Source organism: Klebsiella sp. 141198 (assembly GCF_050600785.1).
GTDB lineage: Bacteria > Pseudomonadota > Gammaproteobacteria > Enterobacterales > Enterobacteriaceae > Klebsiella > Klebsiella aerogenes.
Window position 1 is genome coordinate 745243 of sequence record NZ_JAQIRM010000004.1, and the last position, 57307, is coordinate 802549.

The 57307-nt window shown below is 56.1% G+C and carries 54 protein-coding genes and 1 tRNA gene (2 of these 55 running past the window's edge); 20 read left to right on the forward strand and 35 right to left on the reverse strand.

From position 1 onward, the window contains the following. The 3 genes from phoA to PGR10_RS17465 form a co-directional block, all read right to left on the reverse strand. Positions 1–835 carry the 5' portion of an alkaline phosphatase gene (gene phoA, locus PGR10_RS17455; protein ID WP_087860418.1) on the reverse strand. The gene continues 581 nt to the left of window position 1, outside the view, so 835 of the gene's 1416 nt are visible here — the first part of the coding sequence; the start codon lies at positions 833–835; its stop codon lies off the left edge, out of view. A 100-nt stretch (positions 836–935) separates the two neighbouring features. Beyond that, entirely contained in the window at positions 936–1196 is a 261-nt protein-coding gene (gene iraP / locus PGR10_RS17460) for an anti-adapter protein IraP (RefSeq protein ID WP_015368026.1), read from the reverse strand. Positions 1197–1506: 310 nt separating this feature from the next. Beyond that, positions 1507–2706: a multidrug efflux MFS transporter gene (locus PGR10_RS17465; protein WP_087860419.1), complete on the reverse strand. Its 1200-nt coding sequence runs from the start codon at positions 2704–2706 to the stop codon at positions 1507–1509. A 302-nt stretch (positions 2707–3008) separates the two neighbouring features. On the opposite strand from PGR10_RS17465, the gene ddlA reads away from it, so the two are divergent. Then, a complete protein-coding gene (ddlA, locus tag PGR10_RS17470) occupies positions 3009–4106 on the forward strand; it encodes a D-alanine--D-alanine ligase (RefSeq protein WP_113373721.1) in 1098 nt (365 codons plus the stop codon). Positions 4107–4158: 52 nt separating this feature from the next. Here ddlA and PGR10_RS17475 read toward each other — a convergent pair whose 3' ends face one another. Next, a complete protein-coding gene (locus PGR10_RS17475) occupies positions 4159–4362 on the reverse strand; it encodes a DUF2754 family protein (RefSeq protein WP_015368030.1) in 204 nt (67 codons plus the stop codon). Positions 4363–4606: 244 nt separating this feature from the next. Here PGR10_RS17475 and PGR10_RS17480 point away from each other — a divergent pair, with 244 nt between their 5' ends. Continuing rightward, positions 4607–4912: a DUF2755 family protein gene (locus PGR10_RS17480; RefSeq protein ID WP_015704540.1), complete on the forward strand. Its 306-nt coding sequence runs from the start codon at positions 4607–4609 to the stop codon at positions 4910–4912. Here the strand turns inward: PGR10_RS17480 and PGR10_RS17485 are convergent. The 3 genes from PGR10_RS17485 to PGR10_RS17495 form a co-directional block, all read right to left on the reverse strand. After that, positions 4909–6012 carry a DUF1615 domain-containing protein gene (locus tag PGR10_RS17485; RefSeq protein WP_271031988.1) on the reverse strand — a complete coding sequence of 368 codons (1104 nt, stop codon included), beginning with the start codon at positions 6010–6012 and terminating at the stop codon, positions 4909–4911. The two genes, PGR10_RS17480 and PGR10_RS17485, sit on opposite strands and share 4 nt — an antisense overlap. Before the next feature lie 18 nt (positions 6013–6030). After that, a complete protein-coding gene (gene sbmA, locus PGR10_RS17490; RefSeq protein ID WP_046884025.1) occupies positions 6031–7251 on the reverse strand; it encodes a peptide antibiotic transporter SbmA in 1221 nt (406 codons plus the stop codon). 116 nt (positions 7252–7367) lie between these two features. Then, positions 7368–7880, reverse strand: coding sequence for an isochorismatase family protein (locus tag PGR10_RS17495; protein WP_183269041.1), 513 nt, complete (start codon positions 7878–7880; stop codon positions 7368–7370). A 221-nt stretch (positions 7881–8101) separates the two neighbouring features. Between PGR10_RS17495 and ampH the strand changes: the two genes are divergently transcribed. The 3 genes from ampH (at position 8102) to PGR10_RS17510 (ending at position 12673) form a co-directional block, all read left to right on the forward strand. After that, entirely contained in the window at positions 8102–9262 is a 1161-nt protein-coding gene (gene ampH / locus PGR10_RS17500; protein ID WP_020079517.1) for a D-alanyl-D-alanine-carboxypeptidase/endopeptidase AmpH, read from the forward strand. 107 nt (positions 9263–9369) lie between these two features. Then, positions 9370–10344: a porphobilinogen synthase gene (gene hemB, locus PGR10_RS17505; RefSeq protein ID WP_015704537.1), complete on the forward strand. Its 975-nt coding sequence runs from the start codon at positions 9370–9372 to the stop codon at positions 10342–10344. Positions 10345–10972: 628 nt separating this feature from the next. Continuing rightward, positions 10973–12673, forward strand: a complete 1701-nt coding sequence (locus PGR10_RS17510; protein WP_430923839.1) for a lysophospholipid acyltransferase family protein — start codon at positions 10973–10975, stop codon at positions 12671–12673. Between the two features lie 4 nt (positions 12674–12677). On the opposite strand, the gene tauD is transcribed toward PGR10_RS17510, so the two are convergent. The 7 genes from tauD to PGR10_RS17545 form a co-directional block, all read right to left on the reverse strand. Then, positions 12678–13529 carry a taurine dioxygenase gene (gene tauD / locus PGR10_RS17515; protein ID WP_015704533.1) on the reverse strand — a complete coding sequence of 284 codons (852 nt, stop codon included), beginning with the start codon at positions 13527–13529 and terminating at the stop codon, positions 12678–12680. Further along, positions 13526–14353, reverse strand: a complete 828-nt coding sequence (gene tauC, locus PGR10_RS17520) for a taurine ABC transporter permease TauC (protein WP_020079520.1) — start codon at positions 14351–14353, stop codon at positions 13526–13528. The genes tauD and tauC overlap by 4 nt, the downstream gene beginning before the upstream one ends. Further along, entirely contained in the window at positions 14350–15117 is a 768-nt protein-coding gene (gene tauB, locus PGR10_RS17525) for a taurine ABC transporter ATP-binding subunit (protein ID WP_045380937.1), read from the reverse strand. Before tauB ends, tauC begins: the two co-directional genes overlap by 4 nt. A gap of 12 nt (positions 15118–15129) precedes the next feature. Continuing rightward, entirely contained in the window at positions 15130–16092 is a 963-nt protein-coding gene (gene tauA, locus PGR10_RS17530; RefSeq protein ID WP_047042419.1) for a taurine ABC transporter substrate-binding protein, read from the reverse strand. A 221-nt stretch (positions 16093–16313) separates the two neighbouring features. Further along, positions 16314–17246, reverse strand: a complete 933-nt coding sequence (gene mmuM / locus PGR10_RS17535) for a homocysteine S-methyltransferase (protein WP_015368104.1) — start codon at positions 17244–17246, stop codon at positions 16314–16316. Further along, the gene (gene mmuP / locus PGR10_RS17540) at positions 17233–18642 is read right to left on the reverse strand and encodes an S-methylmethionine permease (protein WP_113373717.1); all 1410 of its coding nucleotides are present in this window, start codon (positions 18640–18642) and stop codon (positions 17233–17235) included. Before mmuP ends, mmuM begins: the two co-directional genes overlap by 14 nt. 228 nt (positions 18643–18870) lie before the next feature. Further along, the gene (locus PGR10_RS17545; RefSeq protein ID WP_015368101.1) at positions 18871–19047 is read right to left on the reverse strand and encodes a hypothetical protein; all 177 of its coding nucleotides are present in this window, start codon (positions 19045–19047) and stop codon (positions 18871–18873) included. Positions 19048–19327: 280 nt separating this feature from the next. Between PGR10_RS17545 and PGR10_RS17550 the strand changes: the two genes are divergently transcribed. The 4 genes from PGR10_RS17550 to PGR10_RS17565 are packed head-to-tail and all read left to right on the forward strand — an operon-like array spanning position 19328 to position 22404. Beyond that, positions 19328–20137 carry an ABC transporter substrate-binding protein gene (locus PGR10_RS17550; protein ID WP_430923868.1) on the forward strand — a complete coding sequence of 270 codons (810 nt, stop codon included), beginning with the start codon at positions 19328–19330 and terminating at the stop codon, positions 20135–20137. A 5-nt stretch (positions 20138–20142) separates the two neighbouring features. Then, positions 20143–20961 carry an amino acid ABC transporter ATP-binding protein gene (locus tag PGR10_RS17555; protein ID WP_015368099.1) on the forward strand — a complete coding sequence of 273 codons (819 nt, stop codon included), beginning with the start codon at positions 20143–20145 and terminating at the stop codon, positions 20959–20961. Next, a complete protein-coding gene (locus PGR10_RS17560; RefSeq protein ID WP_162750172.1) occupies positions 20958–21710 on the forward strand; it encodes an amino acid ABC transporter permease in 753 nt (250 codons plus the stop codon). Before PGR10_RS17555 ends, PGR10_RS17560 begins: the two co-directional genes overlap by 4 nt. After that, positions 21700–22404 carry an amino acid ABC transporter permease gene (locus PGR10_RS17565; RefSeq protein WP_213794279.1) on the forward strand — a complete coding sequence of 235 codons (705 nt, stop codon included), beginning with the start codon at positions 21700–21702 and terminating at the stop codon, positions 22402–22404. The genes PGR10_RS17560 and PGR10_RS17565 overlap by 11 nt, the downstream gene beginning before the upstream one ends. Here PGR10_RS17565 and PGR10_RS17570 read toward each other — a convergent pair. After that, positions 22364–23272: a LysR substrate-binding domain-containing protein gene (locus PGR10_RS17570; RefSeq protein WP_213794280.1), complete on the reverse strand. Its 909-nt coding sequence runs from the start codon at positions 23270–23272 to the stop codon at positions 22364–22366. The two genes, PGR10_RS17565 and PGR10_RS17570, sit on opposite strands and share 41 nt — an antisense overlap. Before the next feature lie 134 nt (positions 23273–23406). On the opposite strand from PGR10_RS17570, the gene PGR10_RS17575 reads away from it, so the two are divergent. Then, entirely contained in the window at positions 23407–24600 is a 1194-nt protein-coding gene (locus PGR10_RS17575) for an MFS transporter (RefSeq protein WP_430923840.1), read from the forward strand. 11 nt (positions 24601–24611) lie between these two features. After that, entirely contained in the window at positions 24612–25793 is a 1182-nt protein-coding gene (locus tag PGR10_RS17580; RefSeq protein WP_430923841.1) for an amidohydrolase, read from the forward strand. A 17-nt stretch (positions 25794–25810) separates the two neighbouring features. On the opposite strand, the gene PGR10_RS17585 is transcribed toward PGR10_RS17580, so the two are convergent. Genes PGR10_RS17585 through ecpR form a run of 6 tightly spaced genes read right to left on the reverse strand, consistent with a single transcriptional unit; the run spans position 25811 to position 32578 of the window. Next, complete coding sequence (locus PGR10_RS17585) at positions 25811–26506, reverse strand: hypothetical protein (protein ID WP_430923842.1); 696 nt, start codon at positions 26504–26506, stop codon at positions 25811–25813. Then, positions 26475–28067, reverse strand: a complete 1593-nt coding sequence (gene ecpD / locus PGR10_RS17590; protein WP_430923869.1) for a fimbrial adhesin EcpD — start codon at positions 28065–28067, stop codon at positions 26475–26477. The genes PGR10_RS17585 and ecpD overlap by 32 nt, the downstream gene beginning before the upstream one ends. Positions 28068–28110: 43 nt before the next feature. Continuing rightward, positions 28111–30636 carry a fimbrial biogenesis outer membrane usher protein gene (locus tag PGR10_RS17595; protein ID WP_308958682.1) on the reverse strand — a complete coding sequence of 842 codons (2526 nt, stop codon included), beginning with the start codon at positions 30634–30636 and terminating at the stop codon, positions 28111–28113. 25 nt (positions 30637–30661) lie between these two features. Further along, the gene (locus PGR10_RS17600) at positions 30662–31330 is read right to left on the reverse strand and encodes a hypothetical protein (RefSeq protein WP_316425263.1); all 669 of its coding nucleotides are present in this window, start codon (positions 31328–31330) and stop codon (positions 30662–30664) included. A gap of 57 nt (positions 31331–31387) precedes the next feature. After that, positions 31388–31975, reverse strand: a complete 588-nt coding sequence (gene ecpA / locus PGR10_RS17605) for a common pilus major fimbrillin subunit EcpA (protein ID WP_015704519.1) — start codon at positions 31973–31975, stop codon at positions 31388–31390. Positions 31976–32035: 60 nt separating this feature from the next. After that, on the reverse strand, positions 32036–32578 hold the full coding sequence (ecpR, locus tag PGR10_RS17610) for an ECP biosynthesis operon DNA-binding transcriptional regulator EcpR (protein WP_047063962.1): 543 nt from the start codon (positions 32576–32578) through the stop codon (positions 32036–32038). An 803-nt stretch (positions 32579–33381) separates the two neighbouring features. Here ecpR and phnC point away from each other — a divergent pair. The 4 genes from phnC to phnE (PGR10_RS17630) all read left to right on the forward strand — a co-directional run bounded on the left by phnC (position 33382) and on the right by phnE (PGR10_RS17630) (position 37020). Beyond that, entirely contained in the window at positions 33382–34224 is an 843-nt protein-coding gene (gene phnC, locus PGR10_RS17615; protein ID WP_213794284.1) for a phosphonate ABC transporter ATP-binding protein, read from the forward strand. Between the two features lie 31 nt (positions 34225–34255). Further along, entirely contained in the window at positions 34256–35197 is a 942-nt protein-coding gene (gene phnD, locus PGR10_RS17620; protein ID WP_087859189.1) for a phosphonate ABC transporter substrate-binding protein, read from the forward strand. Positions 35198–35266: 69 nt separating this feature from the next. Further along, entirely contained in the window at positions 35267–36139 is an 873-nt protein-coding gene (phnE, locus tag PGR10_RS17625; protein WP_046884032.1) for a phosphonate ABC transporter, permease protein PhnE, read from the forward strand. Further along, entirely contained in the window at positions 36136–37020 is an 885-nt protein-coding gene (gene phnE / locus PGR10_RS17630; protein ID WP_430923843.1) for a phosphonate ABC transporter, permease protein PhnE, read from the forward strand. Before phnE (PGR10_RS17625) ends, phnE (PGR10_RS17630) begins: the two co-directional genes overlap by 4 nt. 57 nt (positions 37021–37077) lie before the next feature. Here the strand turns inward: phnE (PGR10_RS17630) and PGR10_RS17635 are convergent, their stop codons facing one another. Together PGR10_RS17635 and PGR10_RS17640 are read right to left on the reverse strand one after the other, a co-directional pair. Further along, on the reverse strand, positions 37078–37743 hold the full coding sequence (locus tag PGR10_RS17635) for an HAD family hydrolase (RefSeq protein WP_430923844.1): 666 nt from the start codon (positions 37741–37743) through the stop codon (positions 37078–37080). A gap of 80 nt (positions 37744–37823) precedes the next feature. After that, a complete protein-coding gene (locus tag PGR10_RS17640) occupies positions 37824–38621 on the reverse strand; it encodes a sulfite exporter TauE/SafE family protein (RefSeq protein ID WP_087859186.1) in 798 nt (265 codons plus the stop codon). 101 nt (positions 38622–38722) lie between these two features. On the opposite strand from PGR10_RS17640, the gene PGR10_RS17645 reads away from it, so the two are divergent. Continuing rightward, a complete protein-coding gene (locus PGR10_RS17645; protein WP_213794286.1) occupies positions 38723–39520 on the forward strand; it encodes an AraC family transcriptional regulator in 798 nt (265 codons plus the stop codon). A gap of 225 nt (positions 39521–39745) precedes the next feature. Further along, positions 39746–40312 (forward strand): C40 family peptidase, encoded by a 567-nt coding sequence (locus PGR10_RS17650; RefSeq protein WP_032707509.1) that lies wholly within the window; start codon positions 39746–39748, stop codon positions 40310–40312. A gap of 64 nt (positions 40313–40376) precedes the next feature. Here the strand turns inward: PGR10_RS17650 and phoE are convergent, their stop codons facing one another. Further along, the gene (gene phoE, locus PGR10_RS17655; protein ID WP_430923846.1) at positions 40377–41429 is read right to left on the reverse strand and encodes a phosphoporin PhoE; all 1053 of its coding nucleotides are present in this window, start codon (positions 41427–41429) and stop codon (positions 40377–40379) included. A gap of 289 nt (positions 41430–41718) precedes the next feature. Here phoE and proB point away from each other — a divergent pair, with 289 nt between their 5' ends. The 3 genes from proB to PGR10_RS17670 all read left to right on the forward strand — a co-directional run bounded on the left by proB (position 41719) and on the right by PGR10_RS17670 (position 44276). Then, positions 41719–42822 carry a glutamate 5-kinase gene (gene proB / locus PGR10_RS17660; RefSeq protein WP_015368077.1) on the forward strand — a complete coding sequence of 368 codons (1104 nt, stop codon included), beginning with the start codon at positions 41719–41721 and terminating at the stop codon, positions 42820–42822. 10 nt (positions 42823–42832) lie between these two features. Beyond that, a complete protein-coding gene (gene proA, locus PGR10_RS17665; RefSeq protein WP_348854114.1) occupies positions 42833–44086 on the forward strand; it encodes a glutamate-5-semialdehyde dehydrogenase in 1254 nt (417 codons plus the stop codon). Positions 44087–44200: 114 nt separating this feature from the next. Beyond that, a tRNA-Thr gene (locus tag PGR10_RS17670) sits at positions 44201–44276 on the forward strand. 204 nt (positions 44277–44480) lie between these two features. Here the strand turns inward: PGR10_RS17670 and tssG are convergent. The 11 genes in view from tssG to PGR10_RS17725 are tightly spaced (at most 32 nt apart) and all read right to left on the reverse strand, a layout consistent with a single transcriptional unit that may run on beyond the window. Further along, positions 44481–45548: a type VI secretion system baseplate subunit TssG gene (gene tssG / locus PGR10_RS17675; RefSeq protein WP_430923848.1), complete on the reverse strand. Its 1068-nt coding sequence runs from the start codon at positions 45546–45548 to the stop codon at positions 44481–44483. Next, on the reverse strand, positions 45512–47296 hold the full coding sequence (tssF, locus tag PGR10_RS17680; protein WP_430923850.1) for a type VI secretion system baseplate subunit TssF: 1785 nt from the start codon (positions 47294–47296) through the stop codon (positions 45512–45514). The genes tssG and tssF overlap by 37 nt, the downstream gene beginning before the upstream one ends. A gap of 7 nt (positions 47297–47303) precedes the next feature. Beyond that, positions 47304–47705, reverse strand: coding sequence for a hypothetical protein (locus PGR10_RS17685; RefSeq protein ID WP_430923851.1), 402 nt, complete (start codon positions 47703–47705; stop codon positions 47304–47306). Further along, positions 47675–49009 (reverse strand): phosphatase PAP2/dual specificity phosphatase family protein, encoded by a 1335-nt coding sequence (locus PGR10_RS17690; RefSeq protein WP_430923852.1) that lies wholly within the window; start codon positions 49007–49009, stop codon positions 47675–47677. Before PGR10_RS17690 ends, PGR10_RS17685 begins: the two co-directional genes overlap by 31 nt. Continuing rightward, positions 49002–50765 carry a bifunctional alpha/beta hydrolase/class I SAM-dependent methyltransferase gene (locus PGR10_RS17695; RefSeq protein ID WP_430923853.1) on the reverse strand — a complete coding sequence of 588 codons (1764 nt, stop codon included), beginning with the start codon at positions 50763–50765 and terminating at the stop codon, positions 49002–49004. The genes PGR10_RS17690 and PGR10_RS17695 overlap by 8 nt, the downstream gene beginning before the upstream one ends. After that, positions 50762–51394 carry a lysophospholipid acyltransferase family protein gene (locus PGR10_RS17700; protein WP_430914464.1) on the reverse strand — a complete coding sequence of 211 codons (633 nt, stop codon included), beginning with the start codon at positions 51392–51394 and terminating at the stop codon, positions 50762–50764. The genes PGR10_RS17695 and PGR10_RS17700 overlap by 4 nt, the downstream gene beginning before the upstream one ends. 9 nt (positions 51395–51403) lie before the next feature. Then, on the reverse strand, positions 51404–52333 hold the full coding sequence (locus PGR10_RS17705; protein WP_316425252.1) for a phosphatidate cytidylyltransferase: 930 nt from the start codon (positions 52331–52333) through the stop codon (positions 51404–51406). Next, positions 52326–52928: a CDP-alcohol phosphatidyltransferase family protein gene (locus PGR10_RS17710; protein WP_316425251.1), complete on the reverse strand. Its 603-nt coding sequence runs from the start codon at positions 52926–52928 to the stop codon at positions 52326–52328. Before PGR10_RS17710 ends, PGR10_RS17705 begins: the two co-directional genes overlap by 8 nt. A gap of 32 nt (positions 52929–52960) precedes the next feature. Continuing rightward, positions 52961–53482 carry a type VI secretion system lipoprotein TssJ gene (gene tssJ, locus PGR10_RS17715; protein WP_316425250.1) on the reverse strand — a complete coding sequence of 174 codons (522 nt, stop codon included), beginning with the start codon at positions 53480–53482 and terminating at the stop codon, positions 52961–52963. After that, positions 53479–56832 (reverse strand): ImcF-related family protein, encoded by a 3354-nt coding sequence (locus tag PGR10_RS17720; protein WP_430923854.1) that lies wholly within the window; start codon positions 56830–56832, stop codon positions 53479–53481. The genes tssJ and PGR10_RS17720 overlap by 4 nt, the downstream gene beginning before the upstream one ends. Next, positions 56813–57307, reverse strand: the 3' portion of a protein-coding gene (locus PGR10_RS17725; RefSeq protein ID WP_430923855.1) for a hypothetical protein. The gene runs 651 nt beyond the window's last position; the window shows 495 of its 1146 coding nt (coding positions 652–1146); its start codon lies beyond the right edge, outside the window; its stop codon occupies positions 56813–56815. Before PGR10_RS17725 ends, PGR10_RS17720 begins: the two co-directional genes overlap by 20 nt.

Below are 57307 nucleotides of genomic sequence, written 5' to 3' on the forward strand. Positions count from 1 at the left end.
CGAGCAGCGGTTTACCCTGATTTGCTTCGCTGATAGCGGCGAGTGAAGCGGCGTCGGTCACAATCTGATAGCCGCGAGCGACCGCCTGCTCATGCAGGGTTTTCCCCTGCCACTCCCCCGCGGTCGCCGTTTCAGCAAAGGTCTTCGCCCCGCCGCCTAAAGAGACATCCGGACGGGCATTCAGCAGTTGTTCGGTGATAGAGCCCTTACCGCCTTTTTCCAGCGCGTTGCTGGCGCATTTTTCGCTGGTCACGCTGGGACCATAGCATTTACGCGAGGTCACATGGGCAACCTGCGCCGCCGGCGTCGCATCCTGCAGTTCAGCCGTCGAGACATTGCCGGTGGCAAAACCCGCGGCTTTCGCCAGCTCAAGGATGGTCTGATGATCTTTTTCGTGGATATCAACGCCCAGCGCGCCGTTATAGCTTTTCACGCCGGTGGTCCACGCGGTTGCCGAAGCGGCGGAATCCGTCACGTAATCCGGTTTGCCGGTTTTTTTATCCAGAGAATAATGGGTATATTGGCCCGTCAGCGGCAGGGCATCAATACCTTTAAAGAAACCGCCGGCGCCTTCTGCATAATTTCGTGCGGCGGTAATTTCTGAATCGCCCATACCATCGCCAATGAGCAAAATAATATTTTTCGCCGGTTTATTGATTAACGAAGCGCGCAGCGCTTCGGTCTGATCGCCCGTTAAACGGCGCGCGCCGCCTGGGGTCGTGATATCGCCCTGCGCCGCGCGATTTTCCAACACCGGCGAAGAAGTGGTTTGCGCATGAATAACCGGGGGAGCCAGCAGCGGTAACAGGGCAATAAAGAGGGCAGATAATTTCACTTTGTCGTCTCCATGTAAAAAATACTTAAAAAACAAAACGAGGGAGACTTTATAAAAGTGGTGTGACAGAAAAATGACAGCATCCTTACTGGTCACATGATTAGTTACGAGGATGCCGGAGCAGCTTTTTTATATATTGCTGCAGAAGCTGGGTGTCACGGTCGTCCACCAGCGGCCCGGGCTTTACCTGCTCCATTGCGGTTTCGATATCCTGAATCAAACGTTGCTGCGCATCCTCAGCCATATGGCGCAGCAGCGCGGTGACGACAATTTCCAGCGCCTCAACCTGTACCGTCAGTTCTTTTGCCTCTTCTTCTTTTTGCGCCAGATTGACCAACAGCTCGGCAATGAGATTTTTCATTACGCATTATCCTTAAGCAACATCCATAATGGCCTAGTTATGTCATACATCGGCATATCGATACCAGAATTATTTTCAAATAATAGGGTTATTCCTGCAATAATATTCAGCGAAACGTTTTTATTACCGCCAGGCAACAAAGGTAAAGCCCCTATTATTAATAGCCAAAAGATAATTCTATAACCAAATTTAATAGTAAATAATAAAATGGAATATGCGTCGCACTATTTAAGGATAACTAAAGGTAATGGTTAATAGCTATATCAGCTGATTAATATAAGGCGCCCTTATGAGCGCCCAATATTTTTATTTAAACGGCCGCGCGGCGGCTACGGCGTAACATAATCGCCAGTTGCCAGATATTAATCAGGACAATCAACGCAGTGGCAATAAACACCCAGCGGAAACCCGCCATTGCCGAGACCGAAGCGCCAATGAGCGGCCCGGCGACATTACCCAGATACATAAATGACTGGTTATAACCGAAAATACGCCCGGTGACGTTATCGCTGCAGTATTTCAAGAGCAGCGTCTGGACCGCCGGTAACATCGCGCCGTCGGCAAAGCCCAGCAGGAAGCGCAATACCCCGAGCTGCAGCGGCGAAGTCACGAACGACATCGCAAAGAACATCACCACCGCGCAACATAACGTCGCCAGCAGAATACGCGACGTCCCGATGCGATCGCCGAGTTTTCCCAGCCGAGGTGCGGAAATCAACGCCGAAATGCCCGGTACGGCGGCAATCATCCCCGCCAGAAACGCGATGTTGTTGCTGTCTGGCGCCATCGACTTGATAAATAACGCCAGAATCGGCCCGATAGAGCCGTTACACAACTGGATAACCAAGGTTGTGAAAAACAGGCTAATCACCAGCCCCGGATGCGTTAGCGTAGCAAAGACCGCTTTGCCGCTCAGACGCTCGGCTTTGCTTATTTGCGGCCGGGCGCCTTCTTTAATCAGAAATAACGTCACAAGGAAGCTGACCGTCAGTAAAATCGCGGTAATGAAAAACACCGCCCGCAGGCCGACGTGGTCGGCAAGAAAACCGCCGAGCAGCGGGCCGCCGATCACGCCGCTTATCTGCGCTGTCGAGAGGGTACTCAGCGCCCAACCGCTGCGTTCACGCGGCACCTGCGAGGCCACCAGCGCCATGGCGTTGGGTATATAGCCTGAGGTCAGCCCCATTACCGCCCGCAAAATAAATAGCTGCCAAACGTTGGTCGCAAAAGCCTGCAGTAAAATGGCTATCGCCATGCCAAGGGAGGCGCGCAGCAGCATGAGTTTGCGCCCTTTGCGGTCTGCCAGGCTCCCCCACATCGGCGAGACAATCGCCGACACCAGGAACGTGACGCTAAAGGTCAAGCCCGACCACATCGACAGCGCTTCGTGTGAGGTAACGCCCAACTGAGAGACATACAGCGGTAAGAAGGGCAGAATTTGACTGATGGCGAGTCCGGTGAAAAAGCAGCCGAACCAGACAGAAATGAGATTAACCTTCCAGGATTCCATAACTACGCGTATTCATTAGTGTTTCGTTAATTATTACCTAGCTTAGCAATTTCCGTCTTCGCACGTAGTACCAGAGATGCGCATGCCGCGAGTTTGGTGTTTTATCGCCCTGACCGCGGAGTAGACAAACATAATCGAAGATAACCGCATTTTCGTCAGTGCGATGTGCTGACGCACACCGGCGCATAGCGGCGAATGCGCAGCATTTAACCCTCTGCGGCAAAGGGTAAAGATTCAGGCAGCCATCTCGCTAAAACACATGCTATGTTATGTGTTTTGATGTAATCAGGATGGAAGTTGAAATGGCTAAAATGAGGGTTGGGATCGTTTTTGGCGGTAAGTCGGCAGAACATGAAGTGTCGCTGCAGTCAGCCAAAAATATCGTCGAAGCAATTGATAAAACGCGCTTTGATGTTGTGCTGCTGGGAATCGATAAACAGGGGCTTTGGCATATCAACGATGCCAGCAACTATCTGCTGAACCCGCAGGATCCCGCCCATATCGCGCTGCGCCCATCGGACGTGACGCTGGCGCAAATTCCCGGTCGCGATGCCCATCAGTTGATCAACGCCGATAGCGGCCAGCCGCTGGCGGCCATCGACGTCATCTTCCCGATTGTTCACGGCACCCTTGGCGAAGATGGCTCGCTGCAGGGAATGCTGCGGATGGCGAATTTGCCGTTCGTCGGATCCGATGTGCTGGGCTCCGCCGCCTGCATGGACAAAGACGTCACTAAACGCCTGCTACGCGATGCCGGTCTGTCGATTGCGCCGTTCATCACCCTGACTCGCGCCAACCGCCAGCAGTTCAGCTTTGCCGATATCAAAGCGAAGCTGGGGCTACCGCTGTTTGTGAAGCCCGCGAACCAGGGTTCTTCCGTCGGCGTCAGCAAAGTGAAGAGCGAAGAAGAGTATCTGCAGGCCATCGCGTTAGCCTTTGAATTCGACCATAAAGTGGTGGTTGAACAAGGGATTAAGGGCCGTGAAATCGAATGTGCCGTGCTGGGCAATGATTATCCCGAGGCCAGCACCTGCGGGGAGATCGTACTCAATAGCGAATTCTATGCCTACGATACCAAGTATATTGATGATAAAGGCGCGCAGGTGGTGGTTCCGGCAGCCATCGCCCCGGAGATCAACGACAAAATCCGCGATATCGCCGTCCGCGCTTACCAAACGCTCGGCTGCAGCGGAATGGCCCGCGTTGACGTCTTCCTGACGGAAGATAACGAGGTGGTGATCAACGAAATCAACACGCTACCGGGCTTTACCAACATCAGTATGTATCCGAAGCTGTGGCAGGCCAGCGGTCTGGATTACACCAGCCTGATAAGCCGCCTGATCGAGCTGGCGCTGGAGCGCCACGCCGCCGACCGCGCGCTGAAAACCTCAATGAACTAAGCCTCTTTCCCGGGTAGCGGCGTACCGCCTTACCCGGGCTACCACGTCGTTATTACGCCTCTTCTGCCGGACGGCGGCGAATAACAAATCCCGCCAGCCAGAAGCTCACGACCCACGTCGCCAGACCGACGGCATAAGATTGCCAGCCCTGCGCGTCAAACCCCAGCAGCCCTACCACGCCATTGAGAATAAAAATTAACCCCAGCGCAAACGCGTAGTAGTGCCAGTCACGGCGGATTTTGTCGGTCAGCTTCATAACGACTCCTGCAGAAAAAAAACATCATCGCATAGCCGCCCGCCGCGCCAACAAGATTGTGCGCACAATGCGAAGCCGCTCTCCCTTTTGGGGCAATGCGGGCCCGCCGACAGTTTTGTCAAAACAGGATTATTCCTGGCAGAAATTACCAGCAATCTGATACAGGGAAACGACCGGCGCTGCCAGAATTCCTGTCTATAGAGCTGGGGGAAAAACCAGCGGAACAGGTGTTGCGGAGGTTTATATGGCTGAATTTACGTTTTCAAAGACGCTGATGGGGAGCAACAAAAAGAAGGTATCGATCACCAGCGGTAACATTGCCTACGCGCTTTTTGTTCTGCTGTGCATCTGGGCCGGCGCGCAAATGCTGAGCATGCTGGTACACGCGCCTGGCGTATTCGAACATCTCATTCAGATTCAGGATACCAACCGCCCGCGTATTGAAATCGGGCTCGGCGTCGGTACCCTGTTCGGTTTAATTCCATTCCTGTTTGGTAGCCTGCTGGTCGGCGCGCTGGGGCTTATCCTGCGCTGGTACCATAACCGTTAACGACGCGCCATACAGCTGGCGCGGCGATCGTCGACCCGCTTAGCAAACCACGCGGTAGTAAGATTGCGGGTGATTTTCGGGCTCTCAAGCTGGATCCCTGGCAACATCTCGCGCGGAAGCGTTTTCCCGGCCTTTTTCTCGGCGATTTTGAATATTTTCTTATACAAATCGCTCTCTTCAAACGCCAGGCTATCCCCTTTCTTCAGTTGACGATGGATATCGCCATCGCTCATCCCCAACTGCCCGGCTAAACGGCGCACCGCCAGCTCAGTCGTTCCGGGTTCATCGCTGTCATAGCGAATAAGATCGCCATCCAGCGCCAGCTTAACGCCGGTGGCTTTAACCACCGCATTCTGGAAGGCGGCGTTACGGCTGGCATACCAACCGGCATTGAAATCAGCAAAGCGGTACAGCGGCACGCTGTAGTTGGCCGGGTAGTTCAGCAGGTGATAAGTGCCAAACCACAACCCGCCGCGCAGGCTGAAGACTTCCTGGCGCACGGTGCCGTCCATTTTCCATGGGTAACCGTCGGTATGCTGCTGGGCAAAGGCGATGCTTACCTGCATCGGCCCGCCGGTATGCACCGGATTGAGGGAGCCGAACAGCTTCTGGCCCATCGGCACCATGCCAATGAAGTCATCAAAAATCGCGCTCAGCTGTTTTTCCGTTTTGACGTTATCGAGGCGCTCGCTGTAACTTTTACCGTTCGGCGAGGTGATTTTCAGCGCGGTATGCACCAGAAATACCGGGATATGCATTTTCTCCGCCCGGCGGTCAATTTCCTGCCAGGCTATTTTGCTTAGCCCCGGCACCGCCGGATCGGCCTGATAATTTGATTCCTGCTGGGCGACCGCCAGCACCGAACAGACATTTTCTTCCGTCGGCGCCAGCTTCTGGCTGTCAAAGGTTTTGGCAATCGCCTGCGCCCAGGCCTCGCGGTCTTTGACGCTAGCGGGCATTTTTTGCCGCACCACGGCGGCGACATCCACCGGCTTCTCGCCTTCTTTCAACTTAGGCGCCTGCTGGCTGGTACAGGCGCTCAGCACCAACCCGGCCAGCAGCGTTAAAGAGAGTGAAACACTGCGAGAAACCTGCGCCATAAACCTTCCTTGCATTCATTAATTAACGGTTGAAGAGACTTCCTGCAGCCCTTTGTTATCCAGTTCGCGCTCAAAGCTGCGCAGACGTTTATAGATGGACATCAGTTCCACCAGCGTGGTCCACGAACTAATCAGATACTGGAACGAGCCGCGTACCTGGCCGAACACGTTGGTGATCTGGGTCATCAGGCCGAGCGTAATCGTACCGGCGACAATCGACGGAAACAGCAGGAACAAGCCGAAAACGTTATCCACCTGCAGGTAAAGAATACGGGCGATATTGAAATACATATAGTGGAAATAGAGACGGAAGTAGTTGTGGCGCACCGCGCTGAACAGCTCGCGCACGGTCGGCGGCGTGGCGCGGTTGGCGTCATCCTCGCCATACACCAGCTCTTTACGATAGGCGGCTTCTACCCGCTGGTTTTTAAATTGCAGGCCCGGCAGCTTGATCCCGACCACCGCCAGCAGCCCGGTTCCCATCAGCGACCACACGATAGCGGCGATCACAAGTCCATACGGTAAATGACCAACGATCGGCAGGTCCGGCACATGCGCCGACAGCGAAACTAGCACCGGCAGGAAGGCGATCAGGGTCATGACCGCATTAATAAAGCTTACGCCCATATCTTCAAGCGTCGCGGCGAAGCGCATGGTGTCTTCCTGCACACGCTGAGCGGCACCTTCGATATGGCGCAGATGCTGCCAGTGTTCCATATAGTGTTCGTTCATCGCGGTACGCCAGCGGAACACATAATGGCTAACGAAGAAGTTATTCAGCACGCCAATCACCACCGCAATCAGCGCGATACCGAGAAAAATACCAATCTCGTGGTAGAACTGATTGATGCTGACCTTATGGGGCGTGGCCAGCGCGCTCTGAATCAAATCATAGAACGGCGCATACCAGGCGTTGATCGCCACCCCAACTTCCACCAAAAACCAGGTGACAAAAATAATCAACGAGGTGCCGAGAATAGACCAGTATTGCCAGCGATGCGGGCTATAGATAAACCAGAACAGCGCGAAGGCGCCGACGCAGAACAGGTAATACGCGTAAAACACCAGATAGTTGAGCGACCAGAACCGCGCCGCGCTGATGGCGACATCCTGCGATGCGCCGGTTATCCGCAGCAGCCAGTCGCCGCCGCCCGCCTGCCAAAAGATCACCGCCAGCAGCGACCAGATAAAGGCAGAAATAAAAAACGGCCCCGGTTTGGGGAAAAAAGCTTTAAACATCGTACTCTCCTGCTAACTTCTTATCGTTCTGTTTTTGCTGTGTACCACACGTACGCCCGCCGCAACGCGCGGCGGCGAAGTAAAGCGGACCCATGATGAGACCGGATATCAGCGACTTAGTTCGTCTGCCATTCGGCAAGAATTGTTTCTACGGGTTTCACGCGTAAAGGATTACCAGGGAGGATGAAGGTCCGCCACACCTCGTTATAGTGAGCGATCAGCGTTTTGGCTTCGGCGGCGGCGCGGTTAGCGGTGGTATGGGCATCTTCGGCGATGGTGATGGCATAGCCGCGGCTGGCGCCGTTTTTGATGGTGGTATCGACGCAATAATCGGTCGCGCAGCCGCAAATAACAAAATCGTGAGTTCCGCTCTCGCGCAGCACCTGTTCAAGATCGGTTTTATAAAATGCATCACAGGCCGTTTTGGTGACGTAGCGCGCCCCGGCGGGTTGCGCCAGTTCAGGCAGCAGCGCAAACCCCTCGCTTCCCTCTTCCAGGCCGCCCGCTTCAGCGTGCTGAATGAAAATAACGCTATCGGCGGCGTGAATCAGGCGATTGATTTGCGCCACGCAGCGTTCGCGATCGATACGCGGCGTCTCGAATACGCCGTTTTGCATATCCACTACCATCAGAACCCGTTGAGATGCCATCACCACTCTCTTTTATAAGATGAATAAGAGCTTAATCATACGCGTCAGGCGGAAAAGCAGATATCTGAAAGCGGAAAAAAGTCATTTTTACGCACCGTTACGCTTTTCTGTGAAATATTGTCGTTATTCCCACTTTGCTCGCCGCGACTTCGTAGTATAAATACGGTGTATATTCCCCTAATAAACGATGGATGCCTCCGTTGAAACGTAGTTTGCTCATTTTTGCTGCGCTGTGCGCGGCGTCGTGGACCTCAGCCCAGGCGGTTCAGCCGAGCGTTGATCCGGTATTTACTTCTGATGTGGTCGACCGCTTCGCCGAACATATTTATTACGGCAGCGGCGCCACCGGCATGGCGATGGTGGTTATTGACGGCAACCAGCGCGTATTCCGCAGCTTCGGCGAAACCCGTCCGGGTAATAATCAGCATCCACAATTGGATTCCGTTATCCGTATCGCCTCTCTGAGTAAGCTGATGACCAGTGAAATGTTGGTGAAACTGCTCGATCAGGGAGTGGTTAAGCTTGACGATCCGCTGAGTAAATACGCCCCGCCTGGCGCGCGCGTGCCAACCTACCAGGGTGTACCGATTACGCTGGTCAATCTCGCGACCCACACCAGCGCCCTGCCGCGCGAGCAGCCGGGCGGCGCGGCGCATCGCCCGGTTTTCGTCTGGCCGACCCGCCAGCAGCGCTGGAACTGGCTGTCGACGGCAACGCTTAAAACCACGCCGGGTTCGCAGGCGGCCTATTCCAACCTGGCCTTCGACCTGCTAGCCGATGCGCTATCGACCGCCGCCGGTAAGCCTTACCCGCAGCTGTTTGAAGAACAAATCACCCGCCCGCTCGGCATGAAGGACACCACCTTTACGCCATCGCCGGACCAGTGTCAGCGCCTGATGGTGGCGGAGAAAGGCGCCAGCCCGTGTAATAACACCCTCGCGGCCATCGGCAGCGGCGGTGTGTATTCGACGCCGGGCGATATGATGCGCTGGATGCAGCAGTTCCTCTCTTCAGATTTCTATACCCGCGGCCAGCAGGCCGATCGCATGCAGACGCTGATTTATCAACGTACCCAGCTCACCAGAGTGATTGGCATGGATGTCCCGGGTAAAGCCGATGCGCTGGGTCTGGGCTGGGTTTACATGAAGCCGAAAAACGGCCATCCGGGTATTATTCAGAAAACCGGCGGCGGCGGCGGATTTATTACCTATATGGCGATGAACCCGCAGGCTAACGTCGGAGTCTTCGTGGTTGTGACCCGTTCCGCGTTGACCCGCTTCAGCGCCATGAGCGACGGCGTCAACGACCTCGTCAGCGCCTTAAGCGGCGTGCAGCCGAATATGGAAACCGCCAGCCAGTAATCGTTGCGGGATGTTTTGCCACTGATTGTTAAGGATCGTTTTGGCGAAACATCCCGCTGTCGTTTGCGGTACACTACCTTCTTTCATTTCACAAAATCAGGCAAACCATGACAGATTTAATCACTCGCCCACGCCGCCTGCGTCAATCCGCCTCGCTGCGCGCCATGTTTGAAGAGACAACACTGAGTTTGAACGACCTGGTGTTGCCGATCTTTGTTGAAGAAGAAATTGACGATTACAAAGCCATCGAAGCGATGCCTGGCGTCATGCGTATTCCGGAAAAACATCTGGCGCGCGAAATTGAGCGCATCGCCAACGCCGGTATTCGTTCAGTGATGACCTTTGGCATCTCCCATCATACCGACGCGACCGGTAGCGATACCTGGAATGAAAACGGTCTGGTGGCGCGCATGACCCGTATCGCCAAACAGGCGGTGCCGGAAATGATCGTCATGTCCGATACCTGCTTCTGCGAATATACCTCGCACGGCCACTGCGGCGTGCTGTGCGAGCACGGCGTCGATAACGATGCGACTCTGGAAAACCTCGGTAAGCAGGCGGTTGTCGCCGCGGCCGCCGGCGCTGATTTCATCGCGCCTTCCGCCGCGATGGACGGCCAGGTACAGGCGATCCGCCGTTCGCTGGATGCCGCAGGCTTTACCAATACCGCAATTATGTCCTACTCGACCAAATTCGCCTCATCGTTCTACGGCCCGTTCCGTGAAGCCGCCGGTACCGCGCTGAAAGGCGATCGTAAAACCTACCAGATGAGCCCGATGAACCGTCGCGAGGCAATCCGCGAGTCGCTGCTCGATGAAGCGCAGGGCGCGGACTGCCTGATGGTTAAACCGGCTGGCGCCTATCTGGATATCCTGCGTGATATCCGCGAGCGCACCGACCTGCCGCTCGGCGCTTATCAGGTCAGCGGCGAGTACGCGATGATCAAATTTGCCGCGCAGGCTGGCGCTATCGACGAAGAGAAAGTGGTGCTGGAAAGCCTTGGCGCAATTAAACGCGCAGGCGCGGACCTGATCTTCAGCTATTTCGCCCTCGATCTGGCCGAGAAAAAAATCCTGCGTTAAACCTTCCCTCTCCCCGGTGGCGCTAACGCTTACCGGGGCTACCAACCAAATTCCAAATCGTAGATATTATTATCAGTTTGCAACTGTTTCATTCCTGGAGAAACGGTTGTTCTATGCTGTTTCCGGGCACATTGCGCTCCCGAAATGTCTTCTGCGTTATGTCTCTCATGGCATAGGGAGCGCACAGGGGGCGGCCAGTCGCCGCCGCCCCCTGTACCCCCGGGCTCTGGCCGCCAAAATCGCCACTTCGTGGTTCCTTCGACTTATCCCTACAGGCTTCGGGTCGGGCCGAGGCAGCGTCCCTGCAAATCACGGCCCTCAGCCCGCATCCATGCGGGCTGCCCCGGCCTGCCGGGAACGTCTCAGCGATTTTGAGGCCACCAACACCGGCAGTTTCAGTAGCCATGGATACAACGGTAGAGCTCTGCAGCGCGCAATGGCACGGACTGTAGGTCGGGTAAGGCGTAGCCGCCACCCGACAAAAAAACGGCGCTGCGGGTCGCCCGGATAAGGCGCATCGCGCCGCTATCCGGGAAACCTCACCTGCTGAGACCGAATCTTCACCGAATTGTAATCTGAACGACATCTGCGCCTTCTACTGTCTGGGCAGGACAGAGGAGGAGTCACTATGTTTAGTCTCGACAACGTTCTCGATGACCTGTGGCCTCAGGCAAGGCCCGCCCCCTGGCAGAAAAAGGTGTTGAAAAAGCTTCTACATGAAGAAGAGTTCCAGCAATTTGCCGCCCGCCATCGTCACCTGAAAGGACTGGATACGGTCGAACAGGTCCTCGAACATCTCAATATCCGCTGCGCTATCCCGGCGCATGACCTTGAACAAATCCCCGAACATGGCCCGTTGGTGATTATCGCCAACCATCCGACCGGAACGCTTGATGGACTCGCTCTGCTCTATGCGGTCTCCCGCGTACGGCGCGATGTCAAAGTCGTCACTAACCGCATGCTGACCCATCTTGAACCGCTGAGCTCGCTGTTTATTCCGGTGGATAATATCAACGGCCGTACCGCCAAAGCGGCGCTGCAGCAGATGGATCAACAGCTTCAGCAGGGCGGCGTGCTGATCTTCTTCCCGGCGGGGGAAGTCTCGCGTCTGACCCGCCGCGGCATCCGTGATAAAAAATGGCATCCCGGCTTCATCAAGCTGGCGGCGAAATACCGCGCGCCGCTGCTGCCGGCCTGGATCCGCGCCCACAACAGCCCGCTGTTCTACGCCAGCGCCCTGCTCTCCGAGAATCTGCCGCTGCTGCTATTAATGCAGCAGATGTTTCGCCGCCGCGATAGCAGCTTGCCGTTACGCATTGGCCAGCAAATCGCGTGGTCATCGTGGCATCAGCCGCCGCTTTCCGCCCGCGAACTGGCGGACCGCTGCTACCGCCACGTCGAGCGCCTCGGTAAAGGACATCCCGGCCTGTTTAAAAGCGAAAGCGCGATCGCCCGCCCGGAAGACCGCGCGCTGCTCAAACGCGAGCTGGCAAAAACCGAATGTCTGGGCAAAACCGCGGACGGTAAGCTGATTTATCTATGGCAGCGCAACGGTCAGGAAGAGGCGCCGCTGCTACGCGAACTGGGCCGTCTGCGGGAGATCGCCTTCCGGGCGGTCGGCGAAGGCAGCGGCAAACGCCGCGATATCGATAGCTACGATGATGACTACCTGCACCTGATTTTATGGGATGAAGAAGATCTGGAGATCGTCGGCGCCTACCGTTTTATGCCTACCGCCATGCAACTGGAAAAACGGGGACTGGAGGGCATCTACAGCTACAGCCTGTTCCACTACGACGCGCGGATGGACGATATTCTGCAGCACGGGATTGAACTGGGGCGCAGCTTCATTCAGCCGCGCTACTGGGGGCGCCGCGGACTGGATTATCTCTGGTCAGGCATCGGCGCCTGGCTGGCGCGTAATCCGCACTATCGCTATCTTTTTGGACCGGTCTCGATTTCCGGCGGCTTGCCGCCCGATGCCCGCGATTTGCTGGTCGCCTTCTACCGCTTATGGTTTCCGGCGACGCATCCGCTGGCCAAATCCCGCCGCCCCTACCCAGCTTCGCTACCCGACGTGCTGGCGCAGTTTGGCGGCAAGGATTACACCGAAGACCTGACGCGGCTGAAGTCGCTGCTCGGTAACCTCGGCTGCGGCATCCCGCCGCTGTATAAACAGTACTCGGAAGTGTGCGAGCCGGGCGGCGTGCAGTTTATCGATTTCGGCAGCGACCCGCACTTTAATCACTGCGTCGATGGGCTGGTACTGGTGGATTTAACCTACCTGAAAGCCAACCGCTACCAGCGCTACATCGGCGCGCATCTCTAGCCGTTTATCCCGCCCGGTAGAACGGCTTATCGCCAAGAATTGTCGCGCGGTGCATGATGCGCCGCTGCGGCAGATAGTCGGCGTTAGCGTAATGCTGCGTCACCCGGTTATCCCAAATCGCCACGTCGTTCGGCTGCCAGCGCCAGCGCACCTGGAATTCCGGTTTAGTGACGTGAGCAAACAGGAAGTTCAGCAGCGCCTCGCTCTCTTTCTCGCTGACATCCACAATGCGGGTGGTAAACCCTTCATTGACAAACAGCGCCTGCTTACCGGTTACCGGATGGGTACGTACCACCGGGTGCAACAGCGGCGGGTTCTTCGCCACCGCCTCGCGCCAGCGCTGATGCTCCGCTTCCGTCTTGTTGTACTTGTACTCCTGGAACGATTTGCGGAAATCGTGCTCCGCGCGTAACCCGCTCAACAGTTGGCGAAACGGTTCAGAGAGCGCCTCCCAGGCGGCAATACCGCTGGTCCACAAGGTATCGCCGCCGGTAGAAGGTAACTCCTTCGCCGCCAGAATCGCCCCTGCCGGCGGCGTGTCGATAAAGGTCACGTCGGTATGCCAGTTATCGTTGTCCGGCGGATTATCGTTATGGGTATCCAGCACGATAATTTCGTCAACGCCCGGCGCATGCGGATAGACCGGATGGATATGCAAATCGCCAAAACGTAACGCCAGATCGCGCTGCTGTTGCGGGGTGATATTTTGCTCGCGCAGGAACACCACCTGATGGCGCAGCACCGCGTGGTATAGCTGCTCAAACTGATTGTCGCTTAACGGACGGGTCAAATCGGCTCCGGCCACCTGCGCGCCAATATACGGTCCCAACGGGGTAATGCTCAGACGTTCACTCATTGTACTTCTCCATGCCAGGGCGTCAGGCGGCGCTGCAACGCGCGCAGTCCCAGTTCCAGAACAAATGCGATTATCGCAATCACCGCGATCCCGGCTAACACCACATCGGTCGCCAGGAATTCACCGGCGGATTGCACCATAAAACCTAAGCCGCGAGTGGCGGCAATCAGCTCCGCCGCCACCAGCGTCGACCAACCGACGCCAAGGCCAATGCGCAGGCCGGTGAGAATTTCCGGCAGCGCGCCCGGTAGGATCACCAGCCACAGCACCTGAGCGCGACTGGCCCCTAAAGACTGCGCGGCGCGAACGCGGACCTGCTGCGCGCTTTTTACCCCCGCCAGCGTCGACATCACTACCGGAGCGAAAATCGCCAGATAGATCAGTAAGATTTTCGGTGTTTCGCCAATGCCGAACCAGATGATCACCAGCGGCAGCCACGCCAGCGGCGGTACCGGACGATACAGTTCGATCAGCGGGTCGAGGATCCCGCGTACCGTTGGGCTCAATCCCATGGCGATCCCCACCGGTACGCCGACGATCGCCGCCAGTACCAGCGCGATGGCGATACGCGTCAGGCTCGCCGCCAGATGCTGCCACAGGGTCGCGTCCATAAAGCCTTGCGGCCCGGCAATGGTCAGTAGCTTCTGCAATACCTGCCACGGCGAGGGTAAAAACAACGGGCTAATCAGCTGCAACGCGGTCACCGCCCACCAGATAGCCAGCAATACTGCCAGCGTCGCTACGCTAAGGGTCAGCTGCCGTGAAAGCGGCCAGCGCCACTTCAGCGCGCGCTGGCGCGGTTTATCATTGAGGACCACGCTCATGAGAAAGCCTCCCGTTGTTCGAACACCCGGCTAAGCACATATTCGCGCTGGGCGATAAATTGCGGATCCGATTTAATGCTGCGGCAGGATTCACCGGCGACAAAACGGCGGCCAAACTCCAGCGGCAGGCGTTCCTGCACCCGCCCCGGCCCCGGCGACAGCAGCACCAGCTCGCTGGCCATAAATACCGCCTCTTCGATATCGTGGGTAATCAACAGCACCTGCTTGCCGGTTTCATGCCACAGGCGCAGCAGCAGGGTTTGCATCTGCTCGCGAGTAAAGGCATCCAGCGCGCCGAAGGGCTCATCCAGCAGCAAAAGCTGCGGATCCGCCGCCAGCGCGCGCGCAATACCGACGCGCTGACGCTGGCCGCCGGAAAGCTGCCAGATAAAGCGTTTTTCCGCCCCCTGCAGGCCGACTTTTTTTAACATCTGCGCGGCGATTTCCCGGCGTTGGGTCTTTTCAACCCCCGCCAGCTGTAATCCCAGCGCGACGTTATCCAGCACGTTGCGCCACGGCAGCAGGCCTTCATTTTGAAACACCACGCCGCGATCGGCGCCCGGCCCGTCGATGCGGCGGCCTTCAAGGGTGATGCTGCCGTGCTGATAGGGCACGAATCCGGCAATCAGGTTCAGCAGCGTGGTTTTGCCGCAGCCGGAGGGGCCCAGCACCACCAGCAGTTCGCCGCTGTCCAGCGTCAGGTTGATATCCGCCAGCGCTGGTTTACCGCCATAATCAGCGGAAAGATGCGAGATTTGCAGCATCAGAGCCTCCTTTTATTTCACGAAACGGTCGGTAACGAACTGGCTATAGTCGGTTCCTGCGGCCGGCACTTTCCCCTGCTCTTTGAGGAATTTCGCGGTATCGATAATCGCCTGGTTCACCGGGCCGTTAAGCTCCTGCGCCTGCTGGGCGGCGGTAAGATAGGTATTGCCTTTGACTAACACCGGTACATCCGCCTCCGGCACGCCGCTCAGTCGCGACAGCTTGCTGAGATTTTCCGGCTGCTTCAGCCACGCATCCGGGTTGGCGATATAGGGCTGCTGCGCGTCGATGGCGCTTTTAGCAAAAGCTTTCACGATTTCCGGATGCTGCTCGGCAAAGTCTTTACGCACGACCCAGACATCCAGGGTCGGCGCGCCCCATTGTCCCACCTGCGCGGAGTCGGTCAGCACCTTACCCTCTTTTTCCAGTTCGTTAACGGCTGGCGCCCACACGTAAGCGCCATCGATATCGCCGCGCTGCCAGGCGGCAATAATCGCCGGCGGCTGCAGGTTGATAATCTGTACCTGGCCCGGTTTGATTCCCCAATGTTTCAGCGCGGAAAGCAGGCTGTAGTGGGTGGTCGAAATAAACGGTACCGCAATGCGTTTGCCAATCAGATCTTCCGGCTTAGTGATATCTTTCTTCACCACCAGCGCTTCGGAATTACCAAGCTTTGAGGCCAGCAGGAACACTTCAATCGGTACCTGCTGAGTGGCGGCCACCGCCAGCGGGCTGGAACCGAGGTTGCCGATTTGCACATCGCCTGAGGCCAGCGCGCGTACGATGCTGGAGCCGCTGTCGAATTTACGCCAGTCAACGGTAGCGCCGCTGGCTTTGGCGAAGGTGTTGTCCGCCTGGGCGACTTTCGCCGGTTCAGCGGAGGTTTGATAGGCGACGGTGACGTTAACCGCCTGAGCCTGGAAGGCAGCGAAAGCCAGCGCCGCCAGAAGAGTAATTCGCGATGTGAATGCCATAGTGTCTGCTTCCCCTTAGTTGTTATGGGTGCAGTATTTCCGGCATCAGCGTGGAGATGAAGTAATTAAAAATTCTGCCTAATAGCGAATCGTTTTTAGAAGAAAATCGGGATTAGATAGTTAAAAACAGGGATTAAAGAAATGGGTTCCCCCGGCTCGCGGTACTGGTAGCCCGGATCAGGCGCGGAGCGCCGCCATCCGGGGGGAAAGAAATACAGGTGTTAGCGGCCCGCCGCCAGCGCGGCGATATCCTGCGGCGTGGTGCGACAGCAGCCGCCAATCAGCCTGGCGCCAGCCGCCAGCCACTGCGGCAGATAGGCCGCAAGCGTCGCGCAGGCTTCGCCGTGATGATGCCAGGTCTTGGTCAGCGCATCATAGTGCTCGCCGGAGTTAGGATAGACCACCAGCGGCAGCGACGTCAGACTGTGCAGGTGCTGCAGCGCGGCGGTGGTATTTTCCAGCGCGATACAGTTAATCCCCAGCGCCAGCACCTGAGGATTATCGGCCAATACCGCAACAACCTCGCGCAGCGGCGTGCCGTCACTGAGATGTTCGGCATCGCGCAGGGTCAACGAGAACCAGGCGCGGGCGCGCGGGTAGTCACGCAGCAGCGCCGCCAGCGCCGTGATTTCGGCAAACGACGGCAACGTTTCACAGGCCAGTAGATCCGCCCCGGCATCCAGCAGCGCTTCGACGCGCGGGCGGTGGAACGCCTGAAACGCCTCCGCGCTGCGCTGATAATCGCCGCGATACTCAGAGCCATCCGCCAGATAAGCGCCATATGGCCCGACCGACCCGGCCACCAGCAGCGTTCCCGCCTGCGGGTTTTCCGCCAGATACGCCTCGCGGGCTTTACGCGCCAGCTCGACGCTTTTACCTATCAGCGCCTTCGACTGCGCCTCATCCAGTCCGCGGGCGGCAAAGCCTGCCGGTGTTGCCTGATAGCTGGCGGTGATCGCCACCTGTGCGCCAGCGCGGAAATAGTCGAGATGCACATCGCGGATCAGCTGCGGGTTTTCCAGCAGTACCTTCGCCGACCATAAACTATCGGCCAGATTGCAGCCGCGCGCTTCCAGCTCCGTCGCCATCGCGCCATCCAGCAGCACGAACGGTTGCGTTTCAAGGATAGCGGTTAGCGGATTATTCTGCGGCATGTTGCGGCTCCTGAGTTAATTTCCGTGTACGAGTCAGATAGTAAGCACCATAACACAGCGCGACGAACGGGATCCCGCACCACAGCGCAATACGCTGGCTTGGGTCAAAGGCCAGCCCCACGCAGGCCACCAGGCAGAGGACAAACCCCAGCGCCGGCACCAGCGGATACCACGGCGCGCGATAGTGCAGCTCGCTTAACGCTTTGCCCTGCTGCAGATGGCGGCGGCGGAAGACAAAATGCGACGCGCAGATGCTCAGCCATACCGCGACCACCGCAAAACCGGAAATCGCCGACAGCGCAACAAACACCGTATCCGGCGCGACTACGCTGGAAAATAGCGCCAGCACGCCGCCCAGCATGCTCACCGACAGCGCGGTTAGCGGCACGCCGCGTTTATTCACTTTGGCAAAGCAGGCTGGCAACGTCTTCTCATTTGATAGCGACCACAGCATCCGTCCGGAGGCATACAGGCCGGAGTTGGCCGCCGACAAAATCGCGGTCAGGATCACGAAGTTAAAAATATCCGCCGCATAAGGAATACCGACCTTTTCAAACACCAGTACGAACGGACTTTTTTCCACCCCCGCCTGCTGCATCGGGATCAGCGCCGCGAGCACGAAAACGGTGCCGATAAAGAAAATAATCAGCCGGGCAATAGTGGTGCGGATCGCGACCGGTATCACCTGATGCGGGTTTTGCGTCTCGCCGGCGGCGATGCCGATAAGTTCGGTGCCCGAGAAAGCGAAGTTCACCGCCACCATGGTCATCAGGATCGGCAGGCCGCCATGAGGGAACCAGCCTTCGGCGGTGATGTTATGCAGCCCCGGCGCCGGTGAACCGTCAGTCAGCGGAATAAAGCCGAAGATGGCCGCGCCGCCGAGAATAATAAAAGCAATGATGGTGATCACTTTGACCAGCGAGAACCAGAATTCGCCTTCGGCAAAGAAGCGGGTAGAGATAACATTCAGGGCGAAAATCACCGCGCAGAAAATCACGCACCAGACCCACACCGGCACCTGCGGGAACCAGTACTGCATACAGAATCCGGCGGCGGTAAAGCTCGAGCCGAGCGCCACGGTCCAGGTCAGCCAGTAGAGCCACGCCACGGTATAGCCGGTCGCCGGGCCAAGATAACGCGCGGCATACACGTGAAAGGCGCCGGTTTCCGGCATCGCCACCGACAGTTCGCCAAGACACTGCATCACCAGCCAGACCACCAGCGCGCCGATCAGATACGCCAGCAGCGTGCCCGCCGCGCCGGTGGTCGAGATAATATAGCCGGTATTGAAGAATAACCCTGTGCCAATGACGCCGCCCAGCGAGAGCATAATCAGGTGGCGCGTTTTCATGGTGCGCTTAAGTTGCCCACCTTGTTGTTGTGATGTTGTTTGCATATTGCCTTCTTTATGTATGGACGTCTAAACATCCAAATGAAGGTCATTTATACCGTGACGGCGGGGAAATTGCAAAACGGGGAGGGAAAAAACAGGACCAACAGGCTTTGGGGACCGGGTTTAAAGCTGCTTGGGCTGCGGAGCCTCTCCTTTTTACCGCAACCGCAAGCAGCCTTCGGCTACACAGAGCACACCTCGTTCCAGTAGGCTTCGCGCGTCCAGCGCCGCTCAGTATGTTTTGTCATGGCGAAACCACCGGGTTTCCACGTTGCCGAGATCCACGCCATACAGGCTGGCGACCGGCAAGATCGCCTCCATCATCCGTTGACCATCTTGCTGCCCGGCTTCTCCGTTAGATAAAAAAGCCAGCCAGCCGGTAATCCGTTGCCACAGCGCTACTTTCATTTCTCCTCCATCGGTCGGGTTTGCGTTGTTGTTATTTCAACCACAATCGCCGACGGGCGGGAAATATCAATTCCGAATTTGTAATCCTGGAAGATGCATATTCGCCGCTGCGCTTCGGTGACTAACCCCTTCCTGTAAAAGCGATTTGGTTAACAGCAATACCCCCATTTTTATTAAGAGATTTTGGTTATAGATAAGAATTTTTTCTTCTTTGCCGGACGAGGCGCTTTTGTGGGAGCGTGATAAACACAAAACAAAACAGGGATTCAGGGGAATGATGATGCATAAAACTTATACCAAAATCGCTTTTGCGCTGGGCGCGCTGCTGCTGGCCACCCAGGCGCAGGCCGACCAGTTAGCCGATATCAAAGCCGCCGGGGTGGTGAAGGTCGCCACCTTCGACGCCAACCCGCCGTTTGGTTCCGTGGATGCTAAAACCCATCAGCTGGTGGGTTACGACGTCGATTTCGCGCAAGCTCTGGCAAAATCTCTTGGCGTCAAGCTTGAGCTGGTGGCCACTAACCCGGCTAACCGTATTCCGCTGTTGCAGTCCGGTAAGGCCGACCTGATCGTCGCCGATATCACCATTACCCCGGAGCGCGCGCAGGTAATTGATTTCTCAACGCCCTACTTTGTGACCGGCCAGCAGTTCCTGGTTCCGGCTAAGTCGCCGGATAAACTGGATGACTACAGCAAAGCGCGCATCGGCGCGGTAAAAGGTACCACCGGCGAACAGGCGCTGCACCAGCGCTTCCCGCAGTCGCGGGTACTCTCCTATGACGATATTCCATTGGCGCTGACCGCCCTGCGAAACGGCAACGTGCAGGCGATTACCCAGGACAGCACCATTCTCGCCGGGCTGCTGGCGGGCGCGCCGGATAAAGCCAACTTTAAAATTCTGCCGGACCTGCTGAGCAAAGAAGAGATTGGCGTCGGCGTGAAAAAAGGCGAACCGGCGCTGCTGAAAGCGGTAAACGACGAGCTGGTTAAGCTGGAAAAATCCGGCCAGGCGGCGAAAATCTACGACACCTGGTTTGGCCCTGGCACCGCCTCTCCGCAGCCGCGCGCCTTTACCATAGAAGCGAAATAACCCTGATGTTTTCCGCCTTATTTTCACGCTCCGCGGCTTCAGCCGCGGATTTCTCGCATCTGCAGCAGGCCAGTATTACCTTTCGCGACGTGGTTAAACGCTACGGCGATCATCAGGTACTTAACGGCGTTAATTTAACGGTCAATCCCGGCGAAGTGGTGGCGATCCTCGGGCCATCAGGATCGGGTAAATCAACGCTGATCCGCCTGATCAACCAGCTTGAATCGTTAAGCGGCGGCGAGATCCTCATCGATGGCAAACCGACCCGCCGCCTGACCGGCAGCGCGCTGCGCCAATTGCGCAGCCGGGTCGGCTTCGTTTTTCAGCAGTTCAATCTCTACGCTCACCTGACGGCGCAGGAGAATATTACCCTCGCGCTGGAGCGCGTGCACGGCTGGCAACACGATGCCGCCCAAAAGCGGGCGCTGGAATTACTCACCCAGGTCGGTCTCACGGATAAAGCGCGGCAGATGCCCGCTCAGCTCTCCGGCGGCCAGCAGCAGCGCGTCGCCATCGCCCGCGCCCTTGCCTCCTCGCCGCAAATCATCCTGTTCGATGAACCGACCTCGGCGCTGGATCCGGAGATGATCGGCGAAGTGCTGCAGGTGATGAAAGCCCTGGCCCACAGCGGCATCACCATGGTGGTGGTCACTCACGAGATGCAGTTTGCCCGCGAAATCGCCGATCGGGTGGTGTTTATCGACGGTGGCGAAATCCTCGAAACCGCGCCGCCGGCGGAATTTTTCGCCCGCCCGCAGCATGCGCGTACCCGCCGTTTTCTGCAGAAGGTGCTCGACCCGCTGCATCAGGAGAGCATTGAGTGATGGCGATTCTCGACTGGCATGGCGTACTTAGCGGCCAGCCGCTACAGTGGATTATCTCCGGTTTTCTCACTACCGTCTGGGTCAGCGTGGCCGGGATACTGCTGGCCACCGCGCTGGCGGTGCTGCTGCTGGCCCTGCGTCTCGGCGGCGGACGCCCCGGCCGCTGGCTGGTGGCGGCGTGGGTATCGCTGTTTCGCAATACGCCGCTGCTGGTTCAACTGCTGTTCTGGTACTTCGCCGCCTGGAACCTGCTGCCGCTGGCGGCGCGCGATTTTATCAACGACTCCCATAGCTGGTCGATTCTACCGGGCGACGTCTGGTGGCTGACGCCGGAATTTCTCTGCTCAATGTGGGGGCTCGGCGTATTTACCTCGGCATTTCTGGTGGAGGAGATTGCCGCCGGACTGCGCGCCGTCAGCCACGGCCAGCGCGAAGCGGCGCTGTCGCAGGGATTTAGCCCGTGGGGGGAATTACGTTTTATTCTGCTACCGCAGGGGCTGGCCAACGCCTGGCAACCGATTGTCGGCCAGTACCTGAACCTGATGAAACTCTCTTCGCTGGCCAGCGGTATCGGCTTTGCCGAACTCACCTATCAGGTGCGGCAAATCGAAAGCTATAACGCCCACGCGCTGGAGGCCTTTGCTATCGGCACCGCACTGTATCTGGCGCTGGGTATCGCTATGGGGCTGGCGCTGACGCGCTTCGGTCCGGGATATCGTCAGCCACGGAGCGCACAACATGAACGCTAACCTCGCGGTGATCGCCGACAACCTTGATTATCTGCTGTGGGGACGGCTGGCGGAAGGCCAACCCGGCGGCGTGGCGCTCACCTTACTGATGGCCATCGGTGCAACCGCGCTGGCGCTACCGGGTGGGATCCTGCTGGCCTGCGCCGCCTGGCGCTACGGCGGAGCGGTCCGTCGTCTGCTGTTCCTGTGGGCGGAAATTATTCGCGGTATCCCGCTGATCTTCGTTATTTTTTGGCTATGGTATCTGCTGCCGATGATGACCGGCGGCGATCTGCCGGGCGCGGTGACGGTCACGCTGGCGTTGGCGTGGTTCACCGCCGCCTCGGTGATGCACTCGGTGCTGGCGGGGCTGCGCGCCCTGCCCGGCGGCCAGCATGAAGCGGCGCTGACGCAGGGATTCGCCCCCGGCCAGACGCTACGCTTAATCCTGCTGCCGCAGGCGCTGCGCAACGTCCAGCCGTCGCTGGTCGGCATTTTTATCGGCCTGCTGAAAGACACCTCGCTGGCGTTTATCGTCAACGTGCCGGAACTCACCACCGTCGCCGGGCAGGTCAATAACCGGGTGCAAATCTATCCGCTGGCGATATTCGTCTTTACCGGCGCGGTTTACTATTTGCTGTGCTGCGCCCTCAGCCAGCTGGCGAGCCGCCGTTTTACCAGGCGTAGCGCTGACAGGCGCTTCGCAGTCGATTGAGAAACAGCCGGGCATTGGCGGTGAGCGCCGATTTTTGCGACCATACCGCGCAATACTGCGCCGCCGGGAGCGTGGATACCGGCAGCGTGACCAGCTTATCGCCAAGCTGCAGCGGCTGGCTCATGGCGCGCGCGACGATGGTCAGATAATCGGATTCCAGTACCATCTGCAAGCCGACAATCACCGAGTCGGTGCGCAGCGGGGTAATCGACACCTGGCGATAAAAGTGAATCAGCTCGTTTTGTAGCTGCTGATAGTAACCCATCGGCGACTCCGGCAGCAGCCAGCGGGCTTTACGCAGCGCCAGCAGATCGCTCTCCTGGGCCAGCGGATGCCCCTTGCGCGCGATGACGCAGAACGGCGCGGTAAACAGCGGTTCCAGCATCACCCCTTCCGGCGGATGCATCGGGTCGACCGAACCGATCGCCAGGTCAATCTCTCCGCTGCGGACACCCGGCAGCAGCGACGAAAGCTGCCCCTCTTTCACCGTCATCTGTACCTGCGGCAGCGCTTGCTTAAATCCTTCGGCCACCTGCGGAAACACCGTCAGGGCTATCAGCGACGAAAAACCGACCGTCAGCCGACCGTGGGTGACATGGTTTATCTGTTCCACCTCATCCGCCGCGCGCCGCAGCTCCTCCAGCACCCACTCCGCGCGCTGTAAGAAAGCGATTCCCGCTTCGGTCAGGGCGACGCCTTCTTTGCTGCGCAGAAAAAGTTGCGTGCCGAGGATTTGCTCCAGCTCACGTAATGTCCGGCTCAGCGCCGGCTGCGATTGCCCCAGTTCACGCGCCGCCGAGCGGATGCTGCCGCTACGCGCCACCTGCCGTAGCGCCTGCAGCTGGTTCAATTTGGGAAGATATTTCACCGCTCACCCCTATCAGAAAAAAGCATCACCTATAGAAAAATTATATCTTCCCGCCGCGCGGGTAAAGCCTGAGGATGCAGTGGGGGAATTCCCCACGACAACACATGCAACCATGAGACACCGGGCGGAAAAAAATGAAAAGTCAGTCTCAGATGATCTTCTTACTGTTTATCGGCTACGTAGTCGTTTACATCGACAAAACCGTCACCGGCTTCGCGCTGCTGCCTATCGAAAAGGAGTTCGGCCTCAATGCCGAACAGCTGGGCTACATTACCGGCATCTTTTTTCTCGCCTATTCGCTGTTTCAGGTGCCGGCGGGCTGGCTTAACGATCGCATTGGCTACAAAACGATGCTGGTGCTGTCGCTGGCGGCGCTGGGGCTATTCGCGCTGTGCTTCGGCCTGCTGGGAGCGAGCTTCGGCCTGCTGCTGCTGTTCCGCTTTCTGTCGGGCGTCGGCCACTCCGGCTATCCCTGCTCCTGCGCCAAGGCGGTGGTAAGCAACTTCACTCTTGAACAACGTACCTTCGCCCAATCGATATTGCTGTCGTCAGCGGGACTGGCGATGACCATTGGGCCGATTATCGCCGTTAACGCGCTGGCGCTGCTCGGCTGGCATCTGTCGTTTACCGTACTGGGGATCGTTGCCTGCGCTATCGCCCTGCTGATCGCCCTGCGCGTGCCGCGCCGACAGCCGACGGCGATGGTCGCGAAACAGAGCGCCGCTGGCGCCGCCCTGTGGCGTAACCCCACGGTTATCCTGCTCTTTCTGGCTATTTTTTGCGTCAATATTCCCAGCTATGGCCTGATGGCCTGGCTGCCGAAGTTTTTTGTTCAGAGTATGGGGATGTCGCTGTCTGCATCCGGCTACGTGGTGGCCGCGGGCGGTCTGGGGATCTGGATCTCATCGCTGGGTACCGGCTGGCTGGTGGGTAAATATTTTCTCAATCGCGAACCGCTGGTGATTGCTATTAGCGCGCTAATCAGCGCCGTGGCGATCTTCGCTATCTTCCATGCCCGGACGCCGCTGACCGCCAGCCTGCTGCTGTTTATCGGCGAAATTTTCCTGATGTCGACCTTCGTCACCGCCTTTACCCTGCCGATGAAGCGCCTGCCGGAAAATATGATGGGCTCGGCCATCGGTCTGATTAATACCGGCGGTACTCTCGGCGGCTTTGTCTCGCCGATCGTCATTGGCTATCTGGTGGAGAAAACCCACGGTTACGCCAGCGCTTTCCTGTTTCTTTCACTGGCGATGGTTTGCTCCGCGCTGGCGGTGCTGCCGCTCATGAAACGTAAAACCGTCGTCAGTCAGCCCGTTATTGATTGAAGGAGTCACTGATGCATCACGCCACTGAACAATTCATTTCCGCCGCGGCCGAGGAAGCGCTGCGCTGGCGTCGCCATATCCACGCCCATCCGGATCTGTCGTTTAACGAGAAGCCGACCGCCGATTACATCGCCCGCGAGCTGGCGCTATTTTCCGGTCTCGAGATAAGCCGCCCGCTGGAAAATAGCGTGATTGCCGTACTGCGCGGCGCGCATCCGGGCCCGATGTGGGCGCTGCGTGCCGATATCGATGCCCTGCCGCTCCAGGAAGAGAGCGGAGAAGCATTCTGCTCAACGAAGCCCGGCGTAATGCACGCTTGCGGTCACGACGCGCATACCGCGATGCTGATGGGGGCGGCGAAAGTCTTGTGCCAGCTTCGCGAACAGCTGCACGGCAGCATTAAATTCATCTTCCAGCCCGCGGAAGAGGTGCCGCCGGGCGGCGCGCGTGAGCTGGTTGAGCTGGGCGTGGTTGACGATGTCGAACATATTTTCGGCCTGCATGTTTTCCCCACCAGCCCGGTTGGCGTGATTACCCTGAAAGAGGGGGTGTACGTCGCTTCCAGCGATAACTTTGATATCACCATTCGCGGCAAAGGCGGCCACGGCTCGATGCCGCAGCACTGTATCGATCCGGTGACCATCGGCGCGGAAGTGGTCGGCGCGCTGCAGCAGATCGTCGCCCGCCATATCGACCCGGCCAACGCGCCGGTGCTAACTATCGCCACTTTTCAGGCCGGCGATAGCTATAACGTGATTCCCGACAGCGCGCGCCTGGCCGGGACGCTGCGTACCCATAGCCAGCAGGTGCGCGAGGCGGTACCGCCGCTGATGGCGCGGATTATCGACGGCATCACCGCCGCCCACGGCGCCAGCTACGAAATCAAATGGCAGCAGGGCTATGCGGTGGGCAACAACCACGACGCCACCAATCATATCGCCCGCGAAGCCATAGCCCGCCACTTCCCGGCAGGCACGCTGCAGCTGCAGGATAAGGCGCTATTCGGCAGCGAGGATTTCTCCTCCTATCAGGAGAGAATCCCCGGAACCTTCCTGTTTATCGGCTGCGGCAATGCGCAAAAAGGGGCGACGTGGAACGTGCACAATCCGCATTTTCGCATCGACGAAGATGCGCTGGCGGTCGGCATCAAGACCCATATCGCGCTGGTGAGTCAGTTGCTGAACGAGGAATAATTCAGGCGATTGCCCGGCTATTTCACCGGGCAATCATTGCTGATTTTAATAAATTTCTCGTTATAGATAATGTAGTGGTTGCCGGGCTTACGCAGCGACGGCTGGCGAACGACATCGCCGGGGCGCAGATACCAGGCGTCACCTTCCTCTTCCGTGGTGTCGCATCCCGGTTTGATCAGCAGCTTAAACCAGGTATTGCCGGTATTACTGACGCTTCCCGCCGCTTTATCGAACGCCCATTTAAACTGAACCTGCCGCGGACGCACCACCAGAATGGTATCCATCACCACCACCGGCTCCATGCTGATCTGCCCGCCCGCCGGGGCGCGCATCACCAGGTTGCGGGTGGGAATTTCACGAAACGAGACCCGATAGTAGCGTTCGCGGTTATCCTTCGGGCCGTGATAATAGAACTTAAAATATTCGCTTTCGCCCGCCTGCAGCGTCAGTTGGCGCGGGGCGAATAGCAGTTCGCCGTCCGCCGGGCGGGCACGAACCTCACGGCCGCCGGGCCGGTCGATGCCAACGATCGACACCCGATATAGCCGCGCACTTTTATTGTTGTTGATAACTCTCTTCGCCGCAAACTCAGCGTCAGAGGCCAGCGAAAAGGTCAGATTACCGACAGAAATCGCCTGCGCCAGCGGCGCAGCCAGCAGCCACAGGCTCGCCAGCGCCAGCTTAATTAATGTTACGCCACGTCGCCTGGACATGAATCTCTCCTGAAGCGCTGACCTCGCCAAACCAGCCGTTGTCGGTGATGGTGCGCAGCGAGATAGGATCGTCCATAGCAATCGAGAAGCGCACCGTTGTTTTATCCATCTGCCCCACATCGCCGGAAATATCAGTCCACGGCGTGGTCAGCCATAGCGCATCGGTCATGTCGTGCCAGCTATCGTCGCAGCCTGCGTCGTAACTTTTCGTCGCCCCGCTTTGGATAATGAAAGAGAGCGACGCCGGGAATGGCACCTGCGCGGTACCGTCCGCCGAGCTGAACAGACAATACGAGCGCCCGCCAATCGCCTGTGCCGGACCGGTCACTTTAATCAACACCTCATCGGCGGCGGTTTTGCCACTGGTGGTGACGATGTAGCCGAAATCCAGCGCCGGTTCGCCGCTGCCGACGTAACCCTCACGCGTAGGCGCCGAGGTGTACTCATCGGAGATAATGCTAATGCTGAAATCACGCGGTTTGATAATCAGGCTATTGGATGTCGAGAATTCATACCAGCCGGATTCCGGCGAAGTGGTGTTATAAAAACGGAAGTTAAACAAGTCTTTGGTGTTAATGTCGCTAATGCCCAACGCCACCATCTGCTTGAAAAAGTTACTGGAGAAAAAGACGTAAATAGAATCAGAGCTCTTCATCTCGTTGAAAGTGTAATACTGCAGAATGCCGTTGACCGGTTTCCATGAGTTACCGTCAAGGCTGAACTGCATATCGTAGTTACCTACTGCCGATGCCAGCGCAGAGTTACTGATAGCCGGGAAAATGTGAATCGAACTGTTGCTTAACCCATTAGTCTGCAGCGTATAGTTAACCATTTTGCAGCTTAAACCGGAGCGAGAACCAATCGTTTGTGTACGGCAATCGGCATTGCCTTCACCCAGCGTGGGCACGCCGTCGCTGTTGATAAACACTTCCGCCAGTGAGTGGGTGTTTATCAGGCGTAAGTGCCCCGCTTTGGTATGGGTTACGTCACGGATATACCAGGTACCTGACGCCTGATCTTTACAACGCTCGCCTTTGCTCGCATCGTAAGCGACCGATGTCTGACAGGAATTAATCGTCATCGTAAAACTACCGCCGATCGGCATCTGCTGCAGGTATTGATAAAAGGCATCGGACATCATCCCGTGCCGCCATTTCGTCCCGCTCCCCGTTGAGACGCCGTAAAATCCATTAGCATCGGTTGACTGGGGTAAAATCAGGCTGGTTGCCAGGTCGCATCCCGAGTACCAGTTAATACACCGTAAACCCAGTAAAGGGTGAGAGACCGGCGCATTCTCCAGCCACATATCAAACCGGTAATTAGCGGAGATCCCATGGTTGTGACCATCATCGATATAACCCAGACTGACCTGACGGTACGCGGTATCGCCAGAACCGGTTGATTTTAACCCGGTCCAGCGGTTTGAGCCGGTCAGGCGGGGATCCAGCGCGCCGCCAGGGGTGACAAAGAAGTTGTCATCAGAGTTGTTCTCGACAAAGACAAATTCGCGCGCCGGAGCAGCGGCTTCAGAATATTTTGTCACCGCCGCATCAGCGTTCATCGCCAGCGGCGCGATCGTCAGCGTCGCCAAAGCGAGTAGCCACTTAGCTTTCATTACCTTCTCCTGTCTGCTGCGCCGCCGCCCATGAAGAGAGACCGCTGCATACTACGTCCCCTACCCACACCGCACCGCGCGCCTGGCTGAGCTCCAGCGCCACTTCACAGGTTTTATTTCCGCCGTAGCTAAAATCGATGGTGGGATATTTTTTATCGACATCCATGACAAATTCACCGTTCTCATCGGTGCGGGTGCGCCCGATATGGTTATTAATGCGCGCGTTCGCCAGCAGCGTGCCGTCTTCGGCGCGGATACGTCCGGAGACGGTGACCATCTGCTTCACTTCCGGCTCGATCACCGCCACGTTACCGGGATAAAGCGTCAGGTGGCTCTTACGGCCGCTGACAATGTCGTAACTGTCGATCGAGTTTTTACTGTTCTGCAGTTCGACTTCATAGCGGCTGTACGGCGACAGCGGCAGATAATTGCGTTTACCGCTGAGCTGCACGATGCGCCCGTTAACCTTAGCGCTGAGCTTGCCGTCGTCTTCCAGCCCGGTATTGAAGATCACCCCGGCGTTGCCGTCGGTTCTTCCGCTGGCGGCGATATTTTTCCCCTGCCAGCCGACGCTGCCGCTGGCGGTCAGGTTGGTGTTCACGTAGCCGTCGGCGCCGCTGTTGACGTTCAACGTGCCGTTGGTATAGCGCGTTTCAAACTGCGTATAAGCGCCGCCGCTTAAGGTTTTGTCGTCGCCGGTATCGCCGGAAATCGCCCGCGAAATATTGGCGCCGACGGTTCGAATCGCTCCTTCATCAAACTGCTTACGCGCCGAAATGTTGGCCATGGTATAGCCGTTCTGGTGGGTCATCCCGGCGCTGAACCAGTTGCCCAGCGGCAGTGATAAATCGAGGGCGATATATTTCCCGGTGTTGGCGTTGCTATCGCCGTTGTTATAGCGCTGTAAGCCCGCGCGCAGGCCTAGCGAGCCAAAAGAGCCGCTATAAATCGTCTGGTAATAATCCGCCGTGTAGTAATGGCTGTTGTAGCGGCGATCATCGTTGTAGCTGATGCTAAAAGTACCTAGTTTTGACCACAGGGCGTTCAGGTTCAGCGTGCCGCCGATCGCCCGGTTATCGGCATCGCTGCGGCGCAGCTTATCGCCGATGACGGTCTTCTCCTGGTTAATCCACAACGAGCTAAAGCCGCCGGGTAAGGTGGCGCTGACGCTGCCGATGCTGCTCCAGGAGCTGTCGCTGGCCAGCATGTTTTGCAGGTTAATATTCACCGCCTCGGTTAGCGGCAGCGTAATGCGCGTTTCGCCGACGGCGTTGCTATCGTAGCCGTAGCCGGTGGCCGCCCAACTGAGCGTACTCAACGATCCGGAAGCCGACGCCCCCGCCAGCCAGCTCTCTTTCGCCGGCTGCGTCTTTTTACCGCTTTCCGACCAGCGGTCCATGTGGAAACTACCGCCCCAGATTTGCCAGGCCAGCGGCGCGCCCGCGCCGCGTCCACGGCTGAACAGTTTGTTGACGCGTTGGGTGCGTTTGCTGACCACTCTTCCGTTAACGATAACTTCGACGTCAACGTCGTAAATACCGTACGGCAGGCCTCGGGTATCAACTTCATGATTACCCATGACGAAGTTCTGCACGCTTAACAGGCGCCCGTCGCGCATCAGGTGAACCTCGCCTGCCGCCGGTAAGAATGCCACCACTGGCGTTGCCGACTGGCTGTTGTCAAATACCGTCGAGCTGGCCTGGTTGCCCCACGACGCGCCGTAGATTTTACCGGCCGAAATCGCAGTCATCGGCCCCAGCGATTGTAAGTTCCAGGTATCCAGCATCCCGCCGGCAAAACGGTGCCCGGCGAAGTCGCGCTCGTACATCGCTTTATACAGTTCGTTGTCCTGGTGGCTGGTGCCGATGCCGTACAGCGAGCCGTCGAGCACCACGTGATGCTCGCGCAGCGCGCTAACGCTATTGAGTGACAAATAGCTGGAGGTATTACTGCCGCCGCTACGCATCTGGTTGTTGTAGACCCCGAGGTTGTAGGTAAGGTTATTACTGAAGGTTTTAACGCTCGACTGGCCAATATCCTCGCTGCGCGACCGCAGCACGGTTCCCAGCGCCTCACGTTTCACCACCAGTTGTAGCAGCAACTGGCGCAGACTAAGTTGCAGCTGCGCGGCATCAGTTAAGGGGATCTTCAGCGCATCGTTGAAAGCCTCATTGGATAAACGGCTGAGCTGTTGACGTGTCTCGTCGCTGACGCGAGCGTTGTCATCGCCCTCTTCGAGGGTGATTTGCCGAACCCGCAGCACATCGCCATCAAGCCAGATATACGCGGCGCCGATACGCTGATCGTTCTGATTATCGCGGCTGCCTTCAAGATGAATAAACAGAGGGATGCTCATGCCGTCCTGCAAAGCCTGGCTGAAAGCCTGCGGGATAATCACGCCGCCGATTTGCTGCACGCGCTCGGCGGCCATGCTGTCGCTATAAGGCGCCAGCAAAAGAACCATGCCGGAGGCAAGCAGCGCGTTCAGTCCAGGGGTGATCCGTCGTAAAGGCATAGTCTTAATCCATCAGCACACATGTCTATTTCACGGGAACAAACTGCTCGCCCTGCCAGAGCGCGACCCGTCCTTTTTTGTCAGCAATATTGACGCGCGTGAAGCGACGCGATTTCCCCGGCATCAGGTAGTAGTTTTCTTTGCACTCTTTGCCATCGGCGATTTTCAGACACGGGCCATAGGCGATGATGCGCAGGGTGGCGTTCCCGGTATTGGTCAGCGTGTCGCCGGCAAACTGATAGCGAAAATTAGCCTGACGCGGCGCCACCACCAGAATGGTGCCGATGCGGGCTGAAGCGGTGGCCACGGCGCTGCGCTGGGAGCCATTGCGCTGGGCATCGCTTAAGGCCTGATCGAACCAGACAATCCGGTAGTAGCGCTCTTTATCATCCGCCGGGCCTTTGTAGAAAAAGCGCACCACTTCACTGGCCTTTGCGGGCAATAACAAGCTAGCGGGGGTCAGCAGGACTTCATCCTGTTTATCCATCGGGATCACTTTGCCGCCATCCAGCGGTGAAGAGAGACGTTCCAGATGAATGTTGATTAAGCGGCCGCTGTCGGTGGTATTTTTAATCTCTTTACTCAGCGTGCTGCTGCCGCTGTTCATAAAGGAAGAGATATCGCCGACATCCAGCGCCCGCGCAGGGTTAGCCAATCCAAGCAGCAGGGCAATGGCCAGGAGATGTTTTTTCATAAGCGTTCAGTCCATGAAGAGGCAGGGGTATTCCCCCTGCCCGGTGCTACGAGAAAATCAGCTGGTCCAGGTTGCGTCGAACTGCACGCTCACGTCACCGCTCCAGATCCCTTCCGGCAGCGTGCTGTAATCGGTTACCGCGGTGGTGCCGTCGGTGGTACCGCTGATGATGGAGAAGTTAAAGCCGTCCTGCGCGGTGGTGCGGCCTGCGGTGTTGTAGCCGTTAGACAGCGCGCTGAGGTTGCCGCCCAGTACGCCGTTAGCGGTGTCGATCATGATGGTGTCAGCACTCTTTTCTACCGCGGCGCCGTTATAATCCACGCCCACGCTCAGCGTTGAGCCGGAGGTATCCAGCTGAGTCAGAGTGTTAGTGATAAGACGTGAAGTCAGTTTGAAGGCAGTCGCCGTGGTATCGCCTTCAACCGCAACATCAAACAGACCTTTTTGTGAGTTAAAGCCTTTAATCCCTTCGGCATACTGGAAAGCCAGGCTGCCAAGCGGGGTAACAACCAGTTTGCTGGAAGTGTCTTTTTTCGCGGTTGCAGACCAGGTAGCAACGGCCTGAGCAGTGACATCAGCAGCCTGAGCAACACCCATTCCAGCAAACGCCGTTACCAGAGCAATAGCAATAACCTTTTTTTTCATAGCTTTTTCATCCTGAGTTTAATTAAGGACAAGTCGTCCCGGTGTACCACTAAATAAACGTTACATAACTAATTTATAAATTTTTGAATACAGCTTGGCCTCAGCATTTCGCCGATGGGTATAAATAGTTTTCACACTGCAATTTTCAATTCTGGCGATAGATTTCGGATGCATTCCCTGGGCCGTCATTCTGATCACCGTCATTTCCCGGTCAGTAATTTTTTCTTTCTTTATATCTTTACGCAGAAACCGGCCATTAATTACATAGGCCAGATCTTTTCTTATATCGCGCGCGAGGTCGACATACACCACGCCGCGAATATCACCGTTGTAATACCAATAATTGGCTAACGCTTCTGACTTTCTCGCGGCAATCAGAATGATTTGTTTGCCCTTGGCCTTGGCTAACCAGTCGTTGTCATAGCGAATAAAGTAATTTAATGCATTGGTACTCAGATTGATAAACAAAAAATCCTTACATATTTTATCCAGTGACAAATAAATAAGTTCTTCGATATCTAAAATGAGTTCCGATAAGCCTTTTAAAAAATAAGTATCATGGGCTGGCCAAATACACTTATCAAGGGAGCATTGTTCGTCCATATACTGTTTATCCTCTTCATCCTGGAATACTACCTTTCACCCCATCGCCGATAGCCAGGCCTGCAGAGATTAAACCTGCAAATTACCCCTGTTTAAATTGGTTATAATAAAACACCAGCGGCATTATTTAATAATTAATAATGTCGAAATTATTTATCGATTTATATTTTTTGTTGGATTCAAATTTAGGTTTTTTCTGATTAAGTGTCAACAAGCAGGATGTGAAGCTAATTCTCATTTATGTCAATTTTTTGCTTTTTGGCGAAATCCTATTTTTTGCTCAAAAACAAAAAACATTTAATTTCATGTGGTTATTGATCGAAAATTCCTACAATCCGAATCGATTATTATATCATCCAGGATCATAACCCTAATTCATTAGGAATATTCTTAATGGACAAGATAAGTGACGTTGCGAAAAATCTTAATAACACACAAAAGTAAGAGGATAATGCCACACAATCATTATTTACAAGACGATTCACCCAATCATAAGCTGCATGAATGGTTTTAAGCACCGCACAAAAAGCCTAAACATAAACAAAAAAACCACTTGCAGAGGACTATTAATCCAATGAAAGAATGATATCTAAGAGAATGAGATTACTTCTCATATTTCTTTCTTATTTACTCTCATTTTCATTAGTGTAGTCCATTACGCAATGATTGCCGCTGACATGTTCCTCTTGCCTTGCAGATAAGCGTTTCATCACGCTTTCATTATTTGTTCGCCTTACCGTCATCGAAAGTTCACACAAAACGCGATTAATAGTGGCCAGTTTATGACGAACCAGGACACTCTTATGAACAGCTCTCTTGCCGCGGTGGCGGAAACCGAATTTTCGCTAATTACGCCCATCACCCCAACCCGGCAGCGGAAAGTCTTAAGCGTGCGCAACCTGAGTAAATCTTATAATGCGCAGCAAACCGTCCTCGATAACATCAGTTTTGACCTGCATGCCGGCGAGCTGGTGGGAGTGATTGGCCGCTCGGGAGCCGGGAAATCTACGCTGCTGCATGTCCTTAACGGCACTCACAGCGCTACCGGCGGTGAAATTCTCAGCTTTCCGGAAGTCGGTATGCCGCATGATGTTTCACGCCTGAAAGGACGCGCGCTCAACGCCTGGCGCAGCGAGTGTGGCATGATTTTCCAGGACTTCTGCCTCGTGCCGCGCCTTGATGTGCTGACTAACGTACTGCTCGGCCGCCTGAGTCAGACCTCAACTCTGAAGTCGCTGTTTAAGGTTTTCCCCGACGCCGACCGGGCTCGCGCCATCTCTCTTCTCGAGTGGATGAACATGTTGCCGCACGCCCTACAGCGGGCGGAAAACCTCTCCGGCGGCCAGATGCAGCGCGTGGCGATTTGCCGCGCGCTGATGCAAAACCCCGGGATCCTGCTGGCGGATGAACCCGTCGCCTCGCTCGATCCCAAAAACACCCAGCGAATTATGAACGTATTGCGGGAAATCAGCGGCCAGGGGATTAGCGTGATGGTCAACCTGCATTCGGTCGAACTGGTCAAAGAGTACTGCACCCGGGTCATTGGCGTCGCCAAAGGCCGCATCATTTTCGACGATCATCCCGCACAGCTGACTCAGGATGTCCTGCATCGGTTGTACGGCGATGAAATTAGCCAATTGCATTAATTTCCTTTAGTAAAAACACACGGGCAAAATAATGAACAAACATATTAATGGCGCAGTTCGTTTATCCGCAGCACTCGCAGCTCTGTTACTGACGTGGCAAGCGAGCGCCGCTGAACAGCCGAAGGAATTAAATCTGGGGATCCTCGGCGGTCAAAACGCCACGCAGCAAATTGGCGATAACCAGTGCGTGAAACAGTTTCTTGATAAAGAGCTGAAGGTCGATACCAAATTACGTAACTCATCCGATTATTCTGGCGTCATTCAGGGACTGCTGGGTGGTAAAGTCGATGTCGTATTAAGTATGTCGCCTTCTTCTTATGCCTCGGTCTATATCAATAACCCGAAAGCCGTCGATATTGTCGGTATCGCCGTTGATGATAAAGATCAGTCCCGCGGCTACCACTCGGTGGTCATCGTCAAAGCTGACAGCCCGTATAAAACGCTGGACGATTTAAAAGGCAAAGCTTTTGGCTTCGCCGACCCGGATTCCACTTCCGGTTATTTAATTCCAAACCACGCCTTTAAACAGAAATTCGGCGGCGACGCGGATAACAAATACAATAACTTCTTCTCCAGCGTCACCTTCTCCGGCGGCCACGAGCAGGACATTCTCGGCGTGCTGAACGGCCAGTTTGCCGGTGCGGTCACCTGGACCTCAATGGTCGGCGACTACAACAGCGGCTACAGCGTAGGCGCTTTTAATCGCCTGATTCGCATGGATCATCCGGATTTGATGAAGCAAATCCGGATTATCTGGCAATCGCCGCTGATCCCGAACGGCCCGATCCTCGTTAGCAATGCGCTGCCGGCGGACTTCAAAGCCAAAGTCGTCACCGCGCTAAAAAAACTGGATACCGACGATCACGCCTGTTTTGTGAAAGCGATGGGCGGTACTCAGCACATCGGCCCGGGCAGCGTGGCCGATTTCCAGCAGATCATCGATATGAAACGCGAACTGGTTAGCGCGCGTTAATCCCGTACTGATGCCGCCGTTCGCAGATCAATGCAGACGGCGGCGCTACGTTAAAGACCTTTTCGCCGCATGAATAATACCCATACCGAATTTGAACGTTATTACCAGCAGGTCAGGACGCGGCAAAAGCGCGATACCTTCGGCTGGTCGCTGGTGCTGCTGGCGCTCTACTTTGCCGCCGGGCACGCCGCCGAGTTTAATCTGTTCACCATCTGGCGCTCGTTGCCAAACTTTCTCGATTATATGTTCGAGACGCTGCCGACGCTGCATCCGGGCGTCCTGTTAGCCGATTCTCATACCAAAGGCTCGCTGGCGTACTGGGGCTATCGCCTACCGATTCAGCTGCCGCTGATTTGGGAGACGCTGCAGCTGGCGCTGGCCTCCACGCTGGTGGCGGTCGCGGTAGCGACGATACTGGCTTTCCTCGCCGCCAATAACGCCTGGTCACCGGCGCCGCTACGCTTCGCCGTTCGCGTGCTGGTGGCCTTTTTACGCACCATGCCAGAGCTGGCCTGGGCGGTCATTTTCGTCATGGCGTTCGGTATCGGCGCGATCCCCGGTTTTCTGGCGCTGATGCTGCATACGGTCGGCAGCCTGACCAAACTGTTCTATGAAGCGGTGGAAAGCGCGCAGGATAAACCGGTGCGCGGGCTGGCGGCATGCGGGGCATCAGCGCTGCAGAAGGTGCGTTTTGCCCTGTGGCCGCAGGTGAAACCGATTTTTCTCTCCTACGGCTTTATGCGCCTTGAGATTAACTTCCGTTCATCCACCATTCTTGGTCTGGTGGGCGCCGGCGGGATCGGCCAGGAGCTGATGACCAACATTAAGCTCGATCGTTACGATCAGGTCAGCATGACGCTGCTGCTGATCATTATTGTGGTGTCGCTGCTGGATATGCTTTCCGGCCGCCTGCGCCAGTGGGTTCTGGAGGGGAAAAAATGAGCCAATGGCAACATCAACCGGATATCGCCGCCAGCCGCCGCCAGCATCAGGCGCTGTATAAGACTCAGGGGCGATATCTGCGCTACGTCGGCGTGCTGGCGCTGGCGAGCGTACTTTATTACGTCTGGTTCTTTATGCAGTTCGGTATCAGCAGCGAACAACTGGCGACTGGTCTACAGCAGATGGGGCGCTATCTGCTGCGGATGTTCGTCTGGCACGATTTCTGGAACTGGCCGTTTGCCTATTACTTCACGCAAATCGCCATTACGCTTGCCATCGTCTTCGCCGGGACGATTACCGCGACGGTCATCGCGCTGTTGCTGTCATTCCTGGCGGCGCGCAATATTATGCGCGGCGTGATTCCCGGCATTATCGCCGTGTTGATGCGCCGCTTGTTTGACATGCTGCGCGGTATCGATATGGCTATCTGGGGTCTGATTTTCGTGCGCGCCGTAGGGCTCGGGCCGCTGGCCGGAGTACTGGCGATTATTATGCAGGATACCGGCCTGCTGGGGCGCCTGTATGCTGAAGGCCACGAGGCGGTAGATCGTTCGCCGGGACGCGGCCTCACCGCCGTCGGCGCTAATGGTCTGCAGAAACACCGCTTCGGCATTTTCACCCAGTCGTTCCCGACTTTCCTGGCGCTGAGTTTATATCAGATTGAATCCAACACCCGTTCCGCCGCGGTGTTAGGTTTTGTCGGCGCGGGCGGGATTGGCCTCATCTACGCGGAAAATATGCGTTTGTGGAACTGGGATGTGGTGATGTTTATTACCCTGTTGCTGGTCGCGGTGGTCATGGTCATGGACGCCCTCTCCGCCTGGCTGCGCCGCCGTTATATCGGCGGCAACGTGGTGCCGTTGTATCAAAGTCAGCAATAACCCCTCTCCCCGGTGGCGCTACGCTTACCGGGGCTACCAATCAGGGAAAACGTCTCGTTATTCGATCTGCCACGCCAGCACCGGCCAGCCGTGCCGGGCGTTGGCTGCCAGCAGCTGCGGACAGGGGTTGACCAACCGCACGCGATCCGCATGCAGGCACAGGGGCAGGTCGTTTATCGAATCGGTATAAAAAGTGACTTCGCCAGTATAGTCAGGATGCGCCTCGCGCCACTGCGCCAGGCGCGTCACTTTGCCCTGCTGATAGCTCGGGGTACCGGCAATCACACCACTGTAGCCGCCATCCGCCATTTCAACATCAATACCCAACGCCTGTTCAATTCCCAGCTCGGCGGCTATCGCCTGCACCAGCAGCGTTACCGAGGCGGAGATCACCAACATTTTTTCCCCTCGCGCCTGTAGGGTACGAATAACGTCCCATGCCTGTGGGTAGACCCGCGGCAACACCTTTTCGCGCACGAATCTCGCCACCAGCGTATCCACCTGCCCCTGCGGGATACCAATCAGCGGCGCCTGAATCAGCGCGACATAATCGGCGATATTCATTTCCCCGCGGTCGTAATCCGCCATCAGCTGCGCCTCGCGCGCCAGATATTCCGGGTCGCTCACCAAGCCTTCGCGCACCATAAACTGGCTCCACAGCGTACTACTGTCCCCTTTAATCAGGGTGTTATCCAGATCGAAAATCGTCACAGCATTAGACATCGGTCATTTTCCATAATCAGCAATATAAGCCTGCGAGAGCATGTATAAAGAAGATGACAGGAGCATGATCCGGCTGCGTTTCAGCCCACCCCGCCAAAGCCCATCGCCAGCAGCACCAGTAGCAATAGTAGCGGGTAGATCCGCACGTGCCAGCGATCGGGAAGTTTTGCCAACCAGCGCGATGCGCCCCGCAATCCCAGCCAGTTTCCGGCTACCAGCAATCCGGCCGCCAGCCACCAGATATTGCCGATGAAACCGGAGGGCAGCGCCGCCATCGGCGCCATCAGCAGCCACGCCAGGCTGGCGGTCGCCGCCAGCGGCAACGTCAACAGATTGGCCATCGCCGCGGCCTGCGCCATCGTCGCGCCACGCCGGCGCATCAGCGGTACGGTCATCACGCTGCCGCCAACGCCAAGGAAGGCGGCAATTAGGCCAATCCCGCCACCAAGAATAGTCTCGCGCCCTGCACTCGACGGTGCGCAAGCTGTCGACGGCGCCATAAAGCCGGGGCGAACGTAGCAATCCACGATGGTCACCGCCAGGTACAAAATGAACAGCCAGCGGATCCACTCGCCGTTGACCCTCAGCGCCAGCGCCGCGCCGGCAATACCGCCGATGGCGATGCCGCCAAGTATCGGCAGCAGGGAGCGCCAGTGAACCGTTCCGGCGCGCAGATGGCGGCCGCTTGCCAACAGCGACGTGCACAGCATCACCAGCGCCGACGTCGCTACCGCTATTTGCATCGCCTGACCGCCTACTGCGCCCTGATGGCTCAGCAGCAGGTAAAGCAGCGGCACGGTAACAAAGCCGCCGCCGAAGCCAAACAGCCAGGTGGTTACCCCGGACAACAATCCGCAAACAAAAAGCCCAAATATCATCTACCGTTCCTCCATTCAGGGAGGTAACGATATAGAATAGCGGAATGGCTGACTTACGATTAAAGGCCAATATATTACGATTTTCAGCCAGGAGTGTACGCATGCGTAATATCGCGATTAATGATGTCGATCATCTGCCGCGCCGGGTATTGGGCCTGGGTAGCGATTATCCGCCTGACACCCTTTTACCGCGCCATCATCATCGGCGAGCGCAGTTTCTCTATGCCGTGAATGGCTTAATGAAAGTCGAAACCGATGACGGCCAGTGGCTGGTGCCGCCGTTCAGCGGCGTATGGATACCCGCTAATAAACCGCATCGCGTCTGGATGCCGGGCGTGAGCACCCATAGCCTGTATATCGAACCGCAGGACGCGCCGCGCGCCGGCGTGCGCTGCGAAGTATTGCAGGTTTCGCCGCTGCTACATCAACTGCTATTGGCCGCCTGCCAGTTGCCGCTGTTGTATGAAGAGAGCGGACATGATGCGGCGCTTATCGCCCTATTGCTGTTTGAACTGCAGGGCGCCCCGCCGCTGCCGATGTTTACGCCGCTGCCGCAACATCCGCGGCTGGCTGAACTATGCAGCGCGTTTCTCCTTCAGCCGGAGATTCACAGTACACCGGAGCTGTGGGCCAAAAAGATGAGTCAAAGCCTGCGCACCTTCAACCGCCGCTTTTTGCAGGAGACCGGGATGGCGTTTCGCGACTGGCGTCATAAAGCCTGCCTGATGTACGCTCTCACCGCCCTGCGAGAAGGACGAAGCATTACCGACGTGGCATTAAGCCTTGGCTATGAGCATCCGGCGGCGTTTACCGCCATGTTCCGCAAAGCGATGGGCTATGCGCCAGCCTCTTTTATCCGCCATCTTAAAGGAGGCACGCCTGTCTCTCACGCCAGATAAATAAGAACATCCTGATTCTGGCCTGTTATATTTTGATTTAGATAGTAAACATTTATTAATAAATAAAATCACCGCGTTTACTATCTGAGAAATGTGCTTATTACGTACCGGCGAATTTATGCCTGCAGTACGTAAGTTTTCGTAAATTTTGCGTTTCATCATTCTGACGTTTCCCTGAATACGCTATAAATGGCGACGGTCGATCCCAAACATGAAAATAACGACATGAAGCCCAAACTCACCCACGCTTTATTACTTGTTCCTTTATTGATTTTGGCAGGATGTTCATCTTCCCCAAAAAAACCGCCCAAGGCGGTGGCGCAGCATCATTACGAGCCAATCGACAGCGGCTCCGACGATCTGATACCGGTGCTGGCCGCCCTGCACGATCAGATGCACACCTGGGACGGCACCCCTTACGAATGGGGCGGCACCGACCAGAGCGGCGTCGACTGTTCCGGCTTTGTCTGGCGTACGCTGAAGGACCGCTTTAATCTGCCAATGGACCGCGTGACCACCGGCGATCTTCTGCATATGGGCGTACGGGTTAGCAAGCAGCAGCTGCGACCTGGCGATTTAGTCTTCTTCCGCATTCACGGCGGCATGCACGTCGGTTTCTACGATACCGACCACAATTTCCTGCACGCCTCCGCAAGCCAGGGCGTCATGCGTTCGTCGCTGGATAATCCGTACTGGAACCGCGTATTTTATCAGGCGCGGCGCTTGCCGAAGGAATATAACGCGCAGATCACCATGAATAACGACAATCTGCATCTGGCGAAAAACCGCTAATCCTGACAAATAAAAACCGCGGCGCTCAGGGCCGCGGTTTTTATTTTTCTTGCGCTCAGTTTTATCAGAACTGATAGGTCATCCCCAGCGCGACGATGTCATCATCGTTAATACCGAGCTTATTATCGCTCTTCAGCTGGTTAATTTTGTAATCCACAAAGGCGTTCATGTTTTTGTTGAAGTAGTAGGTCAGGCCGACGTCAATATAGTTGACCAGGTCTTCGCTGCCGACACCTTCAATATCCTTGCCTTTCGACAGTACATAGCCCAGAGACGGACGCAGACCGAAATCGAACTGATACTGGGCGACCGCTTCAAAGTTCTGCGCTTTATTCGCAAAACCACCGCTGATCGGGGTCATTTTGCGGGTCTCAGAGTACATTGTCGCCAGGTAGATATTGTTGGCGTCGTACTTCAGGCCGGTAGCCCAGGCTTCCGCTTTGGAACCCTGGCCGCGCGCCAGCAGGTTCTGATCGTTGGTACGGTCAGAGCTGGTATAAGCCGCGCTGACGGCGAAATCACTGCCGCCGAAATCATAGCTTAAAGAGGAGCCGAACCCGTCGCCATTCTGTTTTTTCGCTTCGCGGCCTTCATTTTTCCCCTGGTATTGCAGGGTCATATTCAGACCATCGACCAGGCCGAAGAAATCGGTGTTGCGGTAGGTCGCCAGGCCGCTGGCGCGTTTGGTCATGAAGTTATCGGTCTGCGCGGAAGAGTCGCCGCCGAACTCCGGGAACATATCGGTCCAGGCTTCAACGTCGTACAGCGCGCCGAGGTTACGACCATAGTCAAATGATCCAAACTCTTTTAACTTCACGCCGGCAAACGCCAGACGGGTTTTCTGCGAAGAATCGCTTTCGGTTTTATTGCCGGAGAATTCGGATTCCCAGCGGCCATAACCGGTCAGTTGATCGTTGATCTGCGTTTCGCCTTTGATACCAAAGCGAACGTAGGTCTGGTCGCCATCCTTGCTGTCATAATCGCTGAAGTAGTGCATGGCTTTCACTTTGCCGTACACGTCCAGTTTATTGCCGTCTTTATTGTATACTTCCGCTGCCTGTGAAGCCGAAGAAGCAACAAAACCCATCATCATTAATGCCAGAGAACGCTTTTTCATTATGTGGTCCTGGTGATTTATTTACACGCGCTTATCAATTCCGGGCGAAGGCCCCGTCAAAAACTGGAGGTTTTTTAACGCTGTAGTGTTAAATATTTATGACGAAATGGAACTTTTTATAAAAAAGAATGTTTAAATATTTCCGTCATAAATATGTCACCTTGCCTGCGCAGAATGCCCGATCCGCGCAATAAAATGGCTTGACCAATACGCCAGCAGTTGGCAAGCGGCCTGACTCCTGTTACAACATCAGCTCGATCTCGATATTCCTTTTGAACGGCAGAAAATCATGAGTGATAGCCAGACGCTGGTGGTAAAACTGGGCACCAGTGTTTTAACGGGCGGATCCCGCCGCCTGAACCGCGCCCATATCGTTGAGTTAGTGCGCCAGTGCGCGCAGCTGCATGCCATGGGGCACCGCATTGTGATTGTGACTTCCGGGGCCATCGCCGCCGGACGTGAACACCTCGGCTACCCTGAACTGCCCGCCACCATTGCCTCAAAACAGCTGTTGGCGGCAGTCGGCCAAAGCCGTCTTATCCAGCTGTGGGAACAGCTTTTCTCTATTTACGGCATTCATGTCGGCCAGATGCTGCTGACCCGTGCCGATATGGAAGATCGCGAGCGGTTCCTCAACGCCCGCGATACCCTGCGCGCGCTGCTGGATAACAACATCGTGCCGGTCATTAATGAGAATGACGCCGTCGCCACCGCTGAAATCAAAGTCGGCGACAACGATAATCTTTCCGCCCTTGCGGCCATTCTCGCCGGCGCCGATAAACTGCTGCTGTTGACCGATCAGCCGGGACTCTTTACCGCCGACCCGCGTAGCAATCCGCAGGCCGAGCTTATTAAAGATGTCTACGGCATCGATGACGCGCTGCGCGCCATTGCAGGCGATAGCGTTTCCGGCCTCGGCACCGGCGGCATGGGCACCAAACTTCAGGCCGCGGACGTCGCCTGTCGCGCGGGCATCGATACCATTATCGCCGCCGGCAACCGCCCGGACGTTATCGGCCACGCGATGGAAGGCCTGCCGGTGGGCACCTGTTTCCACGCTCAGGAATCACCGCTGGAGAACCGCAAACGCTGGATCTTCGGCGCGCCGCCGGCCGGTGAAATCACCGTCGATGCCGGGGCGACCCAGGCTATTCTGGAAAGAGGAAGCTCATTGCTGCCAAAAGGCATCAAAACCGTCAGCGGGAATTTCTCCCGCGGCGAAGTTATCCGAATCCGCAGTAGCGAAGGCCGCGATATCGCTCACGGCGTAAGCCGCTATAACAGCGACGCCCTGCGCCTGATCGCCGGGCAGCACTCGCAGCAAATCGATGCCATCCTCGGCTATGAATACGGCCCGGTGGCCGTTCATCGCGACGATATGATTACCCGTTAAGGAGCTGAAAATGCTGGAACAAATGGGCATTGCGGCCAAAGCGGCCTCTTACCAACTCGCGCTGCTTTCCAGCCGCGAGAAAAATCAGGTTCTCAACAAGATTGCTGATTATCTGGAAGCGCAGACCGAAGACATCCTGCGCGCTAACGCCGAGGACCTCAGCGACGCCCGCGCCAATGGCCTGAGCGACGCGATGCTCGATCGCCTGGCGTTGACGCCAGCGCGCCTGCGCGGCATCGCCGATGACGTGCGTCAGGTGTGTAGCCTGGCGGATCCGGTCGGCCAGGTGATTGACGGCGGTCTGCTGGATAGCGGCCTGCGTATCGAACGTCGCCGCGTGCCGCTGGGAGTGATCGGCGTGATTTATGAAGCGCGACCGAACGTGACCGTCGATGTCGCCTCTCTGTGCCTGAAGACCGGCAACGCGGCTATTCTGCGCGGCGGTAAAGAGACCTGGCGCACCAACGCCGCGACGGTGAAAGTGATTCAACAGGCGCTGCAGGAGTGCGGCCTGCCGGCTGCCGCGGTGCAGGCAATCGAGAGCCCGGATCGCGCGCTGGTCGGCGAAATGCTGAAGATGGATAAATACATCGATATGCTGATCCCGCGCGGCGGCGCAGGCCTGCATAAGCTGTGCCGCGAACAATCCACGATCCCGGTGATCACCGGCGGTATCGGCGTGTGTCATATTTTCGTCGACGATTCGGCAGAGATCGCACCGGCGTTGAAGATCATCGTTAACGCCAAGACCCAACGCCCGAGCACCTGCAATACCGCCGAGACGCTGCTGGTGCACCGTAATATCGCCGATACCTTCCTGCCTGCGCTGAGCAAACAGATGGCGGAGAGCGGCGTGACGCTGCATGCCGACCCGGCCGCCCTGCCCCTTCTGCAGAACGGTCCGGCAAAAGTGGAGCCGGTGAAAGCGGAGCAGTACGACGACGAGTATTTGTCGCTGGATCTGAACGTGAAAGTTGTCGCCGATCTCGATGATGCGATTGCCCATATTCGCGCGCACGGTACCCAGCATTCAGATGCCATTCTGACGCGTACCCTGCGCCATGCGAATCGCTTTATTAATGAAGTGGATTCGTCGGCGGTATACGTTAACGCTTCTACCCGCTTCACCGACGGCGGCCAGTTCGGCCTCGGCGCGGAAGTGGCGGTCAGCACCCAGAAGCTGCACGCCCGCGGGCCGATGGGCCTGGAAGCGCTGACTACCTATAAGTGGATTGGTTTCGGCGACGATACCATTCGTGCTTAACGCTAAGCGGGTGATGCAAAAGTAGCCGTTTGATTCGAAAGGGCATTGACGCATCACCCACTTAGTTTTAACCTTCTACCCCGTGCTTCACGCAGGTGAACGCGTCCTTTCAGGGCCGATATAGCTCAGTTGGTAGAGCAGCGCATTCGTAATGCGAAGGTCGTAGGTTCGACTCCTATTATCGGCACCATTTCAACGTCTATCCCCATCGATGAAACCCTATGTCTTTATGCGGATCCAGGCCGTATGGGCATCTGGAGAATTCTCCAGGTAACCACTCCCACCACGTCTCATGCCAGACAGGGTCTGCGGTATTTTTGTTCTCGATAATCACATTTATAGTAGCTGTGCCGTCAACACTCACTAACCCGGTATCTCGGCTTCGCAAACACAATTAGTCTTCCTCGAAACCTTTTCCTCGCAGTTTTCCCACCTTCGTGCGCAACGTCTGCGGCATCTCGTCTTCGTTATCATCTCTGAGGCCTGACATGATGTTGTACCCGATAAAAAGCCCCGCTTTCCCCAGCCCTGGACGAGGTAAAATGCAAGTGGGAACGGTCAAATATATGTCTGCATCGTAGTCACACCCCAGATATGCTTTCAGCAGCGCAAACACATCCTTGCGCAGTTGTCCTTGCGGCCACCAGCCTTTGGCCTCTTTGGCATCCTCGGTGTACATTTCAATGCGCATGCAGTAGTTAAGGGTTTCCACTTCATCCCCCATAACAAGGCGCTCGCTCAGCGCCATAGGATTCTTCAGCGTCAGGCGTGTGCGCTCATCAACTGACATGGTAACCGGTTGATGTGGAAAGACTTCTACCCGTGTACTGAGAGCCTGACTGCGTATCACAGCGGCCACCCCTTCCGTGGTCAACGTGGTATGCATCATCGGCCCAAGGATAGCCAGCAATCGAGAAGCGGGTAAATCATCCGTTTGTGTTATACCGGCCAGCGCCATGAGGCTACGGGAGAATTTATCCGTTCCCCCTTCTTCATACGATGACGGATAACTGTACTTCCGCTGAATACGGTAAAACTGCGTCATCATCCGGTGATTGAAGATATCCAGAAATGCAGCCATCGCATCAGCCCCCTCTCGCCCCTGATTGATATCATCAACATAGGCCGTCGGAAGCGGCGAATCCACGCCATATAGCCCATGGAATGTTGTTCTGACCGTTGGCGGGTCATCAGGATGAGCCGGATCGGTCTCCGTTTTTTTCAGTTCACTGGTCGGAAAGCCGAGATGTGGGTCGGGACGGAACCGAACAGCATCCTGGCTCAGCTTCCCCGCTGCACCTAGCTTTCTGCCGCTGAATTTCTCCACTAGCTCACAAAAGCGGTAGAAATTGAACATGGCCGTCTGGTCTTTGCCCTCTTTATCCAGCCAGAACGGTGGCAAACTCTTTTTTTCGTCTGCTGAATTCACATCAACACCCTGTGGATCGTGCGCATAGGCCATTCCCATTTCGTCCCTGACTCAGCCAGAGTGACCGTCAATTGAGTAAAACGGGCAATGCTGGCGTACTGCGTAAAAAATTGCTCTAGCAACTCACAGAACAATCTCGCGTCCCCAATGCCACTGAACTGCGTTTCATCCAGTTCAATAGTAATATGTACGCCGTGCCACTCTTCCGCCGAACTGTATGCCTGTTTATAGCTGACGTGACTTACCCCATTGATACGGCGAAGATTATCCTTATCCTCTGTCCAGTTGAACAGCTGCAACACCGCGCGAAGATTTTTGGCGCTATCGATCATCCGGCTTAGAGCACGTGGATGCAGCAAAGCCATCGCATGCCACTGATATAACTCGGACAATGGTGGATAGCACGGCATAGAGGGCGCCTGCCTGGTTTGGCAGCATAGCGACTGGTTGCCGGCGGTCGTCATACCATCAAACACGGCATTATCCAGCGCCATACGTGGGTAGTTGCCGTTGGTACAGGTGATGTTCAAAAACAGCGTCGCATTTTCTTCCTGCAGATCCTGTTCACCCGCCGTCCCTCCCAGCATCAACAATGTTTCATGCATTCCGGTAACACCCCGCCAGATACGGGTGTGGAAGTAACGTTCAGGCCAGCTATCTTTACGCTGCAACATCCCGCCCTTGTGCCAGAACTGCCGAAACGGCACGTACTGTCGCTTGTCCAGCGTTTCACTCGCGGCCATCTTATCCACACTGTAAATTTCAGTGTGATGATCGCGCAGCCGGTGTGGACGAAGCCGGTAATCCAGTTTTGCGGGTTCCACCTTCAGGGGTTCAGCGTTGAGCGAAAACAAATTGATGAGCGGTACACAGTGGATACGCAGAGTATCCTCCGGCACGGAAATATCCCGGTCCAGTGGCTTGCTCAGATGAAGTTCCAGCTCAAAATACTGACAGTCTTCCCCGAGCGGCAGCGTTTCAAGGCCCGTCAGGGTAAAGAACGCAAACCGGGCCGGGAAGCTGAAGTATTCCAGTAATGGGCGAACCTCCCCGCACAGCGCCGGGCTTTCACTCTCCGGCCAGACTGAGGACCAGTTTTGCTGCCAGCGCGACGACAGTTTGCCGTGAAACGGCTGCGGATCGAGATTGCCTGTTTGCGGCAAGCGCACCGTGATATGCGAGACATGATGCGTCAGCGCCAGATACAGCATCGACTGTAAAGGGCGATCGCCGTGAATGTAGAGCGAGATCTGGCTCAAATCCGTCTGCGATGGATCGGCGTACTTACCAAATGAAAACTTCAGCGCCAGCACCTGGTGACCATCCGGATGCAACTGCTGTCTGACGTGATGCAGCGTCAACGGGTGCAGTACCAGTTCGTCGGTCGTGCGGTATGGGCAGCGCAGGCCGGTATCATCCATTGGCCGGGTCAGCAATGTTGTGCCTGCGGGGATAACCACATCCCTGACCTGCGTAACCATTTTCGGGGACAGCTCGACTACGGCCATCGAGGGCTGTGTCCGGTTGGCTATCGGCAGCAGATGCCCCAGCAGCGGCTCTGTCAGCTCCGGGATATCGTCATCAATCTGGCGACGCAACCGCGCCATCATCAGCGCAAAGCCCTGAAACAGCCGTTCGACAGACTCATCAGCTTTATGAGACTGTCGGTCGATGCCCAGCCGCCGACCGGTCTCCGGGTGTTGTTCAGCAAACTCACGCGCCGCCGCCCTCAGCCAGCGCATTTCGCCGTCAAAATATTTCAGAAAATCATGGTCATTCATAGGCTGGTTAATCCACCAACGTAAAAGACTGGTAAAGGACTGTGCACAGTGAGGCGACCCACAGCGCCATTAGCGAGAACATGGCCCGGTAAAAAAGGTTTCTCGCCCCACGCCAACGTTCAGCCAGCGTACGAGTGTTACCCGTCTTTTTGGCCCACAAATGCGCCATACCATTATCAAATTCAGCGAGATCGCTTTCACTCTCAATGAGCTGAAAAAGTCGTTCATCCAGCCATATACGCCAACAGTAATAATGGGTCAGCAAAAAGAGTCCCATTAGCAACACGCAATCGAGTGAAAACAACAGGTTAAAGATCAACACCAAAGGTGGCAGCGTCAGGGCAGCAAAGTAGCGCCAGCTCGACAGATGAATGTGCATTATTTGTTTGGTCTTAGTGATATCTGACATTGCAGCTCCTTGCTGAATGTTTCCAGAACCTGAAGATGGGCGGGCGTAAGCACCACCTGAGGCCGCCGGGATTTGATTAACGCCACGGCCTGCGTGACCGACCCGGCGAGCCCTTCACTTAGCAGCCAGGCCGCAACAACCGTTGCACTGCGGGATAAGCCTAAGGCACAGCATACCAGCACACTTTCATGTTCTTGCTGCAGTTGACTGAGCTTCATCACGGCCTGGTGGATGTCCCGGACGCCCGGCACCACCAAATCCATCAGCGGGTAAGCCTCCCAGTGATCTGCTTTGCGGCGGCCCTTATGAAATTCAGCCGTCAGATCGAAAACGGCGGCCTGCGTCATGGTTCTATCCGGAAAGCGACCCAATGCCACGCCGTCATAAACAACGTTGCTCAGAGATATCCGTCGGGAAAACCATTGTTTTGAAAGCCATGTCCCGGCTAAATAGGGGAACAACATCCAGCGGGCAGAAAGGGATAAATCGCCGTGATTATTTTTCTGAAACACCGACACCCCGAGCCCGGTATAGCCCGCCGCCACCATCAATAATGCCGCTGCAAGCCACAGCAAAATGAAGCCGTGGGGGATCCACAAACCCGCCAACAAAAACACTATTCCACCAGCACCATATTTCGCTGCGAGCCGTACGGCGTGTGCTGATGGGCGCTTCCACCGCCAGTGGCCTTCAACCGGAATGGCATAGCTAATCACCACGCCGACCACAAACCCGCTAACGACATCGATGAAATGGTGCTGCCAGGTGGTAAGCACAGATACCGCTATCAGCAAAAACCACGCACTGGAAAGCAGCTTTGCACCCTTCCCCAGATGCTGACGAAAACGCAGCCACAACAGCCATGTCAGGATGATATGCAACGACGGAGCCTGGTTATAAGGCAAATCAAACTGTTCGAGCTGTTGAAACAGCCAGCCAAACATCCCCTGCGTTTCTGGGCGCATGAAAGTGAATTTCAGCGGAAACAGGAGAAAGCCGACGCAGGCAATAAGTGATGCGGCAAGCAGCCGACAACCGTGACGGGTCAGCTCCTGCTTTGAAGTACAGATAAACAGCGAAATGCCATACAGTAGGTCAATACTCCAGTAAGGTACGATGGTCCAGGGCATAAACGGGATAACATGTTCCCACCCGAGGACCATGCTTCCCACATCAGGACGTGTAGCCGTGAACTGATTCACCTGTCCATAGCTGAAGAAAAACAGCGGTCCCAACAACACCAGCCAGCACAGCCCCAGTTTCCAGAGGCTGGCATTGTTCTGTATAAGCGCGGACTCAGCCATGCTGCTTTCTCACGGCCAGCGAGACGGTGAAAATACCAAACTCATCAATCACCTGGTGGCATTTCTCGAAGCCCGCCTGCTCCACCAGCGTATCCATCTCTTTCTGCGTGCGCACACGCATCATCCACGGAATGCCGTTCTGGTGGCTGGTTAAGGTATAAGCGATAGTTTTTAACTGCGGATGCCACGGCTGCCCGGTGTAGACCAGCATGCCACCAGGCGGTATTGCCGCAGCCAGCCCGGCGAGCGAGGCTTTGATTAAGGCGTTATCCGGGAAGAGTTCATATAGCCCGGAAACGATCCCCAGTGTAGGAGCTGGCCCAAGTGTAGCGAGAGAGTCATAGTCAAAAGCATTGCCCTTTTTGAACTGAGCGACATGGCTTAACCCTCGCCCTTCAATCATGGTCTGGCCTTTCTCAACGTTCAGGTCGCTGTAATCACGCAGCAGGATACTTTCGATATCCTGATGTTTCTCCAGCGCGTCGAGCACATAGCGACCGTGTCCGGCTGCGATATCCACTACACGTACCGGCATATCACTCTCTTTCAGCCGGGCGACAGCCTGCTCTATGACCTGCTGAATATTGACTTTTCGTACCCGGATCCCCTGCCAGCCAATACTGCTCAGGTAGTGTCGGTCAATCATACGCCCCAGAATACCTTTGCCTTCCGGATAGTTACGGTACACATAATCCAGCGTACTGCCGGAATCAAAACCCGTCTCGTAGCCCAGACGCATCCCATTTGACAGTCTGCCGATTGTTTTCATGCCATAGCTCATTGAGGAATAGAACATCCCCTCCAGCGAGAGTGCTTTTGGCGGTGCCTGCAGTTCGCGGTACGCGTCGGCACTCGGGCTCCACTGGTCTTCATGGCTGTAATCGAAAGTGTAAGGTTTTACCGCATAGAGTTTGTCGATAAAGGTTTTCATTTTATCGAAGGCCATAGCCCTGTCTTTTTCACCCAGCGTATCGTGATAGAAACCGGGTAAAATATGCTGCTCTTTGATAGAACTTCGCAGACCGGCGTAGAAATGTTTTTGCGGCTTCGCATGCACGACAAAATCATCGCCAGAGATAAGTAATTGGGTCGGCAGCGTAATGGCGGCAGAGTCGGACACAATGCGCTCAGCCGTTTTGTAGAGATCGAGAAGAATGTTCACCGCGATTGCCCGTGTGATGAGTTTATCCTGTTCAAAACTGGCAACACGCTCCGGATCGTGGGTAAGGAATTTCCCTTTCACGTAGGAGTTGACGTAGAACAGGCCACGGATCCGCTGCATCAACCCAAGGCCCGTTCGGGCGAACGGCACATACAGTTTGACCTTAAAGGCCGGAGAAGCCAGCACCATCCCCCGAATTTTCGGCGCATAGTCGTGAACCCAGGTAGAGACCAGTACCGCCCCCACGCTCTGCGCAATCACTACGATATCCTCAAGGCTGACCTGCGCGTCCTTCGCCACAAAACGCACAAACTCATCCACGTCCAGAACAGAGCGAGCCAGGCTCGGGCTGTAACCACGATCGCCCGGCGATTGACCGTGACCGCGAGCATCCCAGGCGTAAAAATGCGTATCGGGCATATCCAGCTCATCGACAATGTGCTGCAGACGCCCGGAATGTTCATGCCCGCGGTGAAACAGCACGATCACTTTCTTACCGTTGCCTTCCGTTGCAGGCCAGTGGCGAAAATAGAGCGACTCTCCATCGCTGGTTGCGAATGTACTTTCCTTAAATAAACGAGCTTCCTGACTCATGTGATTTTCCTTGTCACCTGCTGTTGTAATGTGACGAAACGAGTGAATAACGATTGTTTAAAAGTGACTTTATCCGCGTCGTAAAACAGCGGTTCGTCGATAAAGATGTCGATAAAAAACGGTACGGGGATTTTCTGCCCTTTGCCCATTGAGCGCTCCAGACCGTGCATGTAGACGGGTATAATCGGCACCTCCGGACACTGCTGGCTTAAATGCCAGATGCCGGATTTGATCTCTGCGAATTTCCCCGGCTCGCCGCGCGTGCCTTCAGGGAAAATAATCACAATTTTCTTTGCTGCTAGTGCATCGACGCAAGCCTGCAGCGGATTGGCCTGATGGGCTCCACGATAAACAGGAATGATGCCGATGACCTTCAGTGCAAACCAGCCAATCACTTTGTTTCGCAGGAAATAGTCTGCCGCCGCCACGGGCTGCACGTTCACCAGTGTTGAAAGTGGAAACAGCGTGAACAACGTCAGCACATCCAGATGGCTGTTGTGGTTCGCCACGATAATCGCCGGGCCTTCCACAGGCAGCTTTTTGCGGCCTGACACGCGAACGCCCAGCCATATCCAGACCACGGGGTACGCAATACACAACGTAAAGATCCAGCGCAGAAAACGGTTCATCTGCGCCCCTTATACATAGAAGTAGTAATAGAAGTGGAAAAACAGCGGCGCGGTGTAAATCAGCGAATCCAGACGGTCAAGGATGCCGCCGTGCCCCGGGAGCAATTTACCGGAGTCTTTCACACCAAAATCACGCTTGATGGCCGACATCACCACATCGCCGCAGAACCCGCTCAGGCCGATAATTACCCCGGCACCCAGCGAGTGGATCCAGTTCATCGGCGTCAGCAGCGGGCCGAAAATGGCCGCCAGCAGCGTGGTGGTCAGCACGCCGCCCAGCAATCCGGCCAGCGTTTTATTCGGGCTAACCTTCGGCGTGACCTTGATTTTGCCCAATGATTTTCCCCACAGATATTGCGCAATATCGTTAATCTCAGTGGTCGCGACCAGGAATATAACCAGCAGTGCGCCCGCTTTGATATCCACGCCTGGCAACATCATCAGGAACGCGACGTGGCTTAAAGCAAAGACCGTTGTCATCATGCCCCAGTGCATGACGGAGGCAGAGTGTAAGAACCCTTTAGTATCGCCAACGAGCACCATGCGAGCAGGCAGGAATAAGAAAATGTAAATCGGGATGAATATAATAAACATGCCGTACCACGACATCCCCACCCAGATATATTGCACCGGGATCGCGGCATACATCCACAGCAACGGCACGCTGTCAGAGCGGCGTGTCGGGGCCAGCGTCAGATATTCCTTCAGTGACAGGAAGCTGAGAAATCCGAAGAAGGTGAGTGCCAGCCCTTTAGGCGAAAGCATCGCCAGCGAAAATAAGCCAACGATGACCCACCAGCTGTTGATCCGCTGCTGGAGTTCCAGCCAGTCACGCTGTGGGCGGCACTTTTTTAAGACGAAGATAATGGCGGTCGCCAGTACTAAAACGCTGAAGATCCCACCAAGGCAGTAATACAACGTGTGCAGGGAATCAGGCATTGGTGACCTCCAGCGCACTGCGACAGCGGTTGATTGAGGTCCAGGCCAGCAGCACAGCCGAGATACCAAAGACAATATTGGCGACGATGATGTACTGCGGCCAAAGCGCGATAAACAGACCCAAAGCCCCCAGAACAAAGGCACGGTCACTTTTACCCATCGGGCCACGATAATTTCGGCTACCCGTCAGGGTCTGGGCAGTGATTCCGCAAAACTCTGTCAGCCACGACAGCAGTACCACCAGCACAACCAACCACGGAGTAACTCCGGTCAAAAAAGCAAACGCGAGATAGAGTGCAGCATCAGCGATAATGTCGCCTACCTCATTGAGAATGGCCCCAAGCCTGGACTGCTGGTTAAATTCCCGCGCTAACATGCCGTCGATAGCATTCAGCGCCATACGGAAAAATAAGAAGATCGGCAATGAGATAAAAAACAGCGGTTTCGGGAAACACATCAGTACGCTGCCGAGCAGAACCGAGGCCAGCATTGCCAATAGTGTTACCTGGTTTGCCGTCGCACCTATGGCATGCAGCCTGACGACGGTGGGTCGAAGTAAATTTTGAAACTTAGGTTTGATGTCATACAGCGTCACGTTATGGCTCCTGCCTTGTGTTTGACGGATTTCTATCGCAGTGGTCGTAAAAACAGGGTGTTATCCCTTACTTCAATGACGCGCGGCTCATCCGGGTCAAGTAAGTCGCGGCTCAGCACCTGCTTCCAGGTGCCACGGGTTCTGTCCGGCTTGCGGAACAGCCCGACCACCGCCACAAACTGCGCTTTTTCATCCATTGGAATATCGAGGTTGACTGTCTGACCCGGATAAACACTCAGCTGGCGCTGTGTCAGCAGCGATTCCTTCAGCACCAAATCCGGCTGTGTCAGCAGGTCGGTGTATTCCGTGTTATCAAAGGTCTTGCGGTCATTCAGTTGCAGGACGCGGATACGCAGCGGCATCGCCTGCTGCGCGTCATCCGCGTTAATGGCACCTCGGGCGGTAATGGTCAGGTGTAGCGTCTCAACCTGGCGATAGAAAATCGCTTTCGCTACGCTCTGTGTACCCTGCTTTGTTTTCTGGTACAGGCCACAGCTACTCAGCAGCAATAGTGGCAGGCATAACCACAAACGACGGAATGGCCGGATGTTCATTGTTCACCTCCAGGGCGGATTCCCGCATCAGCAGCGCCACCGGACGAGAAAATCTGTGATGGCAGCACAAACCCGCGCAGGTCTAGTAGTGACAGCGGCCCTTTCCCCAGCTCCGTACGCAGCTGGTAGTTCAGCGCCACACCATCCGGCGTTACCCAGACCACGCGGTACAGGTTGTCACCCAGCTCAGTGACCAACGCTTTATCCAGCAGGCGAATGAACCCCCAGCTTCCCGGCTCATCGGAATAAAGACGTGTGCCGGTTTTGATAGTGCGCCATGTCAGCGTGGTCTGGGGTTGCCAGCGGTTATCCGGCCAGCTCAGCGTTTGCCAGCTTTCTTCCTGGTTGAAATATTGAAGTTTCTGTCTGTCCACAATCAGGTCTGATTCGACCACATCGCGGGACGGCTTCGCCATCAGTTGGAAATGCAGCGACACGTCGCCATGCGCAAAGGCGACATTCCCTACACGAGTCAGGCGGTTGAGAGCGTCCAGAAACGCCGGATTGAAGGTCAGGCCCTGACTGTTCATTGCGTCCGGCACCCACTTATCTCCTTCAAGACGCAGCAGGCCACCGAGGCGGGTTTGGATAAACTGCGCAATACGCCCGGTGTCCATTCGCATAAACCGCGCCAGCTCAGCCAGTGAAGCCTCACTCTGACGGTCGGTAAATGGATAGCGGTCCGCGAACGACGCATTCCACGGCGTCACGATATCGCTTTGCCACTGGCTGTTAAGGCTCTGCGAGGTTGGGGAGAGTACCTGCTCCCAGGCCTGGATCATCGGCTGCACAAAAACCGTCTGGCCGAAACCGCTCCACTCCTGACCGAGACTCGCGGCGATCAGACTGCCGTAGTCGCGGGTATCTGTCAGATCAACCGCCTTACCCTGAAACACCGTCAGCGCCAGTGACTGCATCATCGCCTGTGGGTCAGGCGCGTTCGTCACCTGCTGAAGCCGCAGGCGAACACGGGTAATGCGGGTGAGGAAGGTTTGCAGGCTCAGGCTATTCTGTGAGCCATCCCCGTCCGACAGTAACAACAGCGGACCAAAGGTCGCATCCAGTGGCCCGTGCGCCTCATTTCCGGAGTGCCGCATGGCAGCATTCGCTTTTTCACTGTGGATCAAATTTTTCGCTGAACTCACCAGGGAGTCCGTCAGATCGCCTCCGATCTGCCCGGCACGCCCCTGCACTCTGAGAGTATTCATCAACGCAATCAGCGGTGACTGCCGCACATCAGCCAGCAGAGTCAGTTGATCAATTGACTCCGATAGGCTGCCTGCCTGATGCCATTGCAGGCTGTTGAGGAATTTAAGCCACGCTCCGGAATAATCAGAGAAATAGCGCGCCGTCAGCCGGGCTTTCAGCGTATCCGGGGAAACCGTGCTGGTGGCATCGCTGGAATGCTGGGCATCGCTGAGCACCCAGTCAATTTCTTCCCGCCGTGATTTCGCCAGTTTCTCGATGGCGGGCTGAACTTCTTCCTCCCAGGCCTTGCGCGTAAATACGCCGGGTACGGTAATATCAGTGCTGAACAATTGGCTGCTGTCCGAACCATTGACCATGGCACTCAGCGACATATCCGCATAATCACGGGATACCTGCTCAAGCATCTTCTGATAGCGAGTGGATTCTGCATGACTGGCGCCAATCTGGCGAAGCAGGGCCGAGCGCATGCCGCTGACCAGACGCATATCCGGCATGATTCTCCATTCCATGTGTGCCGGAAGGTTCTGCATCATAAACGCCAGCATGCTGTTACCAACCGCTCGCCATGTGCCATCCTGCACACCCTCGCGCTGCGGCCAGAATTGCATCACCGTCGAACTGAAGAAGGCCGGTTCGGCTTTATCCGGGCGGGAAAGCATCAGATAGGCACGAAGCTGGTCATACATCACTTTCGACTGTGAAGCTCGCTGCGGATCGTCAGGCGGCAGATTGCGCCAGCTGTTCATCAGCGCGGACAGATGCTGCGCTGACGCATCCCGCAGTAGCGGCATCGCCGCCTGCCGCCAGTACGGCCAGAGCGCGTCGAGGACGTCATTGTTTCGGCTAAGGCCCATGCGCATATACCACGGCGCGCCGTACAGCTTGCGGTGTTGCAGGCGTTCAATTTCATGCTGCAGCTGGTACAACGCCAGCAGTTGCTTCGCTAAAGGCTGGCGGGTATTGACAGCATTCAAGGCCAGCGCATGGTCGGCCTGCATCAGACGTTCGTTAGCAACCCAGGAGAAAAAACAGGCCGCCAGCCAGAACGTCAGCAAACAGGTGCTAATTAGCTTTAAGCTTTTATGCCACGATGCTCCCGTCGCTCCAGGTTTACGCCAGCGTTGTGCGAGTAAATCCAGCCACATGTTACCCGGCAGCCAGGCATGGCGAAGAGAAGCATTTCCGGACGTTGTCACAGGGCTGAATGCCATCCCGGCCAGCGACAGCGCCATGGCTCCTTCCCCCAGCTGTGACAGAGTCTGCGTCAGGCGAGCGTTCCCCCCCTCGCGCAAATATTGCGCCAGCTCTAGCAGAAAGGAGTGCTTTCGATTATTAATGATCTGCTGCCTCCCCTGACGCAACAGTGCGCTTTCCAGTTGATTCATGGAATCACTAAAATCTTCAGCCTTATCGCCCGCCGCGACCAGGAATCCAATGCCCTGCGCGGGTAAGCCAGGTTGCTCCCACTCGAACGAGTGGATCTCCCACAACCATAGCGGTACTTCCCAGCCGAGCGCGTGATACTGCTTTCGCAGTTGGCGCGCCGCAGTATCCCTTATATCGTGAGTCAGTTCAGTTTCAGCATTCACCACCCAGACCATCGCATCTGCCAGACGACGGCGAATTTTACGCAGCGCTTTCAGGGCTGAGACATCGGGTTCATCAACCGGATTCCCCTGCCACAACAGCACGGTTCGGTGGCCTTCAACCCAGAGTTGCGTGGTCAGGCCAGGAACGGCCTGCTCTACATTACTTTCCTCGCCGACCATCAGCAGAATACGAACTTTACGCCGCCAGAGACGGCCATACTGGAAGCGCATCTGCGTGGTAATGTCTTTTACCAACTGGTTTTCCGGCGCGCGCGTGGTCTTGTTGTTGGTCTCCCCCGTCGCTTCCCGGGCTTTCAGTCTGACCAGGGCTTTCCAGGCAAGAATAAACGGGGCGCAAAACCACACCAATACCATCCAGACGAGGCAAGCGCGGAAGATTATCTGGCCCGGCAGCAGCGCCGGCAGATCGACACTGCTGCCAGCGAAGTAATACAACAGCGCCCCGAGAGTAACCAGCAGGGTGATAGTGATGATGTAGCCAGTCACAAGCCAAAATAAGGAATGACGAGGCTCAGTGCGCGAGGTTTCCACGGGGAACGCAAACTCCTGTAATAAATTGGGATTCCGTAAATGTTGTCGTCCAGCCGCAGGACTTCCCCTGAAGGGCTGACAGCAAGGCCAGGGACTGCATCACAAAAGGCGTAACCGGCCCGGCCTGCCCCAACCACGGCATCAGAACGTAATCGACGGCTGACCAGCCGGACGGCAAAAGGGTATCCATTGCGGATGAATCGGCGGCTAGCATCCCGTCAGGCACACCGTGCAGGCCGGCATAGCGACTAAGCTGTTCCGTCAGTTGAGTCGGCGTTTCCCCCGTCTCAGGCTGGAGTATTTCGCTGCGCGTCATCAAAGCTGCCGTCCGGTGTCCGCACAGCCAGGCAAAACCCGCTTCCGAGGCGGCGTATTCCGCTGACGGTGTTGCCTCCCCGGCCCCTGCGCAAAGCAGCATCGCCTGTTCATCGGCGGGCATGGCATCAATAACGTTGTCCAGTTCGGCAGCGCTTTG

Bases quoted from the DNA above. Each gene is read 5' to 3' on its own strand.
- iraP (WP_015368026.1), bottom strand. From the start codon at position 1,196: ATGAAAAATCTCATTGCCGAGCTGTTGGTCAATCTGGCGCAAAAAGAA.
- PGR10_RS17465 (WP_087860419.1), bottom strand. From the start codon at position 2,706: ATGGAATCCTGGAAGGTTAATCTCATTTCTGTCTGGTTCGGCTGCTTT.
- ddlA (WP_113373721.1), top strand. From the start codon at position 3,009: ATGGCTAAAATGAGGGTTGGGATCGTTTTTGGCGGTAAGTCGGCAGAA.
- PGR10_RS17475 (WP_015368030.1), bottom strand. From the start codon at position 4,362: ATGAAGCTGACCGACAAAATCCGCCGTGACTGGCACTACTACGCGTTT.
- PGR10_RS17480 (WP_015704540.1), top strand. From the start codon at position 4,607: ATGGCTGAATTTACGTTTTCAAAGACGCTGATGGGGAGCAACAAAAAG.
- PGR10_RS17485 (WP_271031988.1), bottom strand. From the start codon at position 6,012: ATGGCGCAGGTTTCTCGCAGTGTTTCACTCTCTTTAACGCTGCTGGCC.
- sbmA (WP_046884025.1), bottom strand. From the start codon at position 7,251: ATGTTTAAAGCTTTTTTCCCCAAACCGGGGCCGTTTTTTATTTCTGCC.
- PGR10_RS17495 (WP_183269041.1), bottom strand. From the start codon at position 7,880: ATGGTAGTGGATATGCAAAACGGCGTATTCGAGACGCCGCGTATCGAT.
- hemB (WP_015704537.1), top strand. From the start codon at position 9,370: ATGACAGATTTAATCACTCGCCCACGCCGCCTGCGTCAATCCGCCTCG.
- PGR10_RS17510 (WP_430923839.1), top strand. From the start codon at position 10,973: ATGTTTAGTCTCGACAACGTTCTCGATGACCTGTGGCCTCAGGCAAGG.
- tauD (WP_015704533.1), bottom strand. From the start codon at position 13,529: ATGAGTGAACGTCTGAGCATTACCCCGTTGGGACCGTATATTGGCGCG.
- tauC (WP_020079520.1), bottom strand. From the start codon at position 14,353: ATGAGCGTGGTCCTCAATGATAAACCGCGCCAGCGCGCGCTGAAGTGG.
- tauB (WP_045380937.1), bottom strand. From the start codon at position 15,117: ATGCTGCAAATCTCGCATCTTTCCGCTGATTATGGCGGTAAACCAGCG.
- tauA (WP_047042419.1), bottom strand. From the start codon at position 16,092: ATGGCATTCACATCGCGAATTACTCTTCTGGCGGCGCTGGCTTTCGCT.
- mmuM (WP_015368104.1), bottom strand. From the start codon at position 17,246: ATGCCGCAGAATAATCCGCTAACCGCTATCCTTGAAACGCAACCGTTC.
- mmuP (WP_113373717.1), bottom strand. From the start codon at position 18,642: ATGCAAACAACATCACAACAACAAGGTGGGCAACTTAAGCGCACCATG.
- PGR10_RS17545 (WP_015368101.1), bottom strand. From the start codon at position 19,047: ATGAAAGTAGCGCTGTGGCAACGGATTACCGGCTGGCTGGCTTTTTTA.
- PGR10_RS17550 (WP_430923868.1), top strand. From the start codon at position 19,328: ATGCATAAAACTTATACCAAAATCGCTTTTGCGCTGGGCGCGCTGCTG.
- PGR10_RS17555 (WP_015368099.1), top strand. From the start codon at position 20,143: ATGTTTTCCGCCTTATTTTCACGCTCCGCGGCTTCAGCCGCGGATTTC.
- PGR10_RS17565 (WP_213794279.1), top strand. From the start codon at position 21,700: ATGAACGCTAACCTCGCGGTGATCGCCGACAACCTTGATTATCTGCTG.
- PGR10_RS17575 (WP_430923840.1), top strand. From the start codon at position 23,407: ATGAAAAGTCAGTCTCAGATGATCTTCTTACTGTTTATCGGCTACGTA.
- PGR10_RS17580 (WP_430923841.1), top strand. From the start codon at position 24,612: ATGCATCACGCCACTGAACAATTCATTTCCGCCGCGGCCGAGGAAGCG.
- PGR10_RS17585 (WP_430923842.1), bottom strand. From the start codon at position 26,506: ATGTCCAGGCGACGTGGCGTAACATTAATTAAGCTGGCGCTGGCGAGC.
- ecpD (WP_430923869.1), bottom strand. From the start codon at position 28,067: ATGAACGCTGATGCGGCGGTGACAAAATATTCTGAAGCCGCTGCTCCG.
- PGR10_RS17595 (WP_308958682.1), bottom strand. From the start codon at position 30,636: ATGCCTTTACGACGGATCACCCCTGGACTGAACGCGCTGCTTGCCTCC.
- PGR10_RS17600 (WP_316425263.1), bottom strand. From the start codon at position 31,330: ATGAAAAAACATCTCCTGGCCATTGCCCTGCTGCTTGGATTGGCTAAC.
- ecpA (WP_015704519.1), bottom strand. From the start codon at position 31,975: ATGAAAAAAAAGGTTATTGCTATTGCTCTGGTAACGGCGTTTGCTGGA.
- ecpR (WP_047063962.1), bottom strand. From the start codon at position 32,578: ATGGACGAACAATGCTCCCTTGATAAGTGTATTTGGCCAGCCCATGAT.
- phnC (WP_213794284.1), top strand. From the start codon at position 33,382: ATGAACAGCTCTCTTGCCGCGGTGGCGGAAACCGAATTTTCGCTAATT.
- phnD (WP_087859189.1), top strand. From the start codon at position 34,256: ATGAACAAACATATTAATGGCGCAGTTCGTTTATCCGCAGCACTCGCA.
- phnE (WP_046884032.1), top strand. From the start codon at position 35,267: ATGAATAATACCCATACCGAATTTGAACGTTATTACCAGCAGGTCAGG.
- phnE (WP_430923843.1), top strand. From the start codon at position 36,136: ATGAGCCAATGGCAACATCAACCGGATATCGCCGCCAGCCGCCGCCAG.
- PGR10_RS17635 (WP_430923844.1), bottom strand. From the start codon at position 37,743: ATGTCTAATGCTGTGACGATTTTCGATCTGGATAACACCCTGATTAAA.
- PGR10_RS17640 (WP_087859186.1), bottom strand. From the start codon at position 38,621: ATGATATTTGGGCTTTTTGTTTGCGGATTGTTGTCCGGGGTAACCACC.
- PGR10_RS17645 (WP_213794286.1), top strand. From the start codon at position 38,723: ATGCGTAATATCGCGATTAATGATGTCGATCATCTGCCGCGCCGGGTA.
- PGR10_RS17650 (WP_032707509.1), top strand. From the start codon at position 39,746: ATGAAGCCCAAACTCACCCACGCTTTATTACTTGTTCCTTTATTGATT.
- phoE (WP_430923846.1), bottom strand. From the start codon at position 41,429: ATGAAAAAGCGTTCTCTGGCATTAATGATGATGGGTTTTGTTGCTTCT.
- proB (WP_015368077.1), top strand. From the start codon at position 41,719: ATGAGTGATAGCCAGACGCTGGTGGTAAAACTGGGCACCAGTGTTTTA.
- proA (WP_348854114.1), top strand. From the start codon at position 42,833: ATGCTGGAACAAATGGGCATTGCGGCCAAAGCGGCCTCTTACCAACTC.
- tssG (WP_430923848.1), bottom strand. From the start codon at position 45,548: ATGGCCTATGCGCACGATCCACAGGGTGTTGATGTGAATTCAGCAGAC.
- tssF (WP_430923850.1), bottom strand. From the start codon at position 47,296: ATGAATGACCATGATTTTCTGAAATATTTTGACGGCGAAATGCGCTGG.
- PGR10_RS17685 (WP_430923851.1), bottom strand. From the start codon at position 47,705: ATGTCAGATATCACTAAGACCAAACAAATAATGCACATTCATCTGTCG.
- PGR10_RS17690 (WP_430923852.1), bottom strand. From the start codon at position 49,009: ATGGCTGAGTCCGCGCTTATACAGAACAATGCCAGCCTCTGGAAACTG.
- PGR10_RS17695 (WP_430923853.1), bottom strand. From the start codon at position 50,765: ATGAGTCAGGAAGCTCGTTTATTTAAGGAAAGTACATTCGCAACCAGC.
- PGR10_RS17700 (WP_430914464.1), bottom strand. From the start codon at position 51,394: ATGAACCGTTTTCTGCGCTGGATCTTTACGTTGTGTATTGCGTACCCC.
- PGR10_RS17705 (WP_316425252.1), bottom strand. From the start codon at position 52,333: ATGCCTGATTCCCTGCACACGTTGTATTACTGCCTTGGTGGGATCTTC.
- tssJ (WP_316425250.1), bottom strand. From the start codon at position 53,482: ATGAACATCCGGCCATTCCGTCGTTTGTGGTTATGCCTGCCACTATTG.